Source organism: Luteibacter sp. UNC138MFCol5.1 (genome assembly GCF_900110505.1).
Classification (GTDB): Bacteria; Pseudomonadota; Gammaproteobacteria; order Xanthomonadales; family Rhodanobacteraceae; genus Luteibacter.
On record NZ_FODZ01000007.1, the window covers coordinates 154548 to 210442 of the forward strand.

Here is a 55895-nt window from a genome sequence, read left to right on the forward strand (position 1 = left end):
CGCGTTATCCACATGTCGTGTGGATACGCCCTGCATAACCGTGTGGACAAGTCCGCTTCGCGCTTGGGCGTCAACGGCTTGCGTTGTGCTGGTCATTTCTTGAGCAACGTCGGTGCGCGGCGTAGGAGCGCGCCCTGCGCGCGACATGTTTTGAGGCCGTGCGCTTCAGGCCCTGTGGCGCCAGGCGGAAAGGACGTCGCGAGCGGTTATCCACACGCGGTGTGGATACGCCTTGCATAACCGTGTGGACAAGTCCGCTTCGCACTTGGGCGTCAACGACTTGCGTTGTGCTGGTCATTCGGTGACCACGGGGCGGGACGGCCGCGTCCCGGGCCGCAGACCTGCCATAATGCGCGCATGTCCGAGCACCGCATCATTTCTTCCGCCGCCGCCATGGACGACGAGGCGCTGGAAGCGAGCATCCGTCCGAAGAGGCTGGCCGAGTACCTCGGGCAGCGGACGGTGCGCGAGCAGATGGCCATCTATATCGAGGCCGCCCGCCGTCGCGGCGGGGCGCTGGACCATACGCTGATCTTCGGGCCGCCCGGCCTCGGCAAGACGACGCTTTCCCACGTGATCGCCAACGAGCTCGGGGTGAGCGTCCGCTCCACGTCGGGCCCGGTGCTCGAGCGCGCCGGCGATCTCGCCGCGCTGCTGACGAACCTCGAGGCCAACGACGTCCTCTTCGTCGACGAGATCCACCGCCTTTCGCCCGTGGTGGAGGAAGTGCTCTACCCGGCGATGGAAGACTTCCAGATCGACATCATGATCGGCGAGGGCCCCGCGGCCCGCTCGATCAAGCTGGACCTGCCGCCCTTCACGCTGATCGGCGCGACCACGCGAGCCGGGCTGCTCACGGGCCCGCTGCGCGACCGCTTCGGCATCATCCAGCGGCTGGAGTTCTACAGCGTGGACGAGCTGACGGCGATCGTCCGCCGCGCGGCGCGCATCTTCGGCATCGAATGCGAGCTCGAAGGGGCGGTGGAAATCGCCCGCCGCTCGCGCGGCACCCCGCGTATCGCCAACCGCCTGCTGCGCCGCGTGCGGGACTTCGCCGAGGTCCGGGGCGACGGCCGCATCACGCATGAACTGGCGCGCGCGGCAACCGACATGCTCAAGGTGGATGCCGAGGGTTTCGACGACCTGGACCGCCGCCTGCTCGGCACGATCATCCGCAATTTCGACGGTGGCCCGGTGGGCGTGGAATCGCTCGCCGCCGCGCTCAGCGAGGACCGCGGCACGCTCGAGGACGTCGTGGAGCCCTACCTGATCCAGCAGGGGTACCTGATCCGGACCGCTCGCGGCCGCATGGCGTCGGCCAAGGCCTGGCGCCACCTGGGGCTCAATCCGCCGCCGCGCCAGAACGCCACCCCGGACCTGTTTTCGGACGAGGCATGAGCGTCTTCCGCTGGCCCGTGCGCATCTACTGGGAAGACACCGACGCGGGTGGGGTGGTCTACCACGCCAACTACGTGCGCTTCATGGAGCGCGCCAGGACGGAGTGGCTGCGGGCGCAGGGCATCGACCAGCTGGCGCTGCGGCGGACGACCGGCCTGGGCTTCGTGGTGCGCGACATGCACCTCGATTTCCTGCGGCCGGCCCGTCTGGATGATGAACTTCAGGTCAGCGTGGTCGTCAAAGAACGCCGTTCAGCCAGTATGCTGTTCGATCAGGAGATCGTGCGAGGGGACGAATCGCTGGTGCGCGCCACGGTGCGCGCGGCCTGTGTGAACCTCGATACGATGCGCCCGGCCCAGATCCCCGCGGATCTGTTCCCAGAAGATTTTTCCTTTACCCGATAGCCAGATACCCGGCGGAGAGCCTGCAAGCGATGAACGGTGGACTGAACATTTTCAAGCTGGTCGCGGAAGCGAGCCTGCCGGTACAACTGGTGATGCTCCTCCTGCTGGTGTTCTCGTTCCTGTCGTGGGTGATCATCATCCGCAAGTACAGCCAGCTGAAGACGGCCCACGACAACGCCGAGACCTTCGAGGACCGCTTCTGGTCGGGCGCCGACCTGGCCGCCCTGTTCCGGGAAGTGGGCAACCGCGAGGGCCAGCACGGCATCGAGAACGTGTTCGAGGCCGGCTTCCGCGAGTTCGCGCGCCAGCGCCAGCGCCGCGTGACCGACGCCAACCGCGTCATCGAGGGCTCCGAGCGCGCCATGCGCGTGGCCGGCACCCGCGAGATCGGCAAGCTCGAGCAGAACCTCGAATTCCTCGCCAACGTTGGTTCGATCAGCCCGTACGTCGGTCTGTTCGGTACGGTCTGGGGCATCATGGGCGCTTTCCAGGGCCTGGGCGAGATGAAGGACGTGACGATCTCGGTCGTGGCCCCGCACATCTCCGAGGCGCTGATCGCCACGGCCATGGGTCTGTTCGCCGCCATTCCGGCCGTCTGGGCGTACAACCGCTACGCCAACAAGGTCGAGCGCATCGCGTCGCGCTACGAGGTGTTCCAGGAAGAGTTCTCCTCGGTCCTGCAGCGCCAGATCCACTCCGACGAAGTGGCCTGAGCCCCACATGGCCACGCGTAACGTCTACCGCCGGCACAAGCGGAAGCTGAAGTCCGAGATCAACGTCGTGCCGTACATCGACGTGATGCTCGTGCTGCTGATCATCTTCATGGTCACCACGCCCATGATGAACCTCGGCGTCGACATCCAGCTGCCGCAGACCAAGGCCAAGTCCCTCCAGGACAAGAAAGACCCCGTCGTCGTGTCCGTCGACGAGGCGGGCCAGATCTACCTCACCGCCAATGGCGCCAAGCGCGAGCCGGTGAGCGCGGACGAGTTCAGGACGAAGATCACGGCGTTCCACAACGCCAACCCGGAGCTCCAGGTGCTCGTGGCGGGCGACCAGCGCGTCGGCTACGGCAAGGTCTATTCGATCCTCCCGATCCTCCAGGAAGCGGGCGTCTCCAAGATCGGCCTGATGAGCCAGCCGGAGTCGGGCGCGCAGAATGGAAAACCGTAACGGCACGCCCCGCGCGGTCGTCCTCGCCGCGCTCCTGCACGTCGCGATCGTGGCCTTCCTGGGCCTCGCCGTCATCCCGTGCTCGGATTACGAGAAGTGGGCAGAAGCGCTCGGCCTGCCGGCGGAGTGGAATCCGCTGAAGTGTCCCGCGCCGCTCGAACTTCCCGGCCAGATCATCGAAGCCACGCTCGTGGGCCCGACCGGCAGCCCGCCGCCGAAGGCGACCAAGGTCAAGCCGACGCCGGACACCACGCCGCCGCCGCCCGTGGTGCCGACGCCGCCTCCGCCGCAGCCCGAGAAGCCGAAGGTCGAGACCCTGCCGCCGCCGCCGAAGCAGCCGGACCTCAAGGACCAGGAAGAAGTCGTCGACGACGCGGTCCAGAAGGCCGAGGACGCCAAGCGCCTGCAGGAAGAGAAGCAGCGCCAGCGCCAGGCCGAGCTCGACGCCCAGGCGGAGCAGAAGAAGAAAGAGAAGCAGAAGGAAATCGACGACATCTTCAAGCAGCTCGACGCGGCGAAGGCGCAGACCAAGAAGGCCGACACCACGAAGAAGCAGGCCGAGCAGCAATTGAAGGACCTGCAGAACGCGAAGGACGACGGCCTGCCGGACCTGCCGCCGGCCGACCAGAAGCAGTCGGGCACCAACGGTCGCGACACCGGCAAGCTGGGCCAGTACCTGGCCGCCATCCAGAACTCGGTGACGAGCAACTGGCTGCGTCCGGACAACATGCCCAACGCCTCCTGCCAGGTGCACATCGTCCAGGTGCCGGGCGGCCAGGTGCTGAGCGCCAAGGTCGACTCCAGCTGCCCGTACGATGCCGCCGGCCGGGCGTCGATCGAAAACGCCGTGCTGCGAGCCCAGCCGTTGCCCTACCAGGGCTTCGAGGACGTCTTCCAGCGCAACCTCACCTTCACGTTCAGGCCGCAATGATGGTGCGCGTCCCGCCCCGGGCTCATGCCGGGGCGGGGCGGTTCATAGACCGGTCACGCACGAAGCGACCGTCGCGCTAACATTTCGCCGCCGTCCCACATCTCCAGGTCGCAATGAACCAGCCCATGCGCAGAATGCTTTCCCGACTCGCCATCCTCGTCGTCGCGCTGACCGGCTTCGTGGCCGGCCCCGCCGCCGCCCAGTCGCTCAACGTGGACATCGTCGGCGGCCTGAAGACGGCGACCCCGATCGCGGTCGTTCCGTTCGCCCAGGCCGGCGGCGCGCCGCTGCCGACCGACGTCGCGGACGTCATCCGCAACGACTTCAACCGCTCGGGCAAGTTCCGCTCGCTCGACAAGGCCGACATCGTCGAGACCCCGTCGCAGGGCTCGGACATCAAGTTCGCCACCTGGCGTCTGCTCAAGCAGGATTTCCTCACCATCGGCCGCATCAGCGACGCCGGCGGCGGCATGCTCAAGGTCGACTACGAGCTGTGGGACGTGAACAAGCAGCAGAGCCTGCTGGCGCAGTCGTTCACAGCCCCGGCGGGCGACCTGCGTGGCGTCGCGCACCAGATCGCCGACCAGATCTACGAAAAGATCACCGGCGTCCGTGGCGCGTTCTGGACCCGCATCGCGTACATCACCGCGGTCGGCGTCGGCAACAACACCACCTATTCGCTCATCGTGGCCGACTCCGATGGCTTCAACCCGCAGGTCGTGGCCCGCTCGCGCGAGTCGCTGCTGGGTCCGGCCTGGTCGCCCGACGGCAGCAAGATCGCCTACGTCTCGTTCGAGAGCGGCAACTCGGCGGTCTACGTGCAGAACATCAACACCGGTTCGCGCAGCCTGATCGCCTCGCACCCGCGCGGCATCAACAGCGCCCCGGCCTGGTCGCCGGACGGCAGCAAGCTCGCCGTGAGCCTGTCGTACGTCGGCAACCCCGAGATCTTCGTGATCGACGTGGGCAGCCGCGCCGAAACCCGCCTGACCAACAACTTCGCGATCGACACCGAACCGACCTTCACCCCGGACGGCCAGAGCATCATCTTCACCTCCGATCGCTCGGGTAAGCCGCAGCTCTACCAGATGTCCGCATCGGGTGGCGCGGCCCAGCGCCTGACCTTCCAGGGCGGCTTCAACGCCAGCGCGTCGGTGAGCTACGACGGCAAGCAGATTGCGATGGTGCAGGGCAACGGGAACGTGTATCGTATCGCCATCATGGACCGTAGTCTGGGTGGGCAGGTGCGCTTCGTTTCCCCGGGTAACGTGGACGATTCGCCCAGCTTCGCGCCCAATGCCAGCATGCTGCTCTATGCGGCGTCGCAGGGTACGCGAGGCGTCCTGTATGCGGTTTCGGCAGACGGTCTGGTGCGCCAGCGTCTCGTCCTCTCGGACGGCGACGTGCGCGAACCGTCCTGGGGACCCTATCGACAGCGCTGATGGCGCGCCCTCGCGGGCGGCGACATAAGCAAAGTCCAGGGAGGGGCGCGGCGTGGCCGCGCCTTTTCTGCGGACGGAGTTCCATCGGCGGTCGCCCCATGGGCGGCCGTCGGTACGAAAGACGACGGGTGCGGGACAGCACCCGTCGGCGTAGATGTAAGTAGAAAAACAGCCGGACAACCGGCGGTGCCTGTCCCGAAACGAAAACCGACTGTCGGAACTCAACTGTTGAAGGAACGTCCCATGAATAAGACCGTTACCGTCACCCTGGCTGCCCTGCTCTGCGTTGGCGCGGCCGCGTGCTCCAAGAAGAACACCAAGCCGGCTCCGATGCCGGAGCAGCAGCCGGTCGCCCAGACCCAGGCCCCGACCAGCGATGGCAAGTACCAGCCGTCCGATCTCGACACCGACGCTTGCCTGCGTCAGCGCGTCGTCTACTTCGACTTCGACAAGAACGACGTCAAGCCGGAGTTCCAGCAGATCATCGCTTGCCACGCCAAGTACCTGCAGGACCGTCCGCAGTCGGCGATGACCCTCGAGGGCAACACCGACGAGCGCGGCACGCGCGAGTACAACCTGGGCCTCGGCGAGCGCCGTGGCAATGCCGTCTCCAGCGCCCTCCAGGCCGCTGGCGGTTCGGCTGCCCAGGTCAACGTGACCAGCTATGGCAAGGAAAAGCCGGTGTGCCGCGAGCACAACGAAGACTGCTGGGCCAAGAACCGTCGCGTTGAGATCGTCTACACCGCGAAGTAAGTAATGAAGAAGACACTGGCTACCAGTTACATGGCCAGGCTTGGCGTGGCGGGCGCATTCGCGTCCGCCACGCTTTTTGCCGTCGTGGCCCATGCGCAGGACTCCCGCCTCAGCCTCGCCGACCGCGTGTCGCGGCTCGAGCAGCAGTCGCAGGCGCAGGCCGGCACGACGTCGCTGGTCAACCAGGTCAACGATCTCCAGCAGCAGGTGTCGCAGCTGCAGGGGCAGATCGAAGAGCTCCAGCACCAGAACCAGCAACTCCAGGATTCCCAGAAGGCGCAGTACGCGGATCTCGATTCGCGCCTGGGTCGTCTCGAAAAGGGCGGTGCCGCCTCCGCGCAGCCCGCGCCTTCGGCCACGACGCCGTCGGCTCCGCCTCCGGCGGCCGTTGCCGCCACCCCGGCCGCGCAGGCCACGCAGGCTTCCGCCGCGGCGCCCCAGAGCGCGCCGTCGCAGCCCGCCAGCGCCGACCAGCAGGCCGCCTACGACGCGGCGTTCAAGTCGCTGCGCGCCGGCGATTACGTCACGGCCTCGCGCGGTTTCCGCGACTTCCTCGTGAAGTACCCGGACAGCCCGCTCGCGCCCAACGCCTATTACTGGCTGGGCGAGTCGTACTACGTGACCATGAACTACCCGGTCGCGATCGAAGCGTTTCAGCGCCTCGTCAAGCAGTACCCGCAGAGCGACAAGGTCTCCGACGGCCTGCTCAAGGTGGGCTACTGCCAGATCGAACTGAAGCAGCAGGACGCCGCCGTGGCGACCCTGAAGCAGGTCACCACCAAGTATCCGGGCACCAAGGCCGCGGGTCTCGCACAGGAACGCCTGCGCCGCCTGCAGCGCCAGACGGCCAACTGACGTCATGACGGGCAACACCGCAACTCCGGCGGACGTCTCGCCGGCATCGCCCGTCGCGGAACGCCTGCGCATCACCGAAATCTTCCACTCCGTGCAGGGCGAGGCCGACGCGATCGGCTGGCCCACGGTCTTCGTCCGCCTCACTGGCTGCCCGCTGCGCTGCGTGTGGTGCGATACCGAGTATTCGTTCCACGGTGGCCAGTGGCACGACATCGACGCGATCCTCGCCGAGGTCGCCAGCCACGGCGCGCGGCACGTCTGCGTGACCGGCGGCGAGCCGCTGTCACAGAAGCGCTGCCTGATCCTGCTGCGCAAGCTGTGCGATGCCGGGTACGAGGTATCGCTCGAAACCTCGGGCGCCCTCGACGTCTCCGCCGTCGACCCGCGCGTGCGCAAGGTGATGGACCTCAAGGCGCCGGATTCCGGCGAGAGCGCCCGCAATCGCTGGGCGAACCTCGACCACCTGCTGCCGCACGACCAGGTGAAGTTCGTGATCGCCAGCCGCGCCGACTTCGAATGGTCGCGCGACGTCGTGGCCGAGCACGCGCTCGACCGCAAGGTGATGGTGCTGTTTTCTCCCGTGTGGTCGAAGGTCCAACCGCGCGAACTCGCCGAATGGATCCTCGCCGAACGCCTGCCGGTACGTTTTCAGTTGCAGCTGCACAAGCTGCTGTGGAACGACGCCGCGGGCCACTGATTCGAATCAGGTAACGACGTCATGAATGCTCCGAACGCTCCCCGCAAGGCCGTGATCCTGGTGTCCGGCGGCATGGATTCCGCGGTCACGATCGCGATGGCCCGCGAGCAGGGCTTCGAGGTGTATGCGCTGAGCGTCGCCTACGGGCAGCGCCACAGTTCCGAGCTCGAAGCGTCGGAGCGCGTGTCGAACCTGCTTGGCGCGGTCGTGCACAAGACCGTGCACGTCGACCTGCGCAGTATCGGCGGCTCGGCGCTCACGGCGGACATCGATGTGCCGGAGGAAGGCGGCGACGGCATCCCCGTCACCTACGTACCCGCCCGCAACACGATCATGCTGTCGATCGCGCTGGGCTGGGCCGAAGTGCTCGGGTCGACGGACATCTTCTGCGGCGTCAACGCCGTCGACTACTCCGGTTATCCCGATTGCCGTCCCGCGTTCATCGAGGCCTTCGAGGCGCTGGCGAACGTCGCGACGAAGGCGGGCGTCGAAGGCGCCGGCATCCGCATCCACGCACCCCTGATGCAGATGGGCAAGGGCGACATCGTGCGCGAGGGCATGCGTCTCGGTGTGGATTTCGCGGAAACCGTGAGCTGCTACCAGGCCGATGCACAGGGCCGCGCCTGCGGACACTGCGACGCCTGTCGCCTGCGCGCCGAAGGCTTCGCCAAGGCCGGTGTGCCGGATCCGACGCGTTACGTGTGATTCGTCTCGCCGTGGATACCGGCGTGCGCCGGTATGACGTATCGGGAGCGCATGGCGCGCAAGAAGCGAATGGTGGGTCGTGCCGGATTCGAACCGGCGACCTACGGATTAAAAGTCCGCTGCTCTACCAACTGAGCTAACGACCCACACGCGGGAACCGGCAAGTTTACGAGGCGGCGGCCGACGGCACAACCCGAGCGGGTGCCGCGTTCAGGTGGCGACGACGATCGCCTCGACATCGCCGCCCGCTTCGCGCCACGCGCCTAGACCACCCGTGAGGGGGCGCACGTTGGCGAATCCAAGCTTGCTCAGTCGCTCGGCGACCTTGGCCGCCGAGACTTCGTTGGGGCACGAGCAGTAGATGACTACGGAGCTGTGACGGGGCAGGGTGGCCAGTTCGACGTCCGCGGTCGCGAGATCGAACAGCTTCGATCCGGGGATGACGAACGGGTCGTCGCGCCGGCTCATCGCCGAGCGCACGTCGACGATCAGCGCGCCGGGCTCGCTGGCGAGCAGCATCGACAGTTCGTCCACCGAGATCCGCGTCTTGCGCAGGCGCATGATCAGCACCGTGCGGCGCACGTAGCGGAACACGATCCACAGCGCCAGCGCGATCAGCCCCGCGGCCGCGAGGCCGATGCCGAACTGGCGCAGGATCGCGAGCACCGCGTCGATCTGCCGGTAGAACAGCATGCCGGCGGACAGGCCCACGGAAATCCACAACGCCGCGCCGAGCAGGTCGTAGACGGTGAAGCGCGAGAACCGCGTGTCGCTGGCGCCCGCGATCGGAATGGCGACCAGCGACAGGCCCGGGATGAAGCGCGACACCAGCAGGAGCTTGACGCCGCGCTTCTCGAAGAAGCCGCTCGCGCGGCGCACGCAGGTGTCCGGCGAGAGCGAGATGCGGCAGAGCCCGTCCAGCACGCGGTAACCGAAGCGACGGCCGGTCAGGAACCAGGCGGCGTCGCCGAGGAACGCGCCGGCGAGGGCGGCGACGAACGTGCCGATGATGAGCAGCGGGTCGCGCGCGGCGACCAGCGTGCTGCCGACGACGATGAGCGTCGGCATCGCGGGCACGGGCAGCCCGACGGCGCCCGCGAACACGCCGACGAACGCCACGATGGGCGCGGTGTCCGACCAGTTGATGCTCGCCACGCCCGCGTTCCTCGAAAAGGTTCTTCAGGTAGCAATCCGCGAACGATACGCCGGTCCGCGGTCGACGGACAGAGGCCGGTCAGATCGCCGGATGTCGGCTCAACGCGGCGGCCGTGCGGGCGGACGCGCCGATCGCCATGGCATCGAATTCCGCCCAGAACAGGCTGCCGCGCCCGGGGCTCGAGCGCACCCCGATGCGACCGCCGAGCGTGTCGGCGATGCGCCGCGCTACGGCCAGTCCCAGCCCGTATCCGGGATGGCCGGGGAGTCGGGTGAACTCTTCGAACACGCGCGTTTCCAGGCCGGGCTCGAGACCCATGCCGTTGTCGCGCACCTCGAGCCGGATCGCGTCGCCGCGCCGGCGGAGCGCCACCAGCACGCGGCCGTGCGGCGTGCTCAGCACCGCGTTGGCGACCAGTCGATGGAGCAGTTCGCCGAACAACGCGGGATCGGTCCGGATCGGCAGGCGGCCGCCGCGCCAGCGGACGTCCACGCCGAGGCGTGCCGCGTCGGCCTCGATGCCCGCGCGACCGCGCACGAAGAGATCGGATGCGATGAGGTCGACCGTGGCGGGTTCCACGGCCCCGGCGTCGAAGCGCGCCATCTCCAGCAGGCCGTCCAGCAGTTCGCCCAGCCGGGTGAGGCTGCTGCGCATCTGCCCGAGCACCGCGCGCTGGCGCAGGTCCTCGCCGGGCTGCATCCCGGCGACGAACAGGGAAAGCGCCTGAAGCGGCTGTCGGAAGTGGTCCCCGACCTGTTCCACGAAGCGCGTATGCCGCGCGATGTCCTGCAGGCGCTGGCGCAGCGCGTCGGCCAGGGCGGCGTCGTGCCGCGCGCGAAGCTCGACGAGCTCGTCGAGCAGCGCGTCGATCTGGTGCCACTCGTCGGCGTCCGGCGCGACGTGCGTGCCGCGCGGATGCAGGAAACGGTCGATGCGGCTGCGGACGCGCTCCACGGGCGCGACCACCTCCCGCTCGATCGCACGCCGCGCGAACGCGAAGACGATCATGACGCCGGCGCATAACAGCAACGTCATGAGCAACCCGGCGACGCGACGTTCGTGTGCCGCGCTGCCGTCGCTTACCGTTTCCAGGTTGCCCTTGCTGGTGTTCACGAGCAGACGCAGCGCGCGCGCCTCGTCGAAACGGCGGCCGCTGTCCACGACGAGACCCGGGGCGTCGTCGCGGTGCAGGATCGCAAGCCGCGTCGACGGGCTGCGCGAGAGCGCGCTGGCGAGCGCGTTGCGCAGCGCGTCGTCGCCGCTCCATCCCTCGAGGGACGAACCGATACGCATGGACTGGATGCGCGCCACGGCCTGCGATTCGGCATCGATCGCGCGCATGTGCTGCACACCGAGCATGATCGACAGCGCGAGCGCGACGACGACCATCGGCAGCAGTCCCTTGAGGACAAGCTGCCGTCGCAACGATGCTGGCCTTCCTGGCGTTGGCGGCGACGCGGTCATGAGGCGGCCTTCTGGCACGAAGCTTCATGACGAATCTATGAAACGCGCGTTCGTCGCGCGATAGACAAGGGGAGCTAACCTTGCCGGCCTATGCCTTTCGGTCTATCACTTGTCGCGGAGCCGCGCGATGAGCGCATCGTGGTCGATGCGGATCTTGCGGAATCGCGCGTCGCGCGCGCCGTCGCTGACCCACTGCGCCGACTCGGCACGGCGTTTTTCCAGGGCGTATTCGATATCGGCGAAAGGCACGAGCTCCGCGTTGCCGGCAGGCGCGAAGCCGCTGATGTCGTGGATGAGCTTCAGGTTCGCCTCTTCGCGCGCACCGTCCTTTCCCTTCCCGTAGCCCGTGATGAAGGCGGCCACCTGTTCGCGCAGCGCGGGAGGCAGGTCGTTGCGGATGACGATCACCGCGTGCGGAATCAAGGACGATTTCCACAGCACGTGCAGCCGCGCGTACTGGTCCGGGAAGTGCTGCCGGAAGCGCTCCAGGTCGGCCGAGTTGTTCGTCGCGACGTCCACCTCGCCGTTGGCGACGGCCAGCGCGTTGTTCTGGTGGTTGTCGATGTGCACGCTGGCGAAGAACGTGTCCGAATCCAGTCCGCGTGCCGCGAACAGCTGGGTTTCCGGCACAAGGTAGCCCGAAACGGAGAGTGCCTCGCCGCGCGCGAAGCGCCACTTGCCGGGCCGCGCCAGCAGCTGGTCGACGCTGCGGATGCGCGAATCGGTCGCCGTAAGCAGCACGGCGTAGTAACCGCGGGAGCCGTCGCCGCGGGTCAGCCGGCCGATCACCTGCATGTTCTGCCGGGTGACGGCGTCGAGCGCGAGGCGTCCCGAGAGGAACGCGATGTCGACGCGCTGCTCGCTGATCGCCTGCGCGATGCCTTCGTAGGTGGTCACGGAGATGGCTCGGATGGGGCGACCCAGTGCCTTGTGCAGGTCGTCCAGCATCGGCCGCCACGCGTCCAGCGATTCGGCGGGACCGCCGATGGGGAGGATGCCGAAGGTCAGCGGCGCATCGGGATCGACGCTGCCCGCCGAGCTGCCCATCGCGGGCATCTGGAACAGCACGCAGGCGAACCACGCGGCAAGCCAGCCGCGCAGCCACAACCTCGCCGCACCTTTCACGCCTGATCGCATCGCGCCTGCCCCGCGTCGTGTCCGCGTACTTCGCGATCCGTGCGTCCCCCGACCCGCATCCGGGCCGGCGGTATGGTTCCGGTGCCGGTCGTCAGTCGCCCAGGTGCTGGGCGGCGACCAGCGCCTCGAGGCGGTTGCGCACGTGGAGCGCGCGGAAGATCGCCGCGAGGTGAATCTTGACGGTGCCCTCGCTGATGCCGAGCTCGCGGGCGATCAGCTTGTTCGGGCGGCCCTTGGCCAGAAGCTTGAGCACGTCGATCTGGCGCTCGGTGAGCACGGTGGCCAGGCGCTCCTTCGTCGTGAGTCCGTCGCCGTTGGACGCGAACGCGGGCGCCATCGTCGGTACCGAGGCGGATTTCATCGCTTCGGGCGGCACGTAGATGCCGCCGCCGACGACGAGCCGCACGGCGTTGAGGATGACGTCGGGAGGCGACGACTTCGGTATGTAGCCCTGGACGCCGAGATCGAGCACATGGCGGATGGCCGAGGGGTCTTCGGTGCCCGAGAGCACGATGACCGGCCGCGCGCGCGACGAGCCGTCGTCGCCCGGATCCTTCAACGCCGCCACGGCATGCTCGATGTGTTTGACGCCATCGGCGCCGGGCATGGCCATGTCGATCAGCGCCACCTCGGGAAGTGGCTGGGTCGCGAGCACGCGTTCCAGCTGCGCCACGGTTTCGGCCTCGACGAAAACGACGTCGTCGCCCAGCTCGCGAAGCTTGAGCTTCACGCCTTCGATGATGAGCCGATGATCGTCCGCGATCAGGACACGCATGCCTTCCCTCCGCCCGCGTGGACCGCGAGCCACCCCGTTGACCGGGACCATAGCCCCACCGGGGCGCCACGGCAAGCAGGCCATCCGGTCTCAGACGGCCGCATGATGGACAGTCCACGCCGAAACCATTACCTGGTGCAGCCGCTCGGGTGAGACGGGCTTGAACAGCACCTGCGTCGTCGCCTGGTCGATGTTGCGCAGGAAGTCGCCGCGCGTCTCGCCGGTGATGAGTACGCGGGCGAACGGCGGCGGATCGCCGGGACGCCGCCGGTAGTAACGATCCAGCAGCGCGAGCACGTCGAGGCCGGTGCCCTCGCGCAGGCGCAGGTCCGAGATCACGATGTCCGGCGGCTGCATCCACTGATGCACGGCCTCCATGGCCTGCTGTGCGTCTTCGGCCGTCATCACCTCGCAGCCCCAGCTGCCCAGCAGATAGCTGATGCCCGCCAGGATGGTCGGCTCGTCGTCGATGACGAGCACGCGCATGCCGACGATGTCGCGCGGGATGCCGGGCGACGGTGCGGGCGCGGCCACCGGCTCGGCCGTGCCGACACCCGGCTGCGTTTCCGGCAACGTGACCGAGAACAGCGTGCCCTTGCCCGGTTTCGACCGCACGCTGGCCCGCGTGCCGAGCAGGCCGGCCAGCTTCTGCACTGTGGACAGCCCGAGTCCGAGACCCCGCCGCGTGCCCTCCGGTCGACCCGCTTCGGGTCCGCTCTCCACGCGGTAGAACTCGTCGAAGATGTGCTGCAGGTGTTCGCTCGCGATGCCGAGGCCGGTGTCCCAGACATCGACCCGGACGGAGCCGTCGAGCCGGCGCCGCGCGCCCACGAGCACGCCGCCGCAGCGCGTGTAGCGCAGCGCGTTGCTCACGAGGTTGTTCAGGATGCGCGCGAGCATCGTGCGGTCGGCGCGCACCCAGAGGCCCGTGGTGCGCACGACCAGGCGCAGATCGTGCTGCTCGGCCACCATGCGGAAGTTCACGCTCACCTCCTCGAACACCTCGTCGAGCGGCACGTCGCGCACCACCGCCGGCATCGCGCCGGTCTCGAGCCGGGAGAGGTCGAGCAGTTCGCCGAACAGGTGGTCGAGGGATTCCACGCACTCCTGGATGTGGGCGATGCGGTTGAGCCGGATCGGATCGTATTCGTCCACCGCGAGGCCGGACGAGAAGAGGGTCAGCGCATAGAGCGGCTGGCGCAGGTCGTGCGAGGCCGCGGCGAGGAACCGCGCCTTGGCGACGCTGGCCGCCTCCAGCGCGGCGTTCTTGCGGGCCAGTTCCTCGGTGGCCGCGACGATCTCGCGCTCCATGCCGATCTGCGCGTGCAGCAGCTTGGAGGCGGCGCCGTTGAAGCCGCGTTGCAGGTCGCCGATCTCCGTGTCGTCCGTGACCGGAACGACGACGGTGCGGTCGCCGAGGCCGAGCTGGCGCACCGCGATGGCCAGGCTCCGCAGCGGCGCGCTCAGCCAGCGCGCGGTCGACCAGCCGATCATCACCGCGATCAGCAGGCTGAGCGCGAGCCACACCAGCGCGTTGTGCACGCTCGCGCGTTGCGCCGCGATCGCGTCCTCGACGCTGACGTCCACGGTGACGGAGCCGACCGCGCGGTGCGTCGTCGGATCGAGGATCTCGCGTGCGACGGTCAGGCTGTCGTCGTCGCCACCGACCGAGCCGTTGACCCGGTCGGCCACGATCTCACCGTCGCGGTTCGCGATGCGGACACGCGATACCTGCGGCAACTGCACGATCGATTGCGCGATGCGCCCGAGCTCGCGGCGCTCGCCCGTCCGTAGCGCATCGCCCGACACCGAGGCCGCCTGTTGGGCGATGGCGTCCGCGGTGGAGCGGCCCATCTCGTGCAGGGTGTCCATCTGGTGGCGGGTGAGGAGCGTCACCAGCAGGACCGCGCTGATGGCGGTGGGGACGAGCGCGACGCACGTCAGGCGCTGCACGAGCGACGTGCGGCGCCAAACCTTTTCCAGCCATGGAGCGGTCATGTCACGCATTCGGTTCCCCCGGCACGGCGCCTTGGGGCGGCGAGCGAGGCTTTAGCCTAGCGCAGAAACACGGGTGGGTCAGTCGTCGCGGCGCAGGCGTGAACGGATAGTCCGGATGGCCAGGGGCAGGATCGTGAGCACCGCGAACGCGCCCAGCGGCAGCAGGATGCGGCCGTCCAGGAACCTGCCGGCCGTGACCGGGCCGTCGCTGGCGAGCGTGGCCGCGAGGCCCGCACCGACCGAACTCTCCACGAAGAGCGAGACGGTGCCGCCCAGCCACGTGGCGCCGAGGAAGAGCCAGAGGGGACAGCGCAGCCAGGCCAGCGCCACGGTCATGGCGCCCAGCGGCACGATGGGGACGAAGCGCAGCGCGAGGGTGTACGTGACGGGGTGCGCGGCATAGCCCTCGCGCAGCTTGCGCGCGAAGGCCGGGGGTTCGCGGCCGCCCGGGCCGAACGCATAGCGGCTGGCGAGATAGAGCAGCAGCGAGCCGAGGACGAGCGCCACCGACGACAGGGCCGTGCCTTCCAGGGCGCCGAAGAGCAGGCCACCCGCGAGCACGATCACGATCGTGCCGGGCACGCCCGTCGCGATGGCCAGGGTCAGCACACCCACGTACGCCAAGCGCGCGAGGACGGGATTCGCGGCGATGCCCGAGCGGAGCATGCCTTCGTCGGCCAGCAGGCGGTGCGGGTCGAAACGGTCGAGCACGCCGCCGGCGAGCAGCGCCGCGCCGGCGGCCAGCAGCAGGCACAGCGGCAGGATGGCGCGCCAGCGGGTCACCGGGCGCGCCGCGCGATCAATATGCGACGCCCGATTCGCCGTAACGGCGCAGCACCTCGCGCGCGCGGTCGCGCAGGATGTCGCGCCGAACCGCGATGCCGCGACGCTCGAGCTCGCCGATCCAGTCGGTGGGCAGGGGGCCTTCGTCGAACGGGGTGAGTTCCTCGACGTCTTCCGAGCGGGCGCCGATCAGGAGCTCGTCGATACCCGCCCAGACCGTTGCGCCATAGCACTGGCAGCAGGGCTGGGAACTCGTCGCCAGCACGAAACGGCTGCCGTCCTCGTTGAGGCGGAACCGTTGCAGGCGCTGCTGCGCCGTCATGTACGCCATCATCTCGGCGTGCGCCACCGAGCAGGTGTGCGGCACGACGCGGTTGGTGCCCACCGAGACGATGCGGTCGTCGCCGTCGAACACCACCGCGCCGAACGGGCCGCCGGTGGCGAGATCGATGTTGCGCGCCGAGAGTTCGATCGCGAGGCCGACCTTGGCCTCGTCGCCGGGGTACGTCGTGGTCGTGTCGACCGCGTCGTGCACCCAGGCGGGCAGCGTGAGATGGATCTGCGCGTAGAGCATCAGGCCTGCTTCGCCCACGAATCGCGCAGGGTCACCACGCGGTTGAACACCGGTGCGTCGTGCGTGTGGTCGTGCATGTCGGCGACGAAATAGCCCAGGCGCTCGAACTGCATGCGGTCCTCGCGCGCCGCGCTGGCGGCCGCGGGTTCGACGAAGCCGTGCACGACGCGGCGCGAATGCGGGTTGATGTGGTCCTTGTACGTCTTGCCGTCGCTGTCGTCGTCGGGATCGGTGACGTCGAACAGGCGATCGTAAAGGCGCACCACGGCCGGCACCGCGTCGCGCGCGCTGACCCAGTGGATCGTGCCTTTCACCTTGCGATCCGAGCCCGGCATGCCGGTCCGCGTTTCCGGATCGAGGGTGCAGCGCAGCTCGACCACGTTGCCCGCGTCGTCCTTGATCACCTCGTCGCAGCGCACGATGCCGACGCCGCGCAGTCGCACCTCGCCTTCCGGCTTCAGGCGATGGAAGCCCTTCGGCGGCACTTCCGCGAAGTCCTCGCGCTCGATCCACAGCTCGCGCGAGAACGGCACGCTGCGGCTGCCGAACGATTCGTCCTTGGGATGGTTGGCGAACGTGAGCGTCTCGGCGTGCGCGTCGTCGAGGTTGGTGATCGTGAGCTTCAGCGGGTCGATCACGGCCATGCGGCGCGGCGCGGTGCCATCGAGGTCTTCGCGCACGGCGCCTTCGAGGACGCTCATGTCGATCGTGCTGTTCTGCTTGCTGACGCCGATGCGCTCCCAGAACAGGCGAATGCCCGCCGGCGTGAAGCCGCGACGGCGCACGCCCGCGATCGTGGGCATGCGCGGATCGTCCCAGCCGTCGACCAGGTTCTCGGACACCAGCGTGATCAGCTTGCGCTTGCTCATCACCGTGTAGTTGAGGTTGCCGCGCGAGAACTCGATCTGTCGCGGCTTGCTCGGCGACGTGGGCAGGCCGGCCTTGAGCAGGGGCTCCCACAGCGCCGGATCGTTGGCGAGGTCGACCTTGTCGACGCACCAGTCGTACAGCGGGCGGTGATCTTCGAACTCGAGCGTGCACAGCGAGTGCGTGATGCCTTCCAGCGCGTCCGAGAGCGAATGCGCGAAGTCGTACATCGGGTAGATCGGCCACGCGTCGCCGGTGTTCTGGTGGTGCACCTTGCGCACGCGGTACAGCGCCGGATCGCGCAGGTTGATGTTGCCGGCCGTCATGTCGATCTTCGCGCGCAGCGTCTTGCTGCCGTCGGCGAACTCGCCCGCGCGCATGCGCCGGAAGAGGTCGAGGTTCTCCTCGATCGAACGGTCGCGGTACGGCGAGTTGCGGCCGGGCTCGGTCAGCGTGCCGCGGTACTCGCGCACTTCGTCGGCGCTGAGGTCGTCGACGTAGGCGACGCCGAGACGGATCAGCTTGAGCGCCGAGCGGTAGAACACCTCGAAGTAATCGGAGGCATGGCGCAGTTCGGCCCACTCGAAACCGAGCCACTTCACGTCGCGCTGGATCGCCTCGACGTACTCGACGTCTTCCTTCGACGGGTTGGTGTCGTCGAAGCGGAGGTTGCACGTGCCGTGGAATTCCGCGCCGAGGCCGAAGTTCAGGCAGATCGACTTGGCATGCCCGAGGTGCAGGTAGCCGTTCGGCTCCGGCGGGAAGCGCGTATGAATGACCTTGTGCTTGCCGGACGCCAGGTCGTCGCGGACGATCTGGCGGATGAAATGCTGCTGCAGGACGGGCGTTTCGGTCGACATCGAAAGGACTCGGAGAAGTGGGGCGCGCAAACGGGGGAGTTTACCTCCGTTGGGCCCCGGACGCTTGCCGGACGCGCCGCCGACGGGTAGCGTGGAACCATGCGCATCGCCTACCACGCCGAGTCCCTGATCGACGCCCACCTCGTCAAGGACGCCCTCGAGCGGGCGGAGATCCCGGCGTTCATCGCCGGCGAATTCCTCACCGGCGCGGTGGGTCAGTTGCCGGCGCGCGACTTCCTCGCGGTGATGGTGCCCGACGGCGCGGCGGAAGCCGCCGAGGGCATCGTGCGCGCGATCGACGCCCAGCTGGCCGAGGCGCGTGCCGCCGCCGCGTCCGACGACGACTTCGGCGCGGTCACGTTTCCGGCCTGAAACGCCCCGACATTCTTCCAGGATCACCCATGCAGGCCTTCCACGACCTCGTCCGCGACGTGCCGGACTTTCCGCGTCCCGGCATCATGTTCAAGGACATCACCCCCTTGCTGGCCGATGCCGCCGCGTTCGGCGCGTGCATCGACGCGCTGTGCGAACCGTGGCGCGGGCAGGGCATCGGCGCCGTCTGCGGCATCGAATCGCGCGGCTTCATCTTCGGCGCGGCCATGGCCCGGGCGCTCGATGCCGGCTTCGTGCCGTTGCGCAAGGCAGGCAAGCTGCCGCCGCCGGTGGTCGGCGTCGACTACGGCCTCGAATACGGGATGGATCGCCTGGAGATCGGTTCGTCCGCGCTGGCGCCCGGCGAGCGCGTCATCGTGGTCGACGACGTGCTGGCGACCGGCGGCACGCTGGAGGCCGCCCGCCGCCTCGTCGAGCGACTGGGCGCCGAGGTGCTCGGGGCGAGCGTCGTCATCGAACTGCCGGGCCTGAACGGCCGCGGCAAATGGCCCGCGGCCCTGCCGCTGCACACCCTGCTGGCTTACTGATCGAAGACCTGCGCGCCGCCGGCGCCGGCGGCGCCGATGGACTCCACGAGCACGATCTCGCAGCCGCCGGCGCCGGTGTCCTCGCGCGTCAGCGAGGTGTTCCAGTGCCAGCCGTCGTCGCGCTTGATGTCCACCAGAAAGCCCTGTAGACGCACCACCTCGCCGGGCCGCACCTCGCGCAGCTCGCGCGCCACGGTGTCGTTGGCGGGGATCATGTGCATGTTGGCGCTGGAATCCTCGATTTCGCGGCGCGGAATCGGGTAATGGTCGGTGTACCAGTAGTAGAACCGGTTCGATTGCGAGATGCGGATCCGGTCGAGCACCCCGCTGTCCGACATGCGGCCCCAGCCCATCGCCAGGTCCGTGGGCGCGATCGGCGCCAGGTCGTCGAACTGGTAGTCCTCGCGCGAGAGGACGCGGCCGGTCATGGCGAACGCGGCGCGCGTGGTCAGCGTGAAGCGGCCGCGGCTGAGCGTCGCGGCTTGCCCGACGTCTTCCTGGTCCGGTATGCCGCCGGCCAGCACGCCGGGGGCGTTGTGCACGGGGCGATGCTGCCACCAGGAGAAGGCGCCCCAGCCACAGACAAGGAGCACTACCGCGAGCCAGACGCGCATGTCACCGAACCGTCAGGAAGAGGGAAGGGCAACGCCCGGCGTCGATTCCCGTTGACCGGCGGTGCAGTCGCGGGTGTCGAAAAGGCCTGCAGGCACGTTGCGGATCACGGCCGCCAGCGCCTCGAAGAACGGCGTCATCGCGGAACTCTTCCGCCAGAGCATCGCGATGCGACGGCTGGGTGCCGGCGCGTCGAAGGCGACAAGGCTGACGTTCGGCGACTGGGCGACCGGCGGCTTCACGGCGAGCGACGGCAGCAACGTGATGCCGACGTTCGCCGAGACCATCTGCCGGAGCGTCTCGAGACTGGTGGCGCGGAAGCCGGTCTTCTCGCCGGCGCCGGCCAGCTGGCAGACCTCCAGCGCCTGGTCGCGCAGGCAGTGGCCGTCCTCCAGCAGCAGGAGGTTCTGCTCCGAGAGGTCGTCCATCCGCAGCGAGCGCCGCGAGGCGAGTTCGTGGCTGCTGGGCACCGCCAGCACGAACGGTTCCTCGAACAGGAATTCGGTATGCAGCGAATCGTCGTGGACGGGCAGGGCGAGGATGCCGGCGTCCAGCGTGCCCTCGCGCAGCATGTGCAGCACCTGCTCGGTCTTCTCCTCGCGCAGCAGCAGCTCCAGCCGCGGGAAGCGCTCGCGCAGACGCGGGATCACGTGCGGAAGCAGGTAGGGCCCCAGCGTGGGGAAGATGCCGAGCCGGATCGTGCCCGATTCCGGGTCGCGGGTGCGCTGGGCGATGGAGCGGATCTCGTCGACCTGCGAGAGCACTGAACGGGCGCGGCGGGCGATTTCACGGCCCGTTTCCGTCAGCAGGACTTTCCGCGGGGTACGTTCCACGAGCGCCACCCCGAGTTCGTCCTCCAGCTTCCGGATCTGGGTCGACAGGGTGGGCTGGCTGACGAAGCTGGCTTCGGCCGCCTTGCCGAAATGCCGGTGCTCGGCCAGGGCGACGAGATAGGAGAGGTCACGCAGGTTCATGGCGGCACGCTCGGGGACGACCAGGCAATAGCCGTAGCCTATCACATTCATGCCAACAATCGATTTGGAATATATCGGCAGGACCGGTAAGCTTGCCTTCTGGTCGCGCCACGCAGCGCGCAAACGCGTTCAACCCACCCTCAACGGAGAGTCGAAAAGATGCTGAGCATTGGCGATAAGTTCCCCCAGTTCAACCTCAAGGCAGTGGCCGGTGGCCCCCTCGCCAACAAGATCGAAGACGCGTTCGTCGACATCTCGGACAAGTCGTACGAGGGCAAGTGGAAGCTCGTCTTCTTCTACCCGAAGGACTTCACCTTCGTGTGCCCGACCGAGATCAAGGGCTTCAGCGACCTCAACGAGCAGTTCGCCGACCGTGACTGCCAGATCCTCGCCGCTTCGACCGATTCCGAGTTCGTCCACCGCGCCTGGCGCATGGACCACGCCGATCTGAAGGACCTCAAGTTCCCGATGCTCGCGGACATCAAGAAGGAGCTGACGACGGCTCTGGGCATCCTGACCGACGAAGGCGTCGCCCAGCGCGCCACCTTCCTGGTCGACCCGAACGGCGAGATCCAGTTCGCCTACGTGACCGCCGGTTCCGTCGGCCGCAACCCGGACGAAGTGCTGCGCGTCCTCGACGCCCTGCAGACCGACGAGCTGTGCGCCTGCAACTGGAAGGCCGGCGACGAGACCCTGAAGGTCGCCTAAGCCTCACCCGGTCGTAAGTCCCTCGCCGCGGACCCTCCCTCCCCCCGCGCGGCGCGGGCAGTCCAGGGGCGGTGAAGTCCTCTTCACCGCCCCGTTTTTTACCTCTTTCCCCCCGACACCCCACGTGTCCCGCGTGAACCGGCGCCCTCGCGTCGAGCCATTCCGCGCCCCATTCATTCGAAAAAGAAGGTGCATCCATGAGCGTCGCCGATCTTCGCAGCCAGCTTCCCGAATACGCCAAGGACCTGAAGCTCAACCTCGATTCCGTGCTGAGCGAGGCGGGTGCGCCCGGCCTCAACAAGGCGCAGATCGCCATGGTCGCGCTCGGCTCCGCCTACTCCGCCCGCTACAAGCCGCTGACCGAAGCCATCGCCGCGTTCGCCGCCGAGCACGCCACGGCCGAGCAGCTGACCGCCGCCAAGGGTTCGGCCGCGATCATGGGCATGAACAACATCTACTACCGCTTCCAGCACCTGGTCAGCCATCCGGAGTACGCCACCATCCCGGCGAAGCTGCGCATGAACGTGATCGGCGCCTACAAGGGCGACGCCAAGAACGACTTCGAGCTCGTCTCGCTGGCCGTCTCGGCCGTCAACGGCTGCGGCATGTGCATCGACTCGCACGACAAGGTCCTGCGCGATGGCGGCGTCAGCGTCCAGGCCATCCAGAGCGCGGTGCGCATCGCCTCGGTGATCCACGCGGTCGCGGTCGTGCTCGAGCAGGCCGACGCGGCCGGCTGATTCGTCGCCCCGTTTGAGAAAGTCCGCAAAGGCCGCGTTTAACGCGGCCTTTCTTCGTTCTGCGCCACCCTCGCCCCACCACACCGAGGGAGGGTCGCACCATGAGTTACGTCGATGGTTTCGTCGCGCCGGTTCCGCTCGACCGGATGGCGGACTACAAGAAGATGGCACGCAAGGCCGGGAAGATCTGGATGGAGTTCGGGGCGCTCGCGTACTCCGAATGTGTCGCCGACGACGTCAAGCCCGGCAAGGTCACTTCTTTTCCGCAGTCCGTGAAACTGAAGGAGGGCGAGGTCGTGGTGTTCTCCTGGATCGTCTACAAGAGCCGCCGCGACCGCGACCGGATCATGAAGAAAGTGATGGCGGATCCGAGGCTTGCGGAGTATTCGGACCCCAGGAACCTGCCCTTCGACGGCAAGCGCATGTTCTTCGGCGGGTTCAAGCCGATCGTCGAGATGTAAGCCGCCAGACGCGTTCTGACGCGCCGCAACGGGGACGGGGTGCCTTCTGGCACTGTGTCGAACGTCATGCTTGTTCGCAGGATGGGGGTTCAACCACAGGGAGTCCCACCTGCCATGCGTCGTTTCGTCCGTCCCCTCATCCTCACCGCGCTCGCCACCTGCTGTGGCGCCGCGCTCGCCGCCGGCACGGACGCCGCGCCACCGCTTGGCCATCTCCCGACGTGGGCCCAGCCCGAGTCCTACAAGCTCGCCTTCAAGGTCGATCCGAAGCAGGAGGACTACTCCGGCTCGTCGATAATCCGCATCAAGCTCACGCAGCCGTCGGACTTCGTCTGGCTGCACGGCAAGGAACTGAAGGTCTCGAAGGTCACCGTGACCGACGCCGCCGGCAAGAAGCACACCGGCAAGTACACCGTCGCCGCCGAGAAGGAAGGCGTCGCACGGGTGGATCTCGGCGCGAAGCTGGAAGGTGAGATCACGCTCGCGATCGAGTTCAGCGCGCCGCTCAACAAGCAGCTGCAGGGCCTGTACAAGGTCTCGCACGAAGGCATCCCGTACGCGATGACGCAGATGGAGCCGGTGTCGGCCCGCTATGCGTTCCCGGGCTTCGACGAGCCCTCGTTCAAGGTGCCGTTCGACATCCAGCTGACCATCCCGGCCGACGACCAGGGCGTCGCCAACACGGCCCAGATCAAGGAAGAGAAGGCTGGCGCGGGCTGGAAGACCCTCACGTTCTCGACCACCAAGCCGCTGCCGACCTATCTCGTCGCGTTCGCCGTGGGCCCGTGGGACATCGAGAAGGGTCCGGACATCACGCCGACGCAATACCGCACGACGGCCACCCCGTTGCGCGGCATCGCCGCCAAGGGCGAAGGCCACCGCATGAAGCACGTGCTGGGCGAAACGAACTCGATCATCCACACGCTCGAGGACTACTACGGCTTCGGCTATCCGTACGACAAGCTCGACCTGCTCGCCGCGCCGGACTTCAGCGCGGGCGCGATGGAGAACGCGGGCCTCGTCACGTTCCGCGACTGGCTGCTGCTGATCGATCCGGATTCGGCCGCGCAGTACGTGCGTGGCTCGTTCAACGTCAACGCGCACGAGCTGGCCCACCAGTGGACCGGCGACACCGTGACGATGGCCTGGTGGGACGACCTCTGGCTCAACGAGGCGTTCGCCACGTGGATGCAGCAGAAGGTCACCATCAAGGTGCACCCGGAATACCGCGCCGACCTCGACCGCGTTCGCGGCGCGCAGGGCGCGATGAACAACGACAGCCTCGTCAGCGCGCGCAAGATCCGCCAGCCGATCACCGGCAACGGCGACATCGAGACGGCGTTCGACGGCATCACGTACCAGAAGGGCGCCGCGGTCCTCGGCATGTTCGAGGGCTACGTCACCGATCCCGTGTTCCAGAAGGGCATGCGTGCGTACATCCAGAAGCACAAGTTCGCCAACGCCACGGCCGACGACCTGATCGATGCGATCGCCGAGGCCGCCGGCCAGGGCGACGCGTTCAAGAAGGCGTTCCGTACCTTCCTCGACCAGTCCGGCGTGCCGTACGTCAGCACGGAAGTGAAGACGGAAGGCGGCAAGACCGTGCTGCACCTGGCCCAGAGCCGCTACCTGCCGCTGGGCAGCACCGGCGACGCGAGCCGCGTGTGGGGCGTGCCGATGTGCGTGCGCTACGGCGTGGAAGGCGGCGGCAACAAGGTCAAGTGCGAACTGCTCGACAAGGCCACCGGCACGATGGTTCTCGACGGCGCGGCGAAGAACAGCTGGGTGCTGCCGAACGCCGACGGTCGCGGCTACTACCGCTTCTCGCAGAGCAAGGCCGACCTGGCCGCGCTGGCGAAGGTGGTCTCGACGCTGACCGACGCCGAGCAGCTGGCCTATGCCGACGCCGTGCGCGCCGGCTTCCAGCACGGCGACCTCGACGCGGGCGACTACCTCGCCGCGACGAAGCCGCTGACCGCCTCGAAGACGCGCGAAGTGTTCACCGCGCCGATCGGCACGTTCAACTGGATCCTCGACAACGAAGCCACCACCGACGCGCAGCGCGAGCGCCTGCGCAAGTGGGCCACCGACGCCTACCTGCCGAAGCTCAAGCAGCTGGGCTACCGCAAGAAGGCCGGCGAGCCGGACAACGACACGATCACGCGCACGACCCTCGCCGGCTTCCTGGCCGACAAGGACATCGGCGTGCCGGAAGTGCGCGCCGAACTGCTCAAGCAGGGCGACGCGGCGCTGAAGACCAAGGACGGCAGGCTCGATCTCGACGCGGCCGATTCCGACATGCTCGCTTCCGCGCTCGGCGTGGCGGTCGAGGAGCGTGGCGCCCCGGCGGTCGAGGCCCTGATGGCCGAAGTGCCGAAGACGTCCGATCCCGCCAAGCGCAACGCGATGCTCATCGCGCTGGGCGACGCGACCGACCCGGCCCTCGCCAACAAGGTGCGCGACTTCGCCCTCGGCAAGGACGTGAAGGTCGGCGAGATGGCGATGGTGCTGCGCGGCGGTCGCGAGTCGGAAGCGACGCGTGCCGATCTGTGGAAGTGGTTCACGACGAACTACGACAAGATCGTCGCCCGCACCGGCAGCTTCGCCGGCGGCAAGCTGCCCGAAATGGCGGCCGGCGGTAGCTGCTCGAAGGCCGAGGCCGATCGCATGAGCGCGTTCTTCAAGCCGCGTCTCGGCCAGGTCAGCGGCGCCGACCGTGGCCTCGCGCAGACCAGCGAGCAGACCCTGCTCTGCGCGGCGCTGAAGGACAAGCAGGACCCGAAGGCGATCCTGCGCTAAGCGACCGTCGGTGCCACACGAAAGCCGGGCGAGCGATCGCCCGGCTTTTTTTTGCGCCGAGCCGGTGGGAGCGGACCCGGCCGCGACAGCTTCTCGCGATGAGCCGCCGGCCCTCTTTGCACGGCGCAAGACTCCCACGCGGCCCGCTCCCACCGCGCGACTGCGCTAACCTAGTTCGCATGAGCTTCCGCCCACCCGTTTCGCAACGCCCCACCGCCCGCGACGTCGCCGAGGCCGCGGGCGTGTCGATCTCCGCCGTGTCGCGCACCTTCACCGAAGGCGCCAGCGTCTCGGCGAAGACGCGCGAGCGGGTGCTCGAGGCCGCGGCGGCGCTCGGTTACCGACCGAACCAGCTCGCGCGCAGCCTCATGACCGGCCGCACGGAACTCATCGGCCTGGTCTCCAACCATTTCGCGAATCCCACTTTCATGGAGGTCTTCGACCTCTTCACCCGCGAACTCCAGGCACGGGGCCTTCGCCCGCTGCTGGCGAACCTCGGTGAAGGCGAGGACGGCAAGGCCGCGCTCGACATGCTGCGCCAGTACAGTGTCGATGCCGTGCTGATCGCCACCTCGGCGCCGCCGGCCGGTTTCGCCGCGTCGTGCCGGGCGGCGGGTCTGCCCGTGCTGCATGTGTTCGGGCGAGCGGGGCGTTCGTCCCCGGTGCCCGTGGCCACCGTCGATAACGTGGCCGGCGGTGGGCTCGTGGCGGACGCGATGCGTGAGCGAGGCCTTCGGCGGCTCGCGTTCCTCGGAGGGTCGGCGCACGACGCCTCGACGATCGACCGCGAGAAGGGCTTCGCGGAAGCTGCGCGCAAGCTCCTGCGCCAGACGATCCACGCCGGCAACTACACGCACGAGCACGGGCGCCTCGCGATGCACGCGCTGCTCGATCGCGACGACGACCTCGACGGTGTGTTCTGCGCCGACGACGTGCTGGCGATGGGCGCGATCGACGCGTGTCGCGAGCGCGGCGTGCGCGTGCCGGCAGACGTGAGCATCGTCGGCTTCGACGACATGCCACTCGCCGCGTGGGCCTCCTATTCGCTCACCACCGTGCGACAGCCCATCCACGACATGGTGCTCCATGCGATCGACCGCATCGTCGCTTGGATGGAACACCCCGATGCGGTGCCGCGCAGCAAGCTCTTTCCCTGCGAACTGGTGACCCGCACGAGCCTGCGTTGAACCCAACCCGGCGGTCGCTGCGTCAAAGCGATACCCAGCGCCGTTCGCGGTGCGAGACCAGCGCGGCCGCGATCACGCGGTCGACCTCGAAGCCGTCGCGGAAGGTCGGCCACAGGGCGTCGCCGGTCGCGATCGCCTGCAGGAAATCGCGCGCCTCGATCGTGATCTGCTCGTTGTAGCCGGTGCCGTGGCCGACGCCCTGGTTGAACGCGAGGTAGTCCGGGTGCGCCGGGCCCATCAACAGCTTCTGGAAACCGCGCCGCGCGGGCTCGCGTGACGCGTCGTACAGCCACAGCGCGTTCTGGTCTTCCTGGTCGAAATGGATCGCGCCGCGGGTTCCCGTGATGCGGTACGTGTAGCCCATCTTCCGGCCCGCGGCCATGCGGCTGAAGCTGAGGCTCCCACTCGCGCCGTTGGCGAAGCGCAGCAGCATCTGGCCCTGGTCGTCGTTCTCCACCGCCTCGGGTCCGTCCGGACCCTCCCGCATCGGTTGAACGATCGCCAGGTCGGCGACCAGGCTCTCGATGGGCCCGACCAGTCTCAGGCAGGCGTTGACGATGTGCGTCGCGACGTCGCCAAGCGCGCCCGCCTCGGTTCCCGTGGCGATCCGCGTGCGCCACGAGGCCGGCAGCGACGGATCGTGCAGGTAATCTTCGACGTGCTCGGCCGTCACCTGGATCACGTCGCCGATCTCCCCGGACGCGACGATCTGGCGGGCGAGCTGGCTCGCGGGCGTGCGGATGTAGTTGAAGCCCACCATGTTGGGCAATCGCGCGATCTCTACGGCCTTGGCCATCACCAGCGATTCCTCCGCCGTCGCGCCGAGCGGCTTCTCGCAGAACACCGGCTTCCCGGCCGCGATGCAGGCCAGCACCATCGGCAGGTGCGTGCGCGGCGGCGTGGCGATCACGACGGCGTCCACGCGCGGATCGTCGACCAGTTGCTTCCAGTCGCCGGTCGATCGTGCCCAGCCCCAGCGGGCGGCCACCTCGGCGGCACCCGCGGCGGTGGATGTCGCGATCATCTCGCACACCGGTCGCATCGGCGTGTCGAAGGCGGCCGCGACGCTCTGGAAGGCGAGCGTGTGCGCCTTGCCCATGTAACCGGCGCCGATCAGGCCGATGCGCAGCTCGTGCTTCAAGGCGAGTCTCCCATCCGTCGATGGCCCGACTCTACGTATGTTGCAGCGCAGTTTGCAAGCGCTTGCAAATCGGCCTAGCGTAAGTGCCGAACGTGCCAGCCATCGCCCTTCGACACGCCGCGGCCACGCGGCAGGAGCCCGCCATGAACGCCACCGCCCAGACCATGCGCTCGCCGTCGCATCCCATCCCCGTCTACACGGAGGACGACCTCGACACCGATGCGATCGTCCACGAGTTGCTCAGGGGCCTCGGCGCGGTCACGTTGCGCGGCCTGTTCACCCCGGCGGAAATCGCCGAGGCGCGCGACATCGTGATGCGAGAATCGAACCGGGACGAGAAAGGCGGCAAGGTCACGCATTTCCAGGGCGACGCGGAGCGCGCCGGACGCATCAACCTTCAGCGCCGCGTCTGGAACCTTCTGGCCAAGGGCGAGATCTTCTCGCGCATGGCAGCCCATCCCGCCATCATGAAAGTCATGCGCGCCTTCATCGGCAGCGAATTCATCATGGGATCGATCGCGGCGAACCGCATCCTTCCGGGCGGCCCGGGCCAGGAACCGCATATCGATTATCCGTACTGGGACTTCCATTCGCCGCAGACGCATCCGGCGCTGATCAACTCCAGTTTCGCCCTGAACGCGCAGGCGACCATCATGCTCGACCCCTTCACCGAGGAAACGGGCGCCACCGCGTTCGTCCCCGGTAGCCAGCGCGAGCTGCATTACCCCGACGAAAGCGATCGTTTCTTCGAGCGCTGCGAGCGCATGCTCGGCGAGCCGGGCGACACGGTCCTGTTCTTCGGTGCGGTGTGGCATTGCGCGATGCCGAACCGCAGCAGCATCGATCGCTCGGCGATCATCACGCAGTACCTACCGAAGTTCGTCAAACCGATGGAAGACCTGCCCGCCGCGCTGCCCGAGGCGTTCGTGAAGAACGCGAGTCCGGACATCCGTCAGCTGCTGGGACTGAACTATCCGTATCCCGAAGTCCTCGACGCGGCGCGTGGCGGCAACGCGGAGGGTCGCGACGTCATGAAGCAGCGCTGATCGAAACTACGGCCCCGGCGGGTTCGTCCTGCTTCGGATGAAGGCCACGACGTCGCGCATCACCGGCGCCTCCTCGTGCAATGGCCCCAGGGCGAAAAGCAGCCTCTCGTGGCCCAGCTTCGGGTAGAGCTTCAGCTCGACCGGCTCGCCCATCTGACGGTAGCGGCCCTCCATGGCGATGGCTTCGGAGGGAAACACGATGGTATCGGCTTCGCCCTGCAGGAGCAGGGCGGGCGGTTCGTCGCCATCCACGAAGTTGATCGGTTGCGATCGCGCCTGTTCCTGGGGCGTGGAGCCGAACATGTCGATGAAGTCGGGGTCGTCGAGCGGAAGGAAATCGTATGCGCCCGCGACGCCGATCCAGCCCGCCAGGTCACGGGGCTTCATGCCCACCCCGGCAAGCCACTGTTTGTCGGTCGCGAGCATCGCCGCGATGTGGCCGCCGGCCGAATGCCCCATCACGAACAGGTGTGCGGGATCGCCGCCGTAGTCCGCGGCGTGGTCGCGCGCCCAGCGCACGGCCTCGGCGCCGTCGTGCAGGAAGCCGTCCATGCGTGTCTTCGGCCAGAGACGATAATCGGCGACGACCGCGACGATGCCCTGCGTCGCCAGCGCCTGGCCGAGCCAGCGATACCATTCGCGCTTGCCGTGCATCCAGCTGCCGCCGAAGAAGTAGACCACCACCGGTGCGTGGTCGGCATGTTCAGGGGCGTATACGTCGAGTTTCAGGTCATGCGTGGCATCGTAGACGTTGTCGCGATGGGCCACGACGCCGGTCGACGGCTGTCGCGCGTTGACGGCCGCGAAGAACGTCGCCTGGCAGCCGCCGAGGGCGAGGAGGGTGGCGAGCAGGAGAGGAAGGCGCATCGGCGCATTGTAGGAGCGGCCAGCGGATAGAATCCGTGCATGACCGATATTCGTACGATCCTGCGCTGCGGTTCGAGGCACTGGTACGCTGGCGCGCGGCGGGTGAACCGATCGCGTACATCGCGGGCCGTTGGGCTTTCTGACCGATGAAAAAATCAACCGACATGCTGGCGCCAGAGCTGAAGATGATGCTTGCGGCTGACCTTCGATGGGGCAGGTCGTTCCTGGATGGCGACCTGTTCAGGCAGGCTCTGCCGTTTCACTACTTCGTAGAAACGCCCGTGTTGGGACGTCCTGACGCCGCTCGTGAGCTCGATCGCGTTCTGTCGATGTTTTCGCCGGACTCGGTGTTTTCCGTCGGTTACGAGCGTGACGGATCGTTCGATGTCGCTCGTGCCGATGACACGTCGTGGACGGTGAGTGACGGCCACCCATTTACCGGGAAGGGGGTCAGGGAGTACCGGGGCAAGACCGATGTGGGCCTGTGGGATGGACTGCTGATTGCACGGTCGCGCCAGGAGCAATGGATTTTCTTCGAGGATCCCGCGGAGCCCGTTGCCATATTGGCGACCAGCCTTGCGTTGGCGGAGGTGTCCCCAGACGACAACCTGATCTACGACGTCTCTCGTTTGTCCGCATTGATCGGCTCGGCCGCGCTGGGCTTCACCGAAGTGGCCAGGGAGCGTTTCAGGGCGACTTATGCCCACGAACTCCGGTGACGTCACGCGCCTGGGTTAGTCGCATCGGGCCCCTGTAGGGAGGCGAACGGATAGAATCCGTGCATGACCGATATTCGCACGATCCTGCGCGAGGCCGCCAAGGTGCTCGGCGACCGCCTCGAGGCCGAACTCCTGCTCGCGCACGCACTGGGCGTCGATCGTGCGTGGTTCTTCGCTCACGCGGACGATACGGCGGATGCGGAGGGCATGGCGCGGTTCGACGCGCTCGTGCGTCGACGCGCGGCAGGGGAGCCCATCGCCTATATCACCGGCCGTCGCGATTTCTGGTCGCTATCCCTCGAAGTCACGCCGGCAACGCTCATCCCGCGGCCGGAAACGGAGTTGCTGGTTGAGCTGGCGGTCGCGCGCCTGCCGCAGGGTGGCCGGGTCGTGGACCTGGGCACCGGTAGCGGCGCCATTGCGCTGGCCATCGCGAAGGAACGTCCCGACGCCGACGTCACGGCCGTGGACGCGAGCGAAGCGGCGCTCGCGATCGCGTCACGCAACGCCGTCGCCCTCGGGCTCCAGCGTGTGACCTTCGCTCACGGCGACTGGCTCGCGCCGCTCGAAGGGCAGCGCTTCGACCTGATCGTCAGCAACCCGCCGTACATCGAATCGGACGACCCGCACCTCGCGCAGGGCGACCTGCGTTTCGAGCCAGCCACGGCGCTCGCGTCGGGCGCCGATGGGCTCGACGACATCCGTCGCATCGCCGCCGCCGCGGGCGCGCATCTGGAGCCGGGCGGCTGGCTGCTCCTCGAGCACGGCTGGCAGCAGGGCGAGGCAGTGCGCGCTGTGCTCGTGGCGATGGGGTTCGCCGACGTGTTCACCGCCACCGACCTCGAAGACCGCGACCGGGTCAGTGGCGGTCGATTCGCGAACTAGTTTGCTCAGGCCGTCAGTCAGTACCCGCCGTCGCGATTACTGGCTGAAAATACAGCACTGACTTTACTGGCAGCGCTTCTGCCAACTCAGCGGCGGGTGGGATCGACGAACTCCTGGAGCTTCTGACCCCACGGACTCTCCGCAGGACAGATCATCGTCCCGCGCGAGGATTTGAGGCAGGCGCGAAGCCCAGCGACGATCTGAGCGACTTCCTTTCTCTGAGCATCGGAATAGGTCGCGAAGACATGCAGTCGCATCCGTTTGTCATCGCGCGGCACGATGACGATGTCCAGCCGGGTCTTGCCATCGCGTTTATCCAAAAACACCTGAGCGTCAGCCTCTTTCGATGTGAGCTCGAGTGCGGCTTTTGCCTCGGGTAGTCGAGGCGCATCTCCCAGATATGCCGACAGGATCAACTCGCCAGCACTTCTGAAGCTGTAAATTCCGTAGTCGGCAGGAACCTCGTAGGTCACGGACATGCTTTCTGGAAGTCGAACACATCCGAGGGTCATGTAGACATCACACGGGTAACGCCACCGAGTCATTTGTCCGAGTACAGGGTTAGCGATTCCGAGCGAGACTGCGCACGCAGCGATGGCGGATCGAAGAAGCGATCTTTTCATTTTTCCACACGCTGAGCATTGTCGTCGCTGTTGATGATTGCGCGATATCGACGCACTGTTGCCATCCGAGCGTCGCTGGTCTCCCGATCATTTCAGGTTGTTCGGTCGGGAGAATGGGGATGATAGTGGGCTTCCTCGAACGTCCATGCGTTGTCATTCTCTCCTTCTTCAAGCAACGCATACACGGCATGGACCGCGGTGTCCGATGGGACATCAACGGCATAGAGATGCCTGCCGTCGACGCCGCCTTCTTCGTAGGTGCATCCGAGCGCCTCGAGGCGGGGCCATCGCTTTGCAAAAGCTGATGCCTGGCCATCACCAGTCACGAGCAGACGATACGTGGAATGGCCTCCTCGTCTGACTACGCGGATAAATGTCAGGACACCGGTGTCGACTTCGGCTTCGACGACGTCCCGATAGCTGACCCCGTAGACATAGAAAGGGGAGTTCTCGAGCTCGAATCCCCCGTCGACAGCCTGGCAGTGCATGGTTTCGACCACTTCGTCGCGTGACATGCTTGCTGGGAAGAGAATTTTCATTGCAATCTGACATCCCTGAAGCTGTTGCGGACGTTTCCGCGATGGTCGTGCATGGATTCGTGTCACAACTTACTGTCCTTCCATCTGGGTTGGCGTTCGTAGCCGGGTCGTTGTTGGCATAAGCATATCCGCGTCGTAACTATCATGGGTTCGGAGAATCCCAGTTTGCCGGTTTGCGATTTTCGATGCCGCGAAGAATGACAACGTTCTTCTCCCAGAATCGCCACCATGAACCCTTGAAACGGTATTTCGCGAAAGCGCGCATGGCGGCGAGATTGAAGCCGAAGCTGCCTGACGATCCAGGCGTACTGATGTTCCATGGCGATCCTGACGGGGTGAGCCAGAACTCCACCCGGATACATTCGACGGTTCCTTCAACTGTCGGGAACTCCCCGACGATCTCTTCGATGGCTTCCTTATGAACGATTCTGGCCGCAGTCTCCGCGATCTGTTTCCGAAACTCCTTCTCGCCGCAATTCCCGCTGCTGGCCAGCACCGATTGGCTGGCAATGATCAGTGCGAGGCTAGCGAGGCAGCTTGTTGTATGCATATCTCACCTCACGGGATAGGAGTGCCCCCGTATGTTGTTCGTGCGGGTAGCCCGTAGAACTGCCCGTAAGGATTCTCGACCTTTTTGACGTCCTCGAACTCATCGTTCATCGTTGCGGGCGGTGCTTTGATGCGAATGCTCTGCGTCCGATCGGGGTATGGCTGATTTCAAGCATTATGGCAACGTCGAGCGTCTGATCCCGAGCCTCTGCGGCGAGCTCTGGTGAGTTCATGAATCTTGCTTTGAACTCTGCAAGCCGGAGTGTATACAGGATAAGTAGGCTTCCCCGAACTCCCACGCGACGCCAGTCTCTCCCTCTTCGAGCAATGCATACACGGCGCCCACCGCGGTGCCCGGCGGAACATCGATGGAATAGAGGCGCCTGCCGTAGCTGCCACCTTCTTCGTAGGTACATCCGAGGGCCTCGAGCCGGGGCCACCGCTTGGCAAAAGCCAACGCCTGCTTATCACTAGTCACAAGTAGTCGGTACGTCGAATGGCCCCCTCGTCTGACTACGCGGGTAAATGTCAGGATATCGGTGTCGACTCCGGCTTCGACGACGTCCCGATAGCTGACCCCGTAGACATAGAAAGGGGAGTTCTCGAGCTCGAATCCCCCGTCGACAGCCTGGCAATGCATGGTTTCGACCACTTCACCGCGTGACATGCTTGCCGGGAAGAGAACTTTCATTGCAACCTGACACCCCTGAAGCTGTTGCGGAGGTGTCCGCGATGGACGCACGGCGCAGCCAGGCGCTCGCGGTAACTTGAATATATGAAATCCGGCCCGGGGGCAATGAGATGAGCCAAGAAGCGGTTGATGCCTTCGCGGAAAGGAGCATCAGTCTTTGGTGCGCTACAGGAGGATCGTGCCCGTGACGCGGTGGATCGTTCTCGTCGCCGCTGGCGGTATTGCGGGGTGCTCGCAATACTCGCTCCGGATGGAAGATACTTCGTTCTGCCAAATCGCCGAGCACGCGGCATCATTTGAAGGCCGGAAGGTGAGGTTCCGATCCGAGATCGAGAGCGATGGCTTGCACGGTTCCTATCTCGCAGACAAGGGGTGCGGGAAATCCATCGCGATAGGCACCGCGGATGCGCAAGGCATGAATGCGGTCAATGAGGTCATATACACCGTGGGCGCACCCGGGACGATGAAGAAGTCTGTCAGTGCGATCTGGATAGGACGTATCCGTAACAATGGATCGGCGGTCTTTCTCGACGTAGAGCGCGTGGAAGATGTTTCGTATCGCCTGACGTCGGCATGGCGAAAGTCTGGAGATCCACCGTAGCTTAGAAGTCTCCTGATCATCGGATTCCTCCAGGCGGTGGATATCGATGCCACCGAGCGTAGTGGCTCATATGCGTGCGAGCTGTGCCATCTGGATCCGCGTGAACGGGGCGCCTTCTCCTGGATCCGTTTCGGCTTTCCGGTACTGCTCGTCGTCTCATCCTCCCCGCTCGTTGCTGTTTATCCTCGACGGTCCCGCGAGCGATTAAACGGTCGGCCGAACAGATGTCGATGCGTTGGGAGCGACCGATAATCTCGGGGAGCATCCCCAATTGTTAGTCGGCCTGATCGGCCCCCGCGGGGCGCTGTCTTCCCAGATTGAACGGCATGCACATTGTCTCCGCGAGGCCGAGTAATGAACCCTGATGTCGCGAGCTCTATGGGGCGAGGTCTGGCCTTCGTACCGCGCAGTCATGTGTCGCGTAGGCCCGGGTCTGTCCATACACATTGAATACATCGTCGACGGCGAAATACAAAGTGGCATGAGCGAGTCGCTAGCCCTCGTGGAAGCCAACGTTCTCGCGGATGTTCGCGCGAACGTCGCGGTCACGTCATCCCTCGTTCGCCTGGATGCGCCGGCATCGGTGCAGGTGGGGGAAGCGCTCCTCGTTTATCTGCGCAAAGAGTTCTGAGGCTGGCCTTTCTACTCGCGCTTGACGGGTCCGCGTTCGCTTACGCACCTTCCAGTGGAGCGTCGGCGGGGGCCGATGGTTCAGGGAGGAGGAATGCTCGAACGAACCGTGTCGCCGGACGCGTCGGTCCCGTGACGTTCGCGACGCTCTACTACGCTGGCCTGGCAACGAGCGTCGTGCTGTCCGCGGTGCTGACGGCGGTCTACGCTCGCGCGCCGGTGCCCTGCGGTATCGGCAGTCCTTACGCCGTGCTGCCACTGATGCCCTGGACGCCTCCCACTCGCGCGCTTCGACACCTGAAGGCGGCGATTCAACTTCTGACGCTGCTTTCCACGATCGTGGTGTGTGGGGCGATCTATGTGAGCATTGCCGACGGATCGCGACCCGGCGAATGCGACCTCTGCCTGTTCGATCCGCGAGAGCGTTCTGTGGGCTTCTGGATTCAATGCAGCTTCTTCGTCTTCATTTTTCTTTCGTGGACGTTGGGAGGCATCCTGCTGGAGCGTCTCGGCATTCCCAGGGCGCGTGAAGCGTTCGACACGCGACGCGTGCGAGTGCTCTTGTTCGCGATCGTCTACAGGTGATGCGAATGGTGCGATGGATGGCCATCGGTATGGTGCTGGCAAGCGTCGCAGGGTGCGCAACCTACGCACCGCGATCGGTCGTCGATGTCGGCGACAGGGTGCAGGTCGTCGATGACAAGGCGTCGAAACGATTCGATCTGGTGCTGCGAAACACGTCCGGTAAGGCGTGGTGCATCGAGGAGGATTCATGGCCGAGCAGTCTCGGATACCTCCATTTTCACGAGACGGACGTATGGGTCGACGTCGATGGGCGAAGGTACCCGATCGCATCGCGCAATCTCGGCTATTGTCCCGGCGACTGCGATCTTCGCTTGCCCGCCGGCGAGTCGCTGCGAGGATCCATTCCGTATTCCGAATTCGCATTTCCGGCATCGGTCGAGCAGTCGGAAAAGCATCTGCATCTGTCGATCGGAGCCTTCGTGTGTCGCTGAGCACCCTTGCCATGACGGACCTTCTGGCTAGCGAGCGCCTATACGATCTCCTGGACAGGTGTCGGTGGCGCTACCGCCTACAACCTCATCGAGTCCGCGAACGGCGGTGGCTGGCAACAGGTGGCCTATGGTTCCGGCGGTTCGTGGTCCACGGGAGGGCGGGGCAACGGCACGTATGTTTACCAGGTGCAGGCGTGCAACGCTGGCGGCTGCGGACCGTGGAGCGGACAGGTGGTCGTCGTGGTCGCGTTGCCGCCGACCACGCCGACCGGAGTGTCGGGAGGCCGCACGGGGCCGGGATCCAAGCGGCTGTATGAAATCCATTGGAACGCCGTTGCGACGACGAATTACCAGATCGAGCGAACGATTCCCAGCATCGGAACGGACTATCAGGATGCAGGAACAACACCTTCTTCGACATTCGTCGAGGATAGCGGTGAGGTTGTGGGTCAGATCAGCATGCGGGTGAGGGCGTGTAATCCGAGTGGTTGTTCCGGATGGAGTGGCAATGTTTATGCGAACTTCTGAGCCGTGGAATCTTCCGGTAGCAGACTACGAGGTGCTGGTATGCGATTGAGGAGACTTCGATGATCGAATGGTCCGGGGTTGGACGTCGCTTTTCATTGGCGTCGCGTCTCTATCAATGGTTCACAGCTGGACTCCTGTGCGCCATCTCTGCCAATTCCTTTGCGGGGAAGGGCGTCGACTATTTCTACACTGATCAACAGGGAACCGTTCTTGCTGTAGCCGACGTCGTTGGGGCCGTCACTGAGAGGGTCGACCGGATTCCATATGGCGCCGCAATCGGTGCCGACGCGGCTGGTAACAGCAGTGAGACTTCGAACGGTATCGTTCACTATGGCGCCAACGGTATGCACATTGTTCCTGCGAGGCCAAGCCATGAGCCCTGATGATCCGGCGTACATCATACTCAGCGTATCGCGAGCCCTGTGGGGAGAGATCTGGCCCTCCTATCGTGCCGTCATGTGCCGAGTTCGTAGTAACTCGGCGATAAACATCGAGTACGTCGTCGACGGCGAAATACAAAGCGGCATGCTCGAGTCGGTTTCGTTGGTGGAAACAAGCGTTCTTGCTGACTTCGATGAAAACGTCGAAGTTGCATCAACTCTGCTTCGCCTGGATGCGCCGACACCGGTGCAGGTGGAGAATGCCCTCATTGTCTATTTGCGCAAGGAGTTCTGAGCCTGGATCGCACGTGGAGTGGGGAATGATGTATCGGCGACATGCATGGGTGTTGCTCGTGGCCATGTCGGGGCTACTGAGCACGGCGGCACACGCAGGGGAATGGCATTGGATGAGTCTGTCGTCCGGGATCGACCGGTGGCATACCCGCGAGGGTGCCGCCGACGTGACGATGTCCCAAGGTCGTCTCGACGCAATGCTGCGCGACGGCCAAGAGAGGGCGCCGGCTTACCGCATCGAAGGCAAGATGGTGCATAACCGGATTTCGGCGACGGCGACGTTGGTCGATTCGGATGTCGGGCCCTTCACGCTGACCGGGGAGCACAAGACCGAGCGGGGGGCGAAAGGAGGGGGCCGCGAACCATCGTGCTGACCGATGGCTTCGAGATCGTCGCGCTGACGCGAGAGCTTCCCCCTTAAGCTGCTTCACCCTGGTCGCAACCCGCCGTCTTTCTGCCCGCGCTTGACGGCTCCGCGTGCGTTTACGTACCTTCCCGTGCAGCGTCGGCGGGGGCCGATGGTTCAGGGAAGAGGAATGCTCGAACGAACCGTGTCGCCGGACGCGTCGGTCCCGTGACGTTCGCGACGCTCTACTACGCTGGCCTGGCAACGAGCGTCGTGCTGTCCGCGGTGCTGACGGCGGTCTACGTTCGCGCGACGGCACGGTACAAACGGCCTTATCGCGCGCCGGTACCCTGGGGTATCTGCAGTCCTTACGGCGTGCTGCCACTGATGCCCTGGACGCCTCCCACTCGCGCGCTCCGACACCTGAAGGCGGCGATTCAACTTCTGACGCTGCTTTCCACGATCGTGGTGTGTGGAGCGATCTATGTGAGCATTGCCGACGGATCGCGACCCGGCGAATGCGACCTCTGCCAGTTCGATCCGCGAGAGCGTTCTGCGGGCTTCTGGATTCAGTGCTACCTCTGCGTCTCGGTTTTTATTTTGTCGACGCTGGGAGGCATCCTGCTGGAGCGTCTCGGCATTCCCAGGGCGCGTGAAGCGTTCGACACGCGACCCGTGCGAGTGCTCTTCGATGCCGTGTTTCGCGAGCGACTCGATGCATCGGATGCCGGGTCGCTGCGGCTGAGTGCGCTGCTGCGATGGACGGTATTGTTACTTGCGCTCACGGGCATCGTGGGGTTGTTCGCGATCGTCTACAGGTGATGCGAATGGTGCGATGGATGGCCATCGGTATGGTGCTGGCGAGCGTCGCAGGGTGCGCAACCTACGTGCCGCGATCGGTCGTCGATGTCGGCGACAGGGTGCAGGTCGTCGATGACAAGGCGTAGAGCAGTGCGTCCGGGTGACCAAGTGGAGGAAGGAGATGTGGGCGCGAGACCATCGTGCTGACCGATGGCTTCGAGATCGTTGCGTTGACGAGTGAGCTTTCACCAGTCGTTGCGACACCTTGAGATCCGCCCGCGTTGTCGTCGGCTCCGGTCATCGGGCTTGCTCCTGTGATTGACCGCCGCGGTCGACATGGCCAAAGTCTGGAGATTCACCGTAAGTCCCCTGGAACAGCATCGTCCAGGTGTCCAAGATCGCGCCTCTTCATCGTCCCGCCGCCATGACGCATCGATATATCGAGATACTGCATTCCCGGCTCTGTGACGCAGCCGCGGTTTACGTCCAGCCGGGCGCCGATCGTGAGGCCTATCTGGACGGTTTGGCTGCCACGATTCGAGAGCATTCGTGCGAGCCGTTTCAGGTCAGCGCGGAGGTCACCGCGCCGGGTTTCCCCGACGCGGATATCGGAACGATTCAGTCCGGTTGGTGTGTCGCTCACGACGCCGGTTACTGGCTCGTCTATCAGCCCGAAAGGGATCGCTACTGTTGTTTTTGGGGGACGGACGTAACGGCGCTGGGCGCACCGGGCATCTATGGCGAGCCGTTGTATTGCTGGTCGGCGTGATCCGTTGGGCCCCACCCGAAGGTAGGGTGGGAGCGGCGTGCTGAGGCTTAGCCGGCGCTGGCGACCGGCGAGGCGACGAACTGCGGGAAGCGGGCGCGGATGGCGCTGCGGATCTGGGGCAGGTCGAGGCCGGCCATCGTGAGCACTTCCTCGCGGCTGCCGTGCTCCAGGTACGCGTCGGGCAGGCCGAGGTGCTGGACGGGCAGCGTGATGCCGTGGGCGGCGAGGAGTTCGGCGACCGCCGCGCCGGCACCGCCGGCGACGGCGTTGTCTTCGATCGTGACGAAGGCCTCGTGCGTGCGTGCGAGCTCGAGGATCAACTCCTCGTCGAGCGGCTTCACGAAACGCATGTTGATCAGCGTGGCGTCGACCTCCGCCGCGATGACGGCCGCCGGGGCGAGCATGGTGCCGAACGAGAGGATCGCCAGGCCGTGGTGGCCGCGGCGCCGCACTTCCGCCTTGCCGATGGGATACGTGTCGAGCGTGGTGGACAGCTTCGCGCCCGGGCCGGTACCGCGCGGGTAGCGCACGACGGCCGGGCCGTCGTAGTGGAAGCCCGTGCTGAGCATGGTGCGGCATTCGTTCTCGTCGGCCGGCGCCATGATCACCATGTTGGGCAGGCAACGCATGAACGAGAGATCGAAGCTACCGGCATGCGTGGCACCGTCCGGGCCGACGACGCCGGCGCGATCGACCGCGAAGACGACGTCGAGATTCTGCAGGGCGACGTCGTGAATGGCCTGGTCGTACGCGCGTTGCAGGAACGACGAGTAGATCGCCACCACGGGCTTCGCGCCCTCGACCGCCATGCCCGCGGCGAGCGTCACGGCGTGCTGTTCCGCGATGGCGACGTCGAAATACCGCTGCGGGTATTCCTTCGAGAAGCGGACGAGGCCGGAGCCTTCGCGCATCGCCGGCGTGATGCCGAGCAGGCGCTCGTCGGCGGCCGCCATGTCGCAGAGCCAGTCGCTGAAGATGTCGGTGTACGTCGGCTTGGCCGGCGCGGTCTTCTTCACCAGACCGGCCACGGGGTCGAACGGACCGACGGCGTGGTACTCGATCTGCGCCTTTTCGGCAGGTTCGTAGCCCTTGCCCTTCGTGGTCATCACGTGGAGCAGCTGCGGGCCGGGAAGCGCCTTCACCGTCTCCAGCGCGTTCACCAGCTGGGCCATGTTGTGGCCGTCGATCGGGCCGGTGTAGTGGAAGCCCAGTTCCTCGAACAGCGTGGACGGCACGAACATGCCCTTGGCATGTTCTTCCCAGCGCTTGAAGAAGCGGCCGAAGAAGGACTCGCGTGGCATCGCCTTCTTGGCGCGTTCGCGCCAGGCGTTGAGCGTGCGGCTGGACATCGCGCGCGCCATCATCTTGGTCATCGCGCCGACGTTTTCGCTGATCGACATCCCGTTGTCATTGAGGATCACGAGCATGTTCGGCTCGACGTCGCCGCCGTGGTTCAGCGCCTCGAACGCCATGCCCGCGGTCATCGCGCCGTCGCCGATCACGGCCACGACCTTGCGCGGGTCGCCGCGACGCTGCAGCGCGATGGCCATGCCGAGCGCGGCGGAAATCGAGGTCGACGAGTGACCGACGCCGAAGGTGTCGTACTCGCTTTCCTCGCGACGCGGGAACGGCGCGAGGCCGTCCTTCTTCTTGATCGTGGTGATGCGGTCGCGGCGGCCCGTCAGGATCTTGTGCGGGTAGCACTGGTGACCGACGTCCCAGACCAGGCGATCGCGCGGCGTCTCGAAGACGTGGTGCAGGGCGACGGTCAGCTCGACGACGCCCAGGCCCGCGCCGAAATGCCCGCCCGACGACGCCACCGCCTCGATCAGGTACCGGCGCAGTTCATCGGCGATGGCCGGCAATTCGTCCGTCGGGAAACGGCGGAGATCCTCCGGCGAGTCGATCTGCGCCAGATAAGGGTAGCGGGAGAGGTCGTTCATCCGCCTATTGTTCGCCTAGCGGGGTGGCGGGGCAAGGGACGGGGCGTGAACGGGGGGAGATGCAATGGAGGTGGGGGATGGGAAGTGGGGGCGCAGTTCCGGCGGACGCTCGAGGGGGGGGCGGCGGCGTTCGGCAGGCCGTATCGCCCGCCGGGCGCCTCCGGCCCCCTCGAGCGCTCGTCGGATGGCGCCCCCATTTCCCAACTCCCAACTCCCGGAAGCCCTCAACCCGGCCGCCGGTCCCGCGGCAGGTGGCTGACCAGGAACTCCATCTGGTCCGCGAGGATGTTGCGGTTGGACAGGATCAGGTGCTCGACCCAGCTGGGGCGGTAGGGCACGGCCAGCAGGGGCATGTTCGCCTGCTGCGGGGTGCGGTTGCTCTTGCGCAGGTTGCAGGCCAGGCAGGCGCTGACCACGTTTTCCCACTCGTCGGCGCCCCGCTTGGACAGGGGGACGACGTGGTCGCGGGTCAGTTCGTGGCGCGTGTACTGGTGCCCGCAGTAGAGGCAGATGTGCCGGTCGCGGGCGAAGAGCGCGGTGTTGGTCAGGGCGGGTGCGGGGTCGATCGCGTGCTCGCGGCAGTGCCCCGTGCTGGCGACGATCGGGTGGAGGTCGAGGCTGCTGCGCAGGCCGTTGGCCCGGCTGATGCCGCCGCGCACCGTCACGCAGGGATCGCCCAGGGTCCAGGCCACGACGCCGCGGACATACAGGCAAACGGCGTCCTGCCAGCTGATCCAGTCCAGGATCCGACCCGCCGCGTCCAGGGAAAGCACCCGCGTCGCGTGCAGCGCGGTCACCCTGGGCAGGTCTTCGTGGAGCACTTCCATCGTCATCGGGTCTCGTCCTTCACATATGCGAAAGAGCGTTCCAGCAAGCCGAACTCCGTGCGGACCGGTCGTCCGGTCCAGGGCACAAGGGCCCCTTTGGCCCGAGCATAGCCCATATCCATGGCGGAAAAGAATCTCGCAGGTACGCTTCTTGCGGGGCTTTTCCTGTCACCGGCCGCTGCTATAGTGGGGATTCGCATTCGAAGCCCGGCGGGTTTGGAAGGGGGGCCGGGGTGGCTTCCCAGGTCCGGCGGGTCCATGAGGGTTACACAGTGGCAGAAGTGCTTTTCTACGAGCGTCCGGTTCCCCTGAACCGCACCGCCCACCGCGACCTGCGCCTTAAGGCCGTGAACAACATCCGTTTCGCCGCCGCCGCGCACTCCGTGCCGCTGACCGGCGTCGAATTCGCGCCGGCCGCGCGCGACTTCCCGATCCTCTTCGCGGGCAACTCGATCGAAGAGGCCGGCCCGATGGCCCTGCTCGGTCTTCGCCAGGGCGAGAACCTGCTCGTCGGCGACAACGGTTTCTGGGAGACGGGCGTCTACATCCCGGCCTTCGTGCGCCGCTATCCGTTCGTGCTGGCCGAGAAGCCGGCCGGCTCCGAGGGCGACGATTTCACCGTGTTCCTCGACGAGGCCTATGAAGGCTTCAGCAACGAGGAAGGCGAGCGCCTGTTCAACGAGGACGGCACCGATGCGCCGGCCCTGACCAACGCCGTGAACTTCCTCGGCGAGTTCCAGGACCACGTGTCCCGCACGCAGTGGTTCATGGGCAAGCTGCGCGAGCACGACCTGCTCGAGCCGCGCACGGTCACGCTGCAGAAGGAAGGCAAGGGCATCAACCTCAACGGCCTCTTCGTGATCAACGAAGAGAAGCTGCGCGCCCTCGACGAGAAGACCGCCCACGAGTTCCTGCGCGAAGGCGCGTTCGGCTGGATCTACGCGCACCTCGTGTCGCTGGCCAACATCGACCGCATGGCCGCCCGCCTCGACGAGCGCGAGCGCAAGGAAGAGACGACGGTCAAGTCGTAACTTCCGCCGGTCCGCCGGAAACGAAAAGGCCGCGAGCGATCGCGGCCTTTTTCGTTGGAGCGACGCCGGTGCTCAGCGCACCGGCTTCGCCATGCGCATCAGGTCGGTGTCGAACCCGTAATTGCGGTACAGGCGCTGCGCGTTCTCGTTGCCCGGCAACACCGCGAGGGTGACGAACTGGCAGCGATGTTCCTTCGCCCAGCTGTACGCGTGGTCGAGCAGCACCCTGCCGACGCCCGCGCCCTCGAAGGCCTCCGCCACCGCGATGTCGGAGATGTGGCAGTTGTCGCGATGGGTGAAGAAATCCTTGGTCTTCTGGATGTGCACGAAGCCGACGGCGTCACCGTCTTCGTTCTCGGCCACGAAGATGTAGCTGTTCGATGGCTGCTCGTCGAGGTGTTTGACCAGATCGGCCTCGATGCCCTTGAGGCAGTCGGTCCGCGTTCGCCCGTTGGGCAGCGGAAAGTTGATGAAACGAGGGACGAGGCCAAGGATGAAGTCGTCATCGTCGCTTTCGGCGAGACGGATCAGGAACGTCGAGTCGCTCATCGGGTCGGGCACCGTCTCGGTGGGAAGTCGGGGCGAAACCTTTTTCTACACCCTCGGGGTTTCCGGCGGAAGCCCCGAGGACGATTCTCTGGATCGATGCGACGTGCTCAGAGCACCTCGGGCAGGGTCGCGACGCCGGCTTCGATCGCCGCCTTGTGCACATGGATGCGGGGCAGGATGCGGGTGAAGTAGAACGTGGCGGTGTCACGCTTGGCCTGGCGGCGCTCGGTGGCGAGGCTGCCACCCTCCGCGGCGAGGACGCTGCGGGCCCAGAAATAAGCCAGCGTCACGTAGCCGGAGAAGTACAGGTAATCGACCGCGGCGGCGCCCAGTTCCTCCGGGTTGCCCTGCGCCGTCTGCGCGATCGCCTGCGTGAGGTCGCCCCACGTCTTCGCCGCGACGGCAAGCGGGCCGATGAAGGCGCGGACGCTGTCGTTGGCCTGGTTCGCCTGGCAGAACGCCGAGATCTCGCCGAGGAAATGCTTAAGGCCGGCGCCCTGCAGCTGCATGATCTTGCGGCCGAGCAGGTCGAGCGCCTGGATCTGCGTGGTGCCCTCGTAGAGGGTGATGATGCGGGCGTCGCGAACGTACTGCTCCATGCCGTGCTCGGCGATGTAGCCGTGGCCGCCGAAGATCTGCAGCGCTTCCTTGGTGCACTCCTGCGCGGCTTCGGTGAGCAGGCCCTTGGCGATCGGGATGAGGAACGAGAGCAGCTCGTCCGCCGTCTTGCGCGCGCCGGCATCCGGGTGACGCGCCGCGATGTCGCTCTGCAGGCCCGCGTACACGGCGAGCACCCGGCCGCCCTCGACGAACGCGCGCTGCGTGAGCAGCATGCGGCGGACGTCCGGATGCACGGTGATCGGGTCGGCCGGCTTGTCCGGCGACTTCGCGCCCGACAGCGCGCGCATCTGCAGGCGCTCGCGGGCGTAGGCGAGGCTGCGCTGGAGCGCCCGCTCGGAAACGCCAAGGCCCTGCACGCCGACGCCGAGGCGTGCGGCGTTCATCATGGTGAACATCGCCATCAGGCCCTTGTGCGGCGGGCCGATGAGCCAGCCCTGCGCGTCGTCGAAGTTCATGACGCAGGTGGCCGAGCCCTTGATGCCCATCTTGTGCTCGATGGCGCCGGCGGCGAGCGAGTTGCGCTCGCCCGCCTTGCCGTCGCGGTCCACGCGGAACTTCGGCACCACCAGCATGGAGATGCCGCGGCTGCCGGCCGGTGCGTCGGGCAAGCGTGCGAGCACGAGATGCACGATGTTGTCGGCGAAGTCGTGCTCGCCGGCGGAGATGAAGATCTTGGTGCCGGTGACACGGTAGCTGCCGTCGTCGTTGGGTTCGGCGCGCGTCTTCAGCAGGCCCAGGTCGGAGCCGGCCTGCGGCTCGGTGAGGCACATGGTGCCCGTCCACTGGCCGTCCACGAGGCGCTTGAGGAAGACCTGCTTCTGCCAGTCGTCGCCGTGGTGCTCGATCGCGTCGATAGCGCCATGTGACAGCAGGGGATAGATGCCCCAGGCGAGGTTGGCGGAGTCGATCATCTCCTTCGCGAGCACGCCGACCGTGGCCGGCAGGCCCTGGCCGCCCGACGCTTCGCTGGCGGTGAGTCCCGTCCAGCCGCCGTCGGCGTACTGGCGATAGGCCTCCCGGAAGCCCTTCGGCGTGGTCACCGAGGCGGTCGCCTTGTCGTAGTGGCAGCCCTCGGCGTCGCCGGACGCGTTGAGGGGCGACAGTACCTGCTCGGTGAAACGCGCGGCTTCCTCGATCACGGCATCGATCAACTCGCGGTTGTGCGCTTCGCCGCCATCGAGGCCGGTCAGCACGGCCTCGGCGCCGAGTACGTCGTAGAGCGCGAAGCGCATGTCGTCGAGCGGGGCTTTGTACGTCATGGAATGTCCTGGGCTGGCGCGGATGTGGCGGATCAGGGCGAGCGGTAGGTGTCGGGAATGCCGGGCACCGGCGAGAGCCAGTTCTTGCCCTGCACGGGGAAGGAACGCGATTCCTTCTCTTTCTCCGGCGTGGCGCTGATGCGGCCGTCGATGGCGTAGGGCAGGGCGCCGGAGCTGCCCTTGGCGGCGAGTTCCGCCAGCGCCTTCGACATCTCGGGCGTGGGCAGCAGGTCGATGGTCGCGACGTCGGCCGCGAAGGACGGGATGTCCTGGTCGACCCGGGCGTCGAGCAGCACGCCGCCCAGATCGCCGACGCGCAGCGTGCCCTGGAAGGTTTCGAACGACATGCCGCCGTAGCTGTTGTTGCGGATGCGCAGGGTCACGTGCCAGACGCCGCCCGGTTTCGCGGTGACTTCCTGCAGCGAGACGGCCGGCGGGAACACGCTTTTCTTCGGCGGGCCGCACGCGGCGAGCAGGGCGACGCCGGCGATCAGCGCGGCGCGAACGAGGGGGTGTCGGATGATCGGAGTCATTCCCTTAGGCTTCCGGCGTGGTCGAACGGTCGTTCGATGGTAGCGCCGGGTGGACCGCCAGTGCGAGGGACACGTTTGAAACGCGGTTCCCAAGCGGCGGCCGAGCAGGCATCATCGAAGATTGTCCCCTTCGATCACCGGAAACCATGTCCCGACGCATCGCCGCACGACGTTCGCCCATCCACGGAAATGGCGTGTTCGCCACCGCACCGATCAAGGCCGGTGAGGAGATCGTCGAGTACAAGGGCGATCGCATCACCCACGCACAGGCCGACAAGCGCTACGGCGACGGCGGCGAGACGGGCCACACGTTCCTGTTCACGCTCAACGAGAAATACATCGTCGACGGCAACAGCAACGGCAACACCGCGCGCTGGATCAACCACGGGTGCGAGCCGAACTGCCAGGCGCTGATCGAGGAAGCCGTCGAAGGCAAGCCGTCGAAGCACGATCGCGTGATCATCGAGGCGATCCGCGACATCGCCCCGGGCGAGGAACTCACCTACGACTACGGCATCACGCTGGACATGCCGCACACCGCGCGCCTGAAGAAGATCTGGGCCTGCCTGTGCGGTTCGCCCAATTGCATCGGCACGATGCTGAAGCCGAAGAAGAAGGGCGCGTAAGGTTCGTTCACGTTTGCCCATGGTGTGCCGACGGCGACGCGACGCGACGGTCATGCGTCGGGGTCGATCCTGTGGGGACCTTTCCTCCCCACGGAGATCCCCATGGCAGACAAACGACTCGACGGGCGCCGCATCGCGGTGCTGGCTACCGATGGCTTCGAACAGGTCGAGCTGACCGAACCGAAGCGCCTGCTGGAAGAAGCGGGCGCGACGGTCGACGTGATCGCTCCGGGCGACGCCCAGCGCATCAAGGGTTGGGACGTGAAGGACTGGGGCGAGGAAGTTCCGGTGGATGTCCAGCTCGACAAGGCCGACGCCGGCCGTTATGACGCCCTGGTTCTGCCGGGTGGCGTCATCAATCCCGACAACCTTCGTACCGACGAGAAGGCGCTCGCCTTCGTGAAGACCTTCGCGCAGGCGAACAAGCCGGTGGCGGCGATCTGCCATGGGCCTTGGACCCTGATCAATGCCGGGCTCGTCAAGGGCAAGAAGGTCACGTCGTGGCCGTCGCTGAAGCAGGACCTGACCAACGCGGGCGCGAACTGGGAAGACAGCGAGGTGGTGAAGGACGGCAACTTCATCACGAGCCGCAAGCCGGACGACATCCCGGCGTTCACCAACGCGCTGATCGACACGCTGGCGGCGTGATCGCGGCAAGGCCGGGCGGCTTGCGCCGCCCGGATCGCCGATACGATCGGCTCCCACCGTCACCCCAGTTGTCCTCCGCCCGTTTCCAGCCTTGCCTCATGCCGGTGGGAGCCGATCGCATCGGCGATCCCGCGGCAGCGGGTCCGATCGCCTCAGCCATCCTCCCTCCGTTTCCAGCACGATTGCCTCATGCCGGTGGGAGCCGATCGTATCGGCGATTCCCGCAGCAGCGGGCCCGATCGCCTCAGTCCTCTTCCACCTTCGGCTTCCACGCCTCGGCCAGCTTCTTCTGCACGCCGGGCGGCACCGTGTCGTAGTGACTGAACGCCATCGCGTAGCGCCCCTGTCCGCCCGTCATGGCCTTCAGCTGCGTCGGGTAGTCGACGAGTTCCGCGAGCGGCACACGCGCCTTGATCAGCGTCTCCCCGCCACGTAGCGAATCGGTGCCCATGATCTGCGCGCGTTTCGACGCCAGGCCGCCGGTGACGTCGCCGACGTGCTGATCGGCGATCGATACCTCCAGGTCGACGATGGGTTCGAGCACCTGCGGCCTTGCACGCGAAACCGCGTCGAGGAACGCCTTCCTCCCCGCGCTGATGAAGGCCACCTCCTTGGAATCGACCGGATGGTGCTTGCCGTCGTAAACGACCACGCGAACGTCCTGGATCGGGTAGCCGGCGATCGCGCCCGCGTCGAGCGCCTGCCGCACGCCTTTCTCGATCGCCGGCATGAATTGCCCGGGTATCACTCCACCTTTGGTTTCGTCGTCGAAGACGAAACCCGCACCGCGCTCCAGCGGCTCCACGCGCAGGAACACTTCGCCGAACTGGCCCGCGCCGCCGGTCTGCTTCTTGTGCCGGTGATGACCCTCGGCGCCGGCGCCCACCGTCTCGCGGTACGCGATGCGCGGCGTATGCGTGACCACGTCCACGTCGTAACGCGCCTTCATGCGTTCGAGCATCAGCTTCAGGTGCAGGTCGGACAGCCCGCGTACGACCGTCTCGTTGAGTTCCTTGTGGTGCTCGACGCGGAAGCAGGGATCCTCTTCCGCGAGCTTGCCCAGTGCCTGCGAGAGTTTCTGTTCCTGCCCCTTGTGCGCCGGCTCCACGGCGAGGCCATACATCGGCGCCGGATACGCGGCGGGCTCGAGGTGGATGCGTCCTTCGTCGGCGGCATCGTGCAGCACGGCGTCGAAATGGATGTCCTCGATCTTCGCCACGGCGGCGATGTCGCCCGGAAGGGCCTCGTCCACCTCGACGTGTTCGCGTCCCTTCAGCCGGAACAGGTGCGCGACCTTGAACGGCTTGCGGCCGTCGTCGACGAGCAGCTGGGCATCCTTGCGTACCGTGCCCTGCCAGACGCGGAAGACGCCCAGCTTGCCGACGAAAGGATCGTTGACGATCTTGAAGACGTCGGCGACGACGTGGCCGCTTTCGTCGGCGGCGATCGGGAACGGCGCACCCGAGGCGTCGCGGAACGGCGGCGGATTGGTTTCCTTCGGACAGGGCAGGATGCGCTCGACGAGTTCCAGCAGTTCGTCGACGCCGATGCCGTCGCGCGCGGCGGTGAACACGATGGGCACGAGGTGTCCGTCGCGCAGGCAGTGTTCGAGCGCGTCGCGCACTTCCGCCGCGGAGAGCGACGATTCGCCCGCGTCGAGGTAGTGCTCCATCACCTCGTCGTCGATCTCCACCACCTGGTCGATGATGCGCTGGTGCGCCTCGCCGGGCGACGAGAAATCCGTATCGCCCGCGGTCTGGAAGAAGGCGTCGCGTACCGCGTGCCCCTTCGACGCCGGCAGGTTGAGCGGGAGGCACTCGCTGCCGAATTCGTCGCGCAGCGCGTCGACGAGCCCGGGCAGATCGACGCCCTCGGCATCGATGCGGTTGACGATGAGGATGCGCGCGAGCCCGCGTTCCTTCGCGTGCGCCATCATGCTGCGCGTGCCGTGCTCGATGCCGTTGGCGGCGTTCACCACGATGGCGACGGTGTCGGCGGCGGCGAGCGCGGCGAGTGCCGGTCCGCGGAAGTCCGCGTAGCCGGGCGTGTCGAGGAGATGGATGCGGTAGCCGTTGCGTTCGATCGAGGCGATGGAGGCGTCGATCGAATGACCGCGCGCCTTTTCCATGGGATCGGTGTCGGAGACGGTGCTGCCGCGCTCGACGCTGCCGACGGCGGTGAGCGCGCCTCCGGCATGGAGCATGGCTTCGAACAGGGTGGTCTTTCCGGCGCCGGCATGGCCGGCGAGAGCGAGACTGCGGATGCGTTCCGTGGATGGCGACACGATGCGACCCTCCTTCAGTGAAGGGGACGCGTGGCGATTGCGGCGTCATGATCGGCGTCGCCCTCTCGCACACCTCCCCGGCGTCGCGATGGCGGGCCGTCACGGTCGTCCGGTGGCCTGGACGGTCATGGCGGTGGTTCGGGCGGGTGCCCGCTCCAAGCCTTCTCCTTCCCGGCGCCGGAATCAAGTGGCGAGGGAATCTTCCGGCACGGGCGGTGTCCGAGGACCCGGGCTTACGCTGTGTTTAGCGGACCGCCGCTATCCTGTCCGACTTCCTCTCGACCGCAACGGGACACACGCACGCGTGCAATACCCCGGCAAGGCGCCACCGCCGTTCGTCGAACCCCACCGGCTGGAGCCGGGGGCGTCGACGCGCGCGCGCGGGCTGGTACCGCTCGACGGCCAGACCGTCGCCGCCCTGCACGCCATCGGTCACCGGCCGCCGCCGCGCCATCACGTGCGCAACGTCCTCGCGATGGCCGCGGCGATCGTGCTGCACGTGCTCATCGTGATGCTGGTTCGCTACGAGATGCAGCCACGCCCGCTGGTGGGGTACGCGCCTCCCGACGACCGCGACGACGTGCTCGAGGTGCGCTTCATCGAGCCGGCGAAACCTCCGCCGGCCGTCGCCGCCGCACCGCCACCGCCCCCGGTCAGCGAACCGCCGCCGAAGGTCCGTTCGCCGGAGGCCACGCGTCCCGAGCCGCCGCGCCCGAAGAAGGAAGCCGAGACGGCCGACGCCCCGCCGCCGGAAGCGACGCCCGCGCCCCAGGCGCCGGCGGCTCCCGCCCTGTTCGGTCCGGACGGCACGGTCAGGATGCCGACCCAGGGGCCGGGAAGCCCGACGCAGGCCGACTTCGTCGCGCGCAAGCCGACCGGCGACAGCCAGATCATGTCGCACAAGACCACGGTGACGTACAAGGAAACGCGCTTCGAAAAGGACTGGGCGCCGAGCAACGAGAACCTGCTCAACGCGGGGCTGCGCCACGCGGTCGAGGCCACGACGGTCAAGAAGACGATCGACCTCGGCCATGGCACGCGGGTGAACTGCAAGACCGTGTTCTTCGTGCTGCCCGTCGGGTGCGGTGGCGAAGCGCCTTCAAAAGCCGCGAAGAAGGACGGCGACGTCCGGCTCAACATGGCGCCCGCGAATCCCCCGGTGAAGGATCTGCCGGACCAGCCGCCACCGCCGACGGAAGCGCAATGCATCGCCGCGTTCCGCGCGGAGAAGCCGCTGCCCCAGGGCTGCGCGTCGGACATCCCGCTCAAGGCGATGGACGAGGAGAACGCCGAACGGGAGCGTCGCGCGGGCAAGTGAAGGCGCGGCGATTGTGTGGCGGCGCCGCAGCATGGACACTAGCGCCCGATGCCCACGAACCTTCCGGACAGCGACCGCTCGATCGCCGCCAGCTCGCTGCCCATCTCGCCGCGCGAGGCGGCCATGCGCGCGCTCGTCTACCGTCGGCGTCTGCGCGAAAAGCCGCGTGAGAGCCTGCTGCGCATCGCCGGCTGGGTCGGCACGATCCTCGTCCACCTGATGTTCCTGTTCGGGATGATCCTCGGGCCGGCGTACGACCTGTTGCCCCCGCCGCCGGAACCCGAAGACACGGACGCGTTGCAGGTGCGCCTCATCGACAAACCGCCGCCGCCGGCCCCGCCGGTGCGTGGCACGCCGTCGAAGGCGCCGGTCGCGAAAGCCCGCGCGAACAAGGCGCGCGCGACGGCGAGTCGGGCATCGCGCGGTTCGCGCGCGGCGGCGGTCGCGTCCGCCGCGAAGCCGCTTCCCGCGATCGCGGTGCCCGCCGCCGAGCCGCCGCAGGTGAAGCCCGACGTGAAGCTGAGCGCCCCGCCGCCGAGCGTGGTGGCCACCGTCGAGCGCCCGTTGTCGCAGCCGAAGGCGCCTCCGCCGCAGCCCGAACTCGAGAAAGTCCCGGTGCCGGCGCAGGCGCCGCCGGATCTCGCCGTCGACACGCCGAAGCCGCAGGTCGTCCCGCCGCGGTTCCAGCCCGAGCCGGTGCGCAAGGCGCAGGTGGAAGGCACGGCGCCGATGCCACCGCCCGCGTCGCTGGCGCTGCCCGAAACGCCGGCGGCGCAGATGGCGGTGACGCCCACGCCACCCACCATCACCTCCGAGCGGACCGCGCCGGTGCCGACGACTGCCATGACGCTCGCGACGGTGCCGCGCCCGGAGGTCGAGGAGTCGTCGGCGCCGCCGACGCCCCAGGACACCCCGGTGCCGGACGTCGCTCCGGTGCCCACGGCGCCGAAGCCCGACCTCGCCGCCGACCAACGCCCCGTGCCCGAAAAGATCGCGGTCGAACCGATCCGCGCGCCGGCCGTGGACGCCACGGCCGAGCTCGAGGCCGTGCCGCTGCCGGACGCCACGTCGCGTCCGGTGGTCGCCGCGCCCGAGGCGAGCACGGATCGTCCCGTCGTGCAGGCGCCGGCGGTGACGCCGGCGGACGTGCAGCGGCCGCTGGCCGGCGTCGACACGGCGCCGGGCGAACCCGGCCAGGCGCCCGGCGACATCGCCGCCGGACAGACCAGCGACGCGCAGGCGCAGGCCGAGCAGGGCAAGGCCGCCGATGCCTCCTCGACCGCGGCCCGGCAGGGCGAACCGGCGCCGGCCTCCGCCGCGGGCGACGCGGCCGCGACGGCGTCGGGTTCGAACGCGCCGGGCGCGGCGGCCGACACCGGCAAGCCCGGTGCCGCGAAGGGCGTCGACGAAGGCGAGCGGCTCACCGGCGCCAACGGCACGTCGCAGCGCGACGACGGCGTGCCGGGAGGGCAGGGCGACAAGGCGGGGCAGGTAGGCGCGTACGTCGAACTGAAGCCCCGCGGCAAGCTCGAGCCGCAGTCCGGCAGCCGCGTGAAGATCCACTACGAGAAGACGCGCTTCGACGATGCGTGGACGCCGAAGGGCGAATCGTCCGTCGACACGGCGATCCGGCGTGGCGCCGAAGCGGCGACCGTGCGGCCGACCATCTCGCTGCCTCGCGGCATCCGCATCAACTGCGTCGCCGGTCCGGGCAACGCCGGCGGTGCCATGAAGGCCGTCTCGCTATTCACCCTCGGCTGCGGCGGCGATCCGCCGCCCAAGCCCGCCAATCCGGACGAACTGGCGAAGAACCAGACGATGGCACCGGCGAAGCCGCTGGCGGACAACCTGCCGCCGGCGAACAGCGCGACGGTCGCCGCCGCGCCGGTCGTGCTCGACAACACGGCGTTGTGCACCACGGCGCGGATCACCGGCGGTCCGCTCCCTGCGGGCTGCGAGCCGTCGATCAAGATCAACGTGCCGGTGGCGAAGCCCGGCTCCGACTCGTGGGTGCCCGCGAGCGATCAGTTCAAGTAGCGGTGCGGCGGATCTCGGTGCGCGCGACGATGTCGTGCAGCGCGCGACGGCGCGTGTCGACGAACGACGGCAGCAGCCAGAGCGCCCATGCCACCAGCGGCGCCCACAGCGCGATGCGCACCGAGGTCAGCGGATAGACCGCCAGCAGCGCGAGCGGCGCCGCAGCGACGACGAGGCGAAGCAGGCCTCGCCGCCAGGTCACGGCGCGTCCGTTCGCGTCGCTCACGCGGATCCGCCACGGTCGCATGCCGAGCGTCTGTCCGCCGCGCACCCACGACCACAGGAAGTAGCCGCCGATGGCGAGACCCTGCAGCGGGCGGTACCACCAGGCGACGATCTGTCCGTGCGCGTCGACCAGCCGGCCGCCGGTCGCGAACTGCGCCACGAGCCCCACGACCATCACGATGGCGACCACGAGCAACAGGTCGTAGACGATGGCGGCAAGGCGGCGCCAGGCCGGCGCGGGCGAAGGAGAAGTGCTCACGAAAGTCCGGTGACGGCAGTGGGACGAACGCGCATTATGCCCGCCGGTTCCACGAATGCGCTCGCGATCAGGGTGTTAGTCCGTGCATGGCCGAACTTGCATGACGATCCCGTTCGACGGCGCGACGGTGCGGGCATACGCTGTCGTACCGGCATGAGCCCCAGCGCGAACAAGGAACCTCCGATGAGCCTCACCCTGCATTCCTCGAACGGAACGCTCGACCAGCACCTCCGCGACGCCGGCAGCGACGGGACGGTGGGCCCCGCGGAGTTCCAGGCCATGCGCGACGACGCGGACAAGGTGTTCGGGAAGCTTCCCGGCATGGTCGAGTACAAGGCAGTGGTTGGGTTGCCGCAGTCGATCACCGCGTTCCAGCGCCTGTCGGACGAACTGGTGGAAACGATGCAGCAGATCGCGCTCGGTGCGCGCCGGAAAAAGCTCGCCGACGCGGAGAAGGCGCAGTTGAAGGACGCGATCGAAGCCCAGCTCGCCTACGTGGTGCTCGGCTACAAGTCGAGCGTCGAACGCCTGTAGTGCGCGTCGGACCGACTGCGTTCCGGATGGCCGGCGCGCTACCATCGGGCCGATGTCCACCGAAGAACCGAACTCCGCAACCGCATCGTCCGACGCACGCCTGATCGAGCGCTTCATCGAGCGCGTCTGGGCCGAGGACGGCCTGGCCGATCGCACGCTGGAGGCCTACCGGCGCGACCTGCAGCAGCTCTCGCGCTGGCTGGAAACGCGCCAGCGCACGCTGGCGACGGCGGGTCGCGACGACCTTTCCGCCTACCACGGCAGCCAGCCCGTGTCGGTGCGCAGCATGGCGCGGCGGCAGTCGGCGTTCCGGCGGTTCTATGCGCAACTCGCGCGCGACGAGGGGCATCGTGAGGACCCGACGCTGTTGATGCAGCGCCCACGGATGCCGCGCGGGCTGCCGAAGGCGCTCGCGGAGCGCGAGATCGAGGCGCTGATCGTCGCGCCGGACATTTCCACGCCGCTCGGCCTGCGCGATCGCGCGATGCTCGAATTGATGTACTCGTCGGGGCTACGGGTTTCGGAACTGGTCGATCTGCCGCTGGCCGGCCTGAACACGCGCCAGGGCGTCCTGCGCGTGACGGGCAAGGGCGGCAAGGATCGCCTGGTGCCCGTCGGTGAGGAGGCGCTGGCGCACGTCGAGGCCTATCTGCGCGACGCCCGCCCCGGGCTGGCGCAGGGCCATGGGCAACCGGTCGCGCTGTTCCTCTCCCGACGCGGCGACGCGATGACGCGGCAGATGTTCTGGACGCTGGTGAAGCGCTACGCGGCGCAGGTGGGCATTCCGGCCAAGCGCGTCAGTCCGCACGTGCTGCGACATTCCTTCGCCACCCACCTGCTCAACCACGGCGCCGACCTGCGCGCCCTGCAGATGCTGCTCGGCCACAGCGCGCTGAGCACGACGCAGATCTACACGCTGGTGGCCAAAGAGGGGCTGAAGCGCCTCCACGCCCAGCACCACCCTCGCGGGTAGGCGGATGCCGCGCTGTGCCACAATCGGGGAACCGAACGGGCCGCCCGCGATCCAAGGCAGTCCCGTGTTCCCCCGGTGTTCGATGGAGTCGTACCGATGATGTTCAAGAAAATCCTGCCCGCGCTCATGGCCGGCGCCTTCGCCATGACGGCTTGCGCGGCCGACGACGACAAGGCCGTGCGTGACGCGGTCGAAGCGCTCGGGCCCGGTATCAAGGTGGACAGCATCGCCCCCGCGCCGATGCCCGGTTTCTACCAGGTGGTGGCGTCCGGCCGCATGGTCTACGTGAGCGCCGACGGGCGCTACATGCTCAACGGCAACCTCATCGACCTGAAGAACCGCACCGACCTCAGCGCCGCGAGCTGGGCGACCACGCGCAAGGCCGAGCTCGCCAAGGTCCCGGCGTCGCAGCGCCTCGTGTACGCCCCGGCGAACCCCAAGCACACGGTCACCGTGTTCACCGATGTCGACTGCGGGTTCTGTCGCCAGCTGCACGCCCACATCGACGAATTCAACAAGCAGGGCATCGCCGTCGAATACGTGTTCTGGCCGCGCGAAGGCCTGAAGACCACGGCCGGCAACGACACCCCCTCCTACACCAAGGCCGTTTCGGTCTGGTGCAGCGCCGACCGCAAGAACGCGTTCAACGAGGCCATGAAGGGCGCGACCCCGAAGGCCGCCACCTGCGCCAACCCGGTCAAGGACGAGTTCGAGCTCGGCGAGCGCCTGGGCGTGAACGGCACCCCGACCATCGTGACCGAGAACGGCGACGTGGTCGGCGGCTACGTCACCCCGGCCCAGCTCCTGCAGGCCCTGAACGCCCCGGCCGGCACGGTCAAGCGCGGCGGCTGACCGCCAAAGGTAGGAGCGCGCTGTGGGAGCGGCCCTGGCCGCGACATCTTTCGAGGCGGTGAGCCACAGGGCCCGTTGCCCTTCGCGAAGAGCTGTCGCGCGCAGGGCGCGCTCCTACGGGCCGCCGGCCTTCGGCCAGCCTGCCCGATGCTGCCGCGCAACATCATGTAGAATAGGCGTTTTCCCTTAGCGCCTTTTCCCCCCGCATGATCGCACTCGACGGGCAGAGCGCCCTCTCGCCTTTCCGCCTCGAACGACTTAACGCCCACCTGGATGCCCTGCATCACGGGACGCGGGTGCAGGCCGCCTGGTTCACTTACTTCGTCGACGCCGACGCGCAGCCGGAAGGCGACGCTCGCGCGCGTCTGCTCGCCGTGCTCGAAGCGAAGGGCGCCGCGCCGGAAGACGCGACCTTCTGGGTCGTCCCGCGCCTCGGCACGATCTCGCCGTGGTCGAGCAAGGCCACCGACATCCTCCACGGCGCGGGCTTCGACGTCCGCCGCGTGGAGCGCGGCACGGCGTGGCGCGTCACCGGCATGCCGGACGCGAACGATCCGTCGTATGCCGCGGTGATGGGC

The 55895-nt window shown here is 67.1% G+C and carries 62 protein-coding genes and 1 tRNA gene (1 of these 63 only partly in view); 39 read left to right on the forward strand and 24 right to left on the reverse strand.

The window, feature by feature from the left end; all coding sequences use genetic code 11:
• The first annotated feature begins 357 nt into the window (after positions 1-357).
• The 10 genes from ruvB to queC all read left to right on the forward strand — a co-directional run bounded on the left by ruvB (position 358) and on the right by queC (position 8358).
• A complete protein-coding gene (gene ruvB / locus BMY69_RS17600) occupies positions 358-1398 on the forward strand; it encodes a Holliday junction branch migration DNA helicase RuvB (RefSeq protein WP_090055192.1) in 1041 nt (346 codons plus the stop codon).
• Entirely contained in the window at positions 1395-1802 is a 408-nt protein-coding gene (gene ybgC / locus BMY69_RS17605; RefSeq protein ID WP_090055190.1) for a tol-pal system-associated acyl-CoA thioesterase, read from the forward strand. Before ruvB ends, ybgC begins: the two co-directional genes overlap by 4 nt.
• A gap of 29 nt (positions 1803-1831) precedes the next feature.
• Positions 1832-2515, forward strand: coding sequence for a protein TolQ (gene tolQ / locus BMY69_RS17610; protein ID WP_090180747.1), 684 nt, complete (start codon positions 1832-1834; stop codon positions 2513-2515).
• A gap of 7 nt (positions 2516-2522) precedes the next feature.
• The gene (tolR, locus tag BMY69_RS17615) at positions 2523-2975 is read left to right on the forward strand and encodes a protein TolR (RefSeq protein ID WP_089977708.1); all 453 of its coding nucleotides are present in this window, start codon (positions 2523-2525) and stop codon (positions 2973-2975) included.
• The gene (locus tag BMY69_RS17620) at positions 2962-3906 is read left to right on the forward strand and encodes a cell envelope integrity TolA family protein (RefSeq protein ID WP_090055187.1); all 945 of its coding nucleotides are present in this window, start codon (positions 2962-2964) and stop codon (positions 3904-3906) included. Before tolR ends, BMY69_RS17620 begins: the two co-directional genes overlap by 14 nt.
• 125 nt (positions 3907-4031) lie before the next feature.
• Entirely contained in the window at positions 4032-5348 is a 1317-nt protein-coding gene (gene tolB, locus BMY69_RS17625) for a Tol-Pal system beta propeller repeat protein TolB (protein WP_254779203.1), read from the forward strand.
• Between the two features lie 243 nt (positions 5349-5591).
• On the forward strand, positions 5592-6101 hold the full coding sequence (gene pal, locus BMY69_RS17630) for a peptidoglycan-associated lipoprotein Pal (RefSeq protein ID WP_090055184.1): 510 nt from the start codon (positions 5592-5594) through the stop codon (positions 6099-6101).
• Positions 6102-6104: 3 nt separating this feature from the next.
• A complete protein-coding gene (gene ybgF, locus BMY69_RS17635; RefSeq protein ID WP_177191211.1) occupies positions 6105-6956 on the forward strand; it encodes a tol-pal system protein YbgF in 852 nt (283 codons plus the stop codon).
• Between the two features lie 4 nt (positions 6957-6960).
• A complete protein-coding gene (queE, locus tag BMY69_RS17640; protein ID WP_090055183.1) occupies positions 6961-7653 on the forward strand; it encodes a 7-carboxy-7-deazaguanine synthase QueE in 693 nt (230 codons plus the stop codon).
• Between the two features lie 21 nt (positions 7654-7674).
• Positions 7675-8358, forward strand: coding sequence for a 7-cyano-7-deazaguanine synthase QueC (gene queC / locus BMY69_RS17645; RefSeq protein WP_090055181.1), 684 nt, complete (start codon positions 7675-7677; stop codon positions 8356-8358).
• Between the two features lie 70 nt (positions 8359-8428).
• On the opposite strand, the gene BMY69_RS17650 is transcribed toward queC, so the two are convergent.
• The 9 genes from BMY69_RS17650 to BMY69_RS17690 form a co-directional block, all read right to left on the reverse strand.
• Positions 8429-8504, reverse strand: a tRNA-Lys gene (locus BMY69_RS17650).
• A gap of 64 nt (positions 8505-8568) precedes the next feature.
• Positions 8569-9513: a DedA family protein/thiosulfate sulfurtransferase GlpE gene (locus BMY69_RS17655; protein WP_090055179.1), complete on the reverse strand. Its 945-nt coding sequence runs from the start codon at positions 9511-9513 to the stop codon at positions 8569-8571.
• Between the two features lie 79 nt (positions 9514-9592).
• Positions 9593-10939, reverse strand: coding sequence for a sensor histidine kinase (locus tag BMY69_RS17660; protein ID WP_143070513.1), 1347 nt, complete (start codon positions 10937-10939; stop codon positions 9593-9595).
• Between the two features lie 144 nt (positions 10940-11083).
• Positions 11084-12103 carry a phosphate/phosphite/phosphonate ABC transporter substrate-binding protein gene (gene phnD / locus BMY69_RS17665; RefSeq protein ID WP_255364604.1) on the reverse strand — a complete coding sequence of 340 codons (1020 nt, stop codon included), beginning with the start codon at positions 12101-12103 and terminating at the stop codon, positions 11084-11086.
• A 103-nt stretch (positions 12104-12206) separates the two neighbouring features.
• On the reverse strand, positions 12207-12890 hold the full coding sequence (locus BMY69_RS17670) for a LuxR C-terminal-related transcriptional regulator (RefSeq protein WP_090055173.1): 684 nt from the start codon (positions 12888-12890) through the stop codon (positions 12207-12209).
• A 90-nt stretch (positions 12891-12980) separates the two neighbouring features.
• Complete coding sequence (locus tag BMY69_RS17675; RefSeq protein ID WP_255364605.1) at positions 12981-14888, reverse strand: ATP-binding response regulator; 1908 nt, start codon at positions 14886-14888, stop codon at positions 12981-12983.
• 78 nt (positions 14889-14966) lie between these two features.
• A complete protein-coding gene (locus BMY69_RS17680) occupies positions 14967-15671 on the reverse strand; it encodes a TVP38/TMEM64 family protein (protein ID WP_090180757.1) in 705 nt (234 codons plus the stop codon).
• 16 nt (positions 15672-15687) lie between these two features.
• Positions 15688-16245 (reverse strand): nucleoside deaminase, encoded by a 558-nt coding sequence (locus tag BMY69_RS17685; protein WP_090180760.1) that lies wholly within the window; start codon positions 16243-16245, stop codon positions 15688-15690.
• Positions 16245-17972 (reverse strand): glutamine--tRNA ligase/YqeY domain fusion protein, encoded by a 1728-nt coding sequence (locus tag BMY69_RS17690; protein ID WP_090180763.1) that lies wholly within the window; start codon positions 17970-17972, stop codon positions 16245-16247. Before BMY69_RS17690 ends, BMY69_RS17685 begins: the two co-directional genes overlap by 1 nt.
• Positions 17973-18071: 99 nt before the next feature.
• On the opposite strand from BMY69_RS17690, the gene BMY69_RS17695 reads away from it, so the two are divergent.
• Both BMY69_RS17695 and BMY69_RS17700 read left to right on the forward strand, forming a co-directional pair.
• Positions 18072-18344, forward strand: coding sequence for a putative signal transducing protein (locus BMY69_RS17695; RefSeq protein WP_090055164.1), 273 nt, complete (start codon positions 18072-18074; stop codon positions 18342-18344).
• A 29-nt stretch (positions 18345-18373) separates the two neighbouring features.
• Positions 18374-18892 (forward strand): adenine phosphoribosyltransferase, encoded by a 519-nt coding sequence (locus BMY69_RS17700; RefSeq protein ID WP_090055162.1) that lies wholly within the window; start codon positions 18374-18376, stop codon positions 18890-18892.
• Here BMY69_RS17700 and BMY69_RS17705 read toward each other — a convergent pair.
• Entirely contained in the window at positions 18886-19506 is a 621-nt protein-coding gene (locus BMY69_RS17705; RefSeq protein ID WP_090180766.1) for a hypothetical protein, read from the reverse strand. The genes BMY69_RS17700 and BMY69_RS17705 overlap by 7 nt on opposite strands.
• A gap of 12 nt (positions 19507-19518) precedes the next feature.
• Positions 19519-20478 carry a DNA-binding transcriptional regulator OxyR gene (oxyR, locus tag BMY69_RS17710; RefSeq protein ID WP_090180873.1) on the reverse strand — a complete coding sequence of 320 codons (960 nt, stop codon included), beginning with the start codon at positions 20476-20478 and terminating at the stop codon, positions 19519-19521.
• A gap of 159 nt (positions 20479-20637) precedes the next feature.
• Between oxyR and BMY69_RS17715 the strand changes: the two genes are divergently transcribed.
• From BMY69_RS17715 to BMY69_RS17735, 5 genes are all read left to right on the forward strand, one after another.
• Positions 20638-21186, forward strand: coding sequence for a peroxiredoxin (locus BMY69_RS17715; RefSeq protein ID WP_090055160.1), 549 nt, complete (start codon positions 20638-20640; stop codon positions 21184-21186).
• 197 nt (positions 21187-21383) lie between these two features.
• Positions 21384-21926: a carboxymuconolactone decarboxylase family protein gene (locus BMY69_RS17720; protein ID WP_090055159.1), complete on the forward strand. Its 543-nt coding sequence runs from the start codon at positions 21384-21386 to the stop codon at positions 21924-21926.
• A 101-nt stretch (positions 21927-22027) separates the two neighbouring features.
• On the forward strand, positions 22028-22387 hold the full coding sequence (locus BMY69_RS17725; RefSeq protein WP_090055157.1) for a DUF1428 domain-containing protein: 360 nt from the start codon (positions 22028-22030) through the stop codon (positions 22385-22387).
• A 114-nt stretch (positions 22388-22501) separates the two neighbouring features.
• On the forward strand, positions 22502-25186 hold the full coding sequence (locus BMY69_RS17730; RefSeq protein WP_090180769.1) for a M1 family metallopeptidase: 2685 nt from the start codon (positions 22502-22504) through the stop codon (positions 25184-25186).
• 179 nt (positions 25187-25365) lie between these two features.
• Entirely contained in the window at positions 25366-26373 is a 1008-nt protein-coding gene (locus tag BMY69_RS17735) for a LacI family DNA-binding transcriptional regulator (protein ID WP_090180772.1), read from the forward strand.
• A 22-nt stretch (positions 26374-26395) separates the two neighbouring features.
• On the opposite strand, the gene BMY69_RS17740 is transcribed toward BMY69_RS17735, so the two are convergent.
• The gene (locus tag BMY69_RS17740) at positions 26396-27514 is read right to left on the reverse strand and encodes a Gfo/Idh/MocA family protein (protein WP_218143214.1); all 1119 of its coding nucleotides are present in this window, start codon (positions 27512-27514) and stop codon (positions 26396-26398) included.
• Between the two features lie 143 nt (positions 27515-27657).
• Here BMY69_RS17740 and BMY69_RS17745 point away from each other — a divergent pair, with 143 nt between their 5' ends.
• Positions 27658-28560, forward strand: a complete 903-nt coding sequence (locus tag BMY69_RS17745) for a phytanoyl-CoA dioxygenase family protein (RefSeq protein WP_218143215.1) — start codon at positions 27658-27660, stop codon at positions 28558-28560.
• Between the two features lie 6 nt (positions 28561-28566).
• Here the strand turns inward: BMY69_RS17745 and BMY69_RS17750 are convergent, their stop codons facing one another.
• Entirely contained in the window at positions 28567-29427 is an 861-nt protein-coding gene (locus BMY69_RS17750; RefSeq protein WP_090180775.1) for an alpha/beta hydrolase, read from the reverse strand.
• Positions 29428-29573: 146 nt separating this feature from the next.
• On the opposite strand from BMY69_RS17750, the gene BMY69_RS17755 reads away from it, so the two are divergent.
• Together BMY69_RS17755 and prmC are read left to right on the forward strand one after the other, a co-directional pair.
• Positions 29574-30146 carry a hypothetical protein gene (locus tag BMY69_RS17755; protein WP_143070514.1) on the forward strand — a complete coding sequence of 191 codons (573 nt, stop codon included), beginning with the start codon at positions 29574-29576 and terminating at the stop codon, positions 30144-30146.
• 63 nt (positions 30147-30209) lie between these two features.
• Positions 30210-31031, forward strand: a complete 822-nt coding sequence (gene prmC / locus BMY69_RS17760) for a peptide chain release factor N(5)-glutamine methyltransferase (protein WP_090180781.1) — start codon at positions 30210-30212, stop codon at positions 31029-31031.
• Positions 31032-31117: 86 nt separating this feature from the next.
• Here the strand turns inward: prmC and BMY69_RS17765 are convergent, their stop codons facing one another.
• The 4 genes from BMY69_RS17765 to BMY69_RS17775 form a co-directional block, all read right to left on the reverse strand.
• A complete protein-coding gene (locus BMY69_RS17765; RefSeq protein WP_143070515.1) occupies positions 31118-31504 on the reverse strand; it encodes a hypothetical protein in 387 nt (128 codons plus the stop codon).
• Between the two features lie 242 nt (positions 31505-31746).
• Positions 31747-32193 (reverse strand): DUF4265 domain-containing protein, encoded by a 447-nt coding sequence (locus tag BMY69_RS17770; RefSeq protein WP_090180785.1) that lies wholly within the window; start codon positions 32191-32193, stop codon positions 31747-31749.
• 142 nt (positions 32194-32335) lie between these two features.
• The gene (locus tag BMY69_RS19450; protein ID WP_143070516.1) at positions 32336-32743 is read right to left on the reverse strand and encodes an energy transducer TonB family protein; all 408 of its coding nucleotides are present in this window, start codon (positions 32741-32743) and stop codon (positions 32336-32338) included.
• 228 nt (positions 32744-32971) lie between these two features.
• On the reverse strand, positions 32972-33433 hold the full coding sequence (locus BMY69_RS17775) for a DUF4265 domain-containing protein (protein WP_090180787.1): 462 nt from the start codon (positions 33431-33433) through the stop codon (positions 32972-32974).
• A gap of 184 nt (positions 33434-33617) precedes the next feature.
• Between BMY69_RS17775 and BMY69_RS17780 the strand changes: the two genes are divergently transcribed.
• The 10 genes from BMY69_RS17780 (at position 33618) to BMY69_RS17810 (ending at position 38798) form a co-directional block, all read left to right on the forward strand.
• Positions 33618-34034 carry a hypothetical protein gene (locus tag BMY69_RS17780; RefSeq protein WP_143070517.1) on the forward strand — a complete coding sequence of 139 codons (417 nt, stop codon included), beginning with the start codon at positions 33618-33620 and terminating at the stop codon, positions 34032-34034.
• 481 nt (positions 34035-34515) lie between these two features.
• Positions 34516-34665, forward strand: a complete 150-nt coding sequence (locus tag BMY69_RS19710; protein WP_177191212.1) for a hypothetical protein — start codon at positions 34516-34518, stop codon at positions 34663-34665.
• Between the two features lie 131 nt (positions 34666-34796).
• Positions 34797-35249, forward strand: a complete 453-nt coding sequence (locus tag BMY69_RS17785) for a hypothetical protein (RefSeq protein ID WP_090180793.1) — start codon at positions 34797-34799, stop codon at positions 35247-35249.
• Positions 35250-35266: 17 nt separating this feature from the next.
• Positions 35267-35680 carry a hypothetical protein gene (locus BMY69_RS17790; RefSeq protein WP_143070518.1) on the forward strand — a complete coding sequence of 138 codons (414 nt, stop codon included), beginning with the start codon at positions 35267-35269 and terminating at the stop codon, positions 35678-35680.
• A 231-nt stretch (positions 35681-35911) separates the two neighbouring features.
• Positions 35912-36208 (forward strand): hypothetical protein, encoded by a 297-nt coding sequence (locus BMY69_RS19455; protein ID WP_143070519.1) that lies wholly within the window; start codon positions 35912-35914, stop codon positions 36206-36208.
• Positions 36209-36267: 59 nt separating this feature from the next.
• Positions 36268-36591, forward strand: coding sequence for a polymorphic toxin type 50 domain-containing protein (locus tag BMY69_RS19460; protein WP_143070520.1), 324 nt, complete (start codon positions 36268-36270; stop codon positions 36589-36591).
• On the forward strand, positions 36581-36883 hold the full coding sequence (locus BMY69_RS17795; protein WP_090180798.1) for a MafI2 family immunity protein: 303 nt from the start codon (positions 36581-36583) through the stop codon (positions 36881-36883). Before BMY69_RS19460 ends, BMY69_RS17795 begins: the two co-directional genes overlap by 11 nt.
• Before the next feature lie 112 nt (positions 36884-36995).
• Complete coding sequence (locus BMY69_RS17800) at positions 36996-37256, forward strand: hypothetical protein (RefSeq protein WP_143070521.1); 261 nt, start codon at positions 36996-36998, stop codon at positions 37254-37256.
• A 200-nt stretch (positions 37257-37456) separates the two neighbouring features.
• A complete protein-coding gene (locus BMY69_RS17805; protein ID WP_090180804.1) occupies positions 37457-38050 on the forward strand; it encodes a hypothetical protein in 594 nt (197 codons plus the stop codon).
• A 367-nt stretch (positions 38051-38417) separates the two neighbouring features.
• Positions 38418-38798: a hypothetical protein gene (locus BMY69_RS17810; protein ID WP_143070522.1), complete on the forward strand. Its 381-nt coding sequence runs from the start codon at positions 38418-38420 to the stop codon at positions 38796-38798.
• A gap of 47 nt (positions 38799-38845) precedes the next feature.
• On the opposite strand, the gene dxs is transcribed toward BMY69_RS17810, so the two are convergent.
• Positions 38846-40741 carry a 1-deoxy-D-xylulose-5-phosphate synthase gene (gene dxs / locus BMY69_RS17815; RefSeq protein WP_090180809.1) on the reverse strand — a complete coding sequence of 632 codons (1896 nt, stop codon included), beginning with the start codon at positions 40739-40741 and terminating at the stop codon, positions 38846-38848.
• 224 nt (positions 40742-40965) lie between these two features.
• Entirely contained in the window at positions 40966-41574 is a 609-nt protein-coding gene (locus tag BMY69_RS17820) for an HNH endonuclease (protein WP_254779197.1), read from the reverse strand.
• 266 nt (positions 41575-41840) lie between these two features.
• Between BMY69_RS17820 and BMY69_RS17825 the strand changes: the two genes are divergently transcribed.
• A complete protein-coding gene (locus BMY69_RS17825) occupies positions 41841-42599 on the forward strand; it encodes a SapC family protein (protein WP_090055147.1) in 759 nt (252 codons plus the stop codon).
• A gap of 72 nt (positions 42600-42671) precedes the next feature.
• On the opposite strand, the gene BMY69_RS17830 is transcribed toward BMY69_RS17825, so the two are convergent.
• The 3 genes from BMY69_RS17830 to BMY69_RS17840 form a co-directional block, all read right to left on the reverse strand.
• The gene (locus BMY69_RS17830) at positions 42672-43148 is read right to left on the reverse strand and encodes a GNAT family N-acetyltransferase (protein WP_090180815.1); all 477 of its coding nucleotides are present in this window, start codon (positions 43146-43148) and stop codon (positions 42672-42674) included.
• Between the two features lie 107 nt (positions 43149-43255).
• Positions 43256-45028, reverse strand: coding sequence for an acyl-CoA dehydrogenase C-terminal domain-containing protein (locus BMY69_RS17835; RefSeq protein ID WP_090180819.1), 1773 nt, complete (start codon positions 45026-45028; stop codon positions 43256-43258).
• 32 nt (positions 45029-45060) lie between these two features.
• A complete protein-coding gene (locus tag BMY69_RS17840; protein ID WP_090055142.1) occupies positions 45061-45561 on the reverse strand; it encodes a hypothetical protein in 501 nt (166 codons plus the stop codon).
• Between the two features lie 146 nt (positions 45562-45707).
• Here BMY69_RS17840 and BMY69_RS17845 point away from each other — a divergent pair, with 146 nt between their 5' ends.
• Together BMY69_RS17845 and BMY69_RS17850 are read left to right on the forward strand one after the other, a co-directional pair.
• Entirely contained in the window at positions 45708-46187 is a 480-nt protein-coding gene (locus BMY69_RS17845) for an SET domain-containing protein (protein ID WP_090055141.1), read from the forward strand.
• A 102-nt stretch (positions 46188-46289) separates the two neighbouring features.
• A complete protein-coding gene (locus tag BMY69_RS17850) occupies positions 46290-46835 on the forward strand; it encodes a type 1 glutamine amidotransferase domain-containing protein (RefSeq protein WP_090180822.1) in 546 nt (181 codons plus the stop codon).
• 244 nt (positions 46836-47079) lie between these two features.
• Here BMY69_RS17850 and fusA read toward each other — a convergent pair whose 3' ends face one another.
• Complete coding sequence (fusA, locus tag BMY69_RS17855; protein ID WP_090180825.1) at positions 47080-49119, reverse strand: elongation factor G; 2040 nt, start codon at positions 49117-49119, stop codon at positions 47080-47082.
• A gap of 304 nt (positions 49120-49423) precedes the next feature.
• On the opposite strand from fusA, the gene BMY69_RS17860 reads away from it, so the two are divergent.
• Both BMY69_RS17860 and BMY69_RS19715 read left to right on the forward strand, forming a co-directional pair.
• On the forward strand, positions 49424-50437 hold the full coding sequence (locus BMY69_RS17860) for a hypothetical protein (RefSeq protein ID WP_090180829.1): 1014 nt from the start codon (positions 49424-49426) through the stop codon (positions 50435-50437).
• A 48-nt stretch (positions 50438-50485) separates the two neighbouring features.
• Complete coding sequence (locus BMY69_RS19715) at positions 50486-52474, forward strand: hypothetical protein (RefSeq protein ID WP_090180831.1); 1989 nt, start codon at positions 50486-50488, stop codon at positions 52472-52474.
• On the opposite strand, the gene BMY69_RS17870 is transcribed toward BMY69_RS19715, so the two are convergent.
• Complete coding sequence (locus tag BMY69_RS17870; RefSeq protein ID WP_090180833.1) at positions 52467-52958, reverse strand: RDD family protein; 492 nt, start codon at positions 52956-52958, stop codon at positions 52467-52469. The two genes, BMY69_RS19715 and BMY69_RS17870, sit on opposite strands and share 8 nt — an antisense overlap.
• Positions 52959-53141: 183 nt before the next feature.
• On the opposite strand from BMY69_RS17870, the gene BMY69_RS17875 reads away from it, so the two are divergent.
• The 4 genes from BMY69_RS17875 to purL all read left to right on the forward strand — a co-directional run.
• The gene (locus BMY69_RS17875; protein WP_090180835.1) at positions 53142-53492 is read left to right on the forward strand and encodes a hypothetical protein; all 351 of its coding nucleotides are present in this window, start codon (positions 53142-53144) and stop codon (positions 53490-53492) included.
• 52 nt (positions 53493-53544) lie between these two features.
• Entirely contained in the window at positions 53545-54465 is a 921-nt protein-coding gene (xerD, locus tag BMY69_RS17880; RefSeq protein ID WP_090180838.1) for a site-specific tyrosine recombinase XerD, read from the forward strand.
• A 96-nt stretch (positions 54466-54561) separates the two neighbouring features.
• Complete coding sequence (locus BMY69_RS17885) at positions 54562-55317, forward strand: DsbC family protein (RefSeq protein ID WP_310050235.1); 756 nt, start codon at positions 54562-54564, stop codon at positions 55315-55317.
• 206 nt (positions 55318-55523) lie between these two features.
• Positions 55524-55895, forward strand: partial view of a phosphoribosylformylglycinamidine synthase gene (gene purL, locus BMY69_RS17890; RefSeq protein ID WP_090055130.1) — the start only. It continues 3492 nt past the right edge of the window; the window shows 372 of its 3864 coding nt (coding positions 1-372); it begins with the start codon at positions 55524-55526; the stop codon falls past the right edge of the window.

Coding starts and splice junctions, on each gene's coding strand:
- BMY69_RS17795 (WP_090180798.1), top strand. CDS start 36,581: ATGAGCCCTGATGATCCGGCGTACATCATACTCAGCGTATCGCGAGCC.
- BMY69_RS17885 (WP_310050235.1), top strand. CDS start 54,562: ATGATGTTCAAGAAAATCCTGCCCGCGCTCATGGCCGGCGCCTTCGCC.
- ybgC (WP_090055190.1), top strand. CDS start 1,395: ATGAGCGTCTTCCGCTGGCCCGTGCGCATCTACTGGGAAGACACCGAC.
- BMY69_RS17670 (WP_090055173.1), bottom strand. CDS start 12,890: ATGCGTGTCCTGATCGCGGACGATCATCGGCTCATCATCGAAGGCGTG.
- tolB (WP_254779203.1), top strand. CDS start 4,032: ATGCGCAGAATGCTTTCCCGACTCGCCATCCTCGTCGTCGCGCTGACC.
- BMY69_RS19450 (WP_143070516.1), bottom strand. CDS start 32,743: ATGCATACAACAAGCTGCCTCGCTAGCCTCGCACTGATCATTGCCAGC.
- tolQ (WP_090180747.1), top strand. CDS start 1,832: ATGAACGGTGGACTGAACATTTTCAAGCTGGTCGCGGAAGCGAGCCTG.
- xerD (WP_090180838.1), top strand. CDS start 53,545: ATGTCCACCGAAGAACCGAACTCCGCAACCGCATCGTCCGACGCACGC.
- BMY69_RS17770 (WP_090180785.1), bottom strand. CDS start 32,193: ATGAAAATTCTCTTCCCAGCAAGCATGTCACGCGACGAAGTGGTCGAA.
- BMY69_RS17750 (WP_090180775.1), bottom strand. CDS start 29,427: ATGCGCCTTCCTCTCCTGCTCGCCACCCTCCTCGCCCTCGGCGGCTGC.
- BMY69_RS17620 (WP_090055187.1), top strand. CDS start 2,962: ATGGAAAACCGTAACGGCACGCCCCGCGCGGTCGTCCTCGCCGCGCTC.
- prmC (WP_090180781.1), top strand. CDS start 30,210: ATGACCGATATTCGCACGATCCTGCGCGAGGCCGCCAAGGTGCTCGGC.
- BMY69_RS17685 (WP_090180760.1), bottom strand. CDS start 16,245: ATGCTCTACGCGCAGATCCATCTCACGCTGCCCGCCTGGGTGCACGAC.
- BMY69_RS19710 (WP_177191212.1), top strand. CDS start 34,516: ATGAGCGAGTCGCTAGCCCTCGTGGAAGCCAACGTTCTCGCGGATGTT.
- BMY69_RS17700 (WP_090055162.1), top strand. CDS start 18,374: ATGCAGGCCTTCCACGACCTCGTCCGCGACGTGCCGGACTTTCCGCGT.
- BMY69_RS17705 (WP_090180766.1), bottom strand. CDS start 19,506: ATGCGCGTCTGGCTCGCGGTAGTGCTCCTTGTCTGTGGCTGGGGCGCC.
- BMY69_RS17845 (WP_090055141.1), top strand. CDS start 45,708: ATGTCCCGACGCATCGCCGCACGACGTTCGCCCATCCACGGAAATGGC.
- BMY69_RS17730 (WP_090180769.1), top strand. CDS start 22,502: ATGCGTCGTTTCGTCCGTCCCCTCATCCTCACCGCGCTCGCCACCTGC.
- queC (WP_090055181.1), top strand. CDS start 7,675: ATGAATGCTCCGAACGCTCCCCGCAAGGCCGTGATCCTGGTGTCCGGC.
- BMY69_RS19715 (WP_090180831.1), top strand. CDS start 50,486: ATGCCCACGAACCTTCCGGACAGCGACCGCTCGATCGCCGCCAGCTCG.
- BMY69_RS17725 (WP_090055157.1), top strand. CDS start 22,028: ATGAGTTACGTCGATGGTTTCGTCGCGCCGGTTCCGCTCGACCGGATG.
- BMY69_RS17775 (WP_090180787.1), bottom strand. CDS start 33,433: ATGAAAGTTCTCTTCCCGGCAAGCATGTCACGCGGTGAAGTGGTCGAA.
- BMY69_RS17720 (WP_090055159.1), top strand. CDS start 21,384: ATGAGCGTCGCCGATCTTCGCAGCCAGCTTCCCGAATACGCCAAGGAC.
- BMY69_RS17830 (WP_090180815.1), bottom strand. CDS start 43,148: ATGAGCGACTCGACGTTCCTGATCCGTCTCGCCGAAAGCGACGATGAC.
- BMY69_RS17715 (WP_090055160.1), top strand. CDS start 20,638: ATGCTGAGCATTGGCGATAAGTTCCCCCAGTTCAACCTCAAGGCAGTG.
- BMY69_RS17690 (WP_090180763.1), bottom strand. CDS start 17,972: ATGTCGACCGAAACGCCCGTCCTGCAGCAGCATTTCATCCGCCAGATC.
- BMY69_RS17755 (WP_143070514.1), top strand. CDS start 29,574: ATGAAAAAATCAACCGACATGCTGGCGCCAGAGCTGAAGATGATGCTT.
- BMY69_RS17875 (WP_090180835.1), top strand. CDS start 53,142: ATGAGCCTCACCCTGCATTCCTCGAACGGAACGCTCGACCAGCACCTC.
- BMY69_RS17735 (WP_090180772.1), top strand. CDS start 25,366: ATGAGCTTCCGCCCACCCGTTTCGCAACGCCCCACCGCCCGCGACGTC.
- BMY69_RS17695 (WP_090055164.1), top strand. CDS start 18,072: ATGCGCATCGCCTACCACGCCGAGTCCCTGATCGACGCCCACCTCGTC.
- BMY69_RS17745 (WP_218143215.1), top strand. CDS start 27,658: ATGAACGCCACCGCCCAGACCATGCGCTCGCCGTCGCATCCCATCCCC.
- BMY69_RS17675 (WP_255364605.1), bottom strand. CDS start 14,888: ATGACCGCTCCATGGCTGGAAAAGGTTTGGCGCCGCACGTCGCTCGTG.
- BMY69_RS17840 (WP_090055142.1), bottom strand. CDS start 45,561: ATGACTCCGATCATCCGACACCCCCTCGTTCGCGCCGCGCTGATCGCC.
- ruvB (WP_090055192.1), top strand. CDS start 358: ATGTCCGAGCACCGCATCATTTCTTCCGCCGCCGCCATGGACGACGAG.
- pal (WP_090055184.1), top strand. CDS start 5,592: ATGAATAAGACCGTTACCGTCACCCTGGCTGCCCTGCTCTGCGTTGGC.
- queE (WP_090055183.1), top strand. CDS start 6,961: ATGACGGGCAACACCGCAACTCCGGCGGACGTCTCGCCGGCATCGCCC.
- dxs (WP_090180809.1), bottom strand. CDS start 40,741: ATGAACGACCTCTCCCGCTACCCTTATCTGGCGCAGATCGACTCGCCG.
- BMY69_RS17800 (WP_143070521.1), top strand. CDS start 36,996: ATGAGTCTGTCGTCCGGGATCGACCGGTGGCATACCCGCGAGGGTGCC.
- ybgF (WP_177191211.1), top strand. CDS start 6,105: ATGAAGAAGACACTGGCTACCAGTTACATGGCCAGGCTTGGCGTGGCG.
- BMY69_RS17850 (WP_090180822.1), top strand. CDS start 46,290: ATGGCAGACAAACGACTCGACGGGCGCCGCATCGCGGTGCTGGCTACC.
- BMY69_RS19460 (WP_143070520.1), top strand. CDS start 36,268: ATGATCGAATGGTCCGGGGTTGGACGTCGCTTTTCATTGGCGTCGCGT.
- BMY69_RS17835 (WP_090180819.1), bottom strand. CDS start 45,028: ATGACGTACAAAGCCCCGCTCGACGACATGCGCTTCGCGCTCTACGAC.
- tolR (WP_089977708.1), top strand. CDS start 2,523: ATGGCCACGCGTAACGTCTACCGCCGGCACAAGCGGAAGCTGAAGTCC.
- BMY69_RS17790 (WP_143070518.1), top strand. CDS start 35,267: ATGGCCATCGGTATGGTGCTGGCAAGCGTCGCAGGGTGCGCAACCTAC.
- oxyR (WP_090180873.1), bottom strand. CDS start 20,478: ATGAACCTGCGTGACCTCTCCTATCTCGTCGCCCTGGCCGAGCACCGG.
- BMY69_RS17820 (WP_254779197.1), bottom strand. CDS start 41,574: ATGACGATGGAAGTGCTCCACGAAGACCTGCCCAGGGTGACCGCGCTG.